The following is a 56782-nucleotide window of genomic DNA, read 5'->3' on the forward strand; positions in this document are numbered from 1 at the left end:
GGTGTGTGGCGCCCGCGGTTTTTTGTTTGTGCTTTCTATCTGGGGGTCTTGGGGGTTTTGTGTTTTTCATTTACATTCTTTTAAAAACCTGTGTACCCCCCCCCCCACCTCTCCTAGCCCTTCAGGCCGCTCTGGGCGAGCCCTTCGACGAACTGGCGCTGCGCGATGATGAACACGACCAGGACCGGCACGACCGTGGTGGTCGCGGCGGCGAGCTGGACGTTCCAGAGGTGGCCGCCGTAGACGTCGACGTACTGCGTCAGCGCCACCGGCAGCGTGAACATGTCCTTGTCGGTCAGGTAGACCAGTGGTTCCAGGAAGAAGTTCCACGTGTTGAGGAACGTGAAGATGGCGACCGCGGCCAAGGCCGGCTTGGCGATCGGCAGGGCGACGCGGCGGTAGAGCCCGAAGCGCGACAGGCCGTCGAGCCGGCCGGCTTCTTCGAGTTCGCCCGGGATCGTGATGAAGAACTGCCGCATCACGAACGTCGCCAGCACGCTCGGCGCGCCGAAGATCGGGATGACGATCAGCGGCCAGTGCGTGTTGGTCAGCCCGAGGTCGTCGACCAGCCGGAACAGCGGGATGATCGTGACCTCGCTGGGCACCATCAGCCCGATGAGGATCAGCCCGAACAGCTTCTCGCCGCGGAACCGGATGCGCGCGAACGCGTACCCGGCGAGCGAGGAGAAGAACATCGTGCCGAGCGTGACGAGCACGGCGATGTAGAGACTGTTGAAGTACTGCTGCGCCAACGGAAAGTCCGTAAACGCCGTCTTGTAGTTCTCCCACTGCGGCGACGCCGGGAACAGCTTCGGCGGGTACGCGAGCACTTCGTTGGCCGGCAGCAGCGAGGCCGTGATCATCCACCAGGTGGGGAACACGAACGGCACGGCCAGCACGACCATCACGACGTAGCAGGCGATCTTGGCCCTACGACTCATGGAACACCCACCGCCTCCGCATCCGCCACTGCAGCAGCGTGAGCACGAGGATGACGAGGAACAGCACGACGGCGAGCGCGGAGCCGTAACCGAGGTCGTGGTTGGCGAACGCCTGCTGGTAGAAGTAGAACACCAGCACGTTGGTGCTGTCCGCGGGCCCGCCGAGGGTCAGCACCTGGATCTGCGCGAACACCTGCAACGCGCCGGCGACGGTGATGATCGCCGTCAGCAGCGTCGTCGGGCTGATCATCGGCAGGATCACCGAGCGGAACCGTCGCCACGGCCCAGCACCGTCCAATTGCGACGCCTCCATGATGGACGCCGGGATCCCCTGCAACGCGGCGAGGAACAGGACCATGTTCAGCCCGACGTTCTTCAGCACCTGCACCACGATCACCGACAGCATCGCGGTGCCGTTGCCGCGCAGCCAGTTCGGGCCGTCGATCCCGACCGTCTGCAGCAGCGCGTTGATCCCGCCGTTGTCCTGCAGGAGGAAGTTCCAGACGATCGTCCACGCGACGAGCGTGACGACCACCGGCGAGAAGAAGACCGTCCGGAACACCGTGGTACCGCGGAGCTTGAGGTTGAGCAGCAACGCCAGCGACAGCGCGAGAGCCAGGTTCAGCACGACCAGGCCGACGCAGAAGATCGCCGTGGCGCGGGCGACCTTCGGCGCGGTCGGGTCGTCGAAGAGCTTCGCGTAGTTGTCCGCGCCGGCGAACGCCGACGTCCCGGCCAGCAGGTTGACGTCCTGGAAGCTGTACCAGACCACCGCGGCGAGCGGCGCGACGACGAAGGCGAGGAAGCCGAGGGCTTGCGGGGCGATGAAGATCCACCCCGCAAGCTCTTCGCGCTTCTTCGAGGTGAGGGTCATTGGCTCAGCGCGGGGTCGATGGCCTGGCAGACGCCGGCCAGCGCGGCGGGCACGTTCGCGTCCGGCTTCCACATCGGGTCCAAAGCGGACTGCACGAGCGACGCGATCCGCGCGCTGCCGGTGTGCGACGGCAGCACCGCGCCGGTCTTGATCCCGTTGACCACGACGTTCTGCAGCTGCTCCTGGCTGAACAGCGGGTTCGCCTTGGCCAGGGTGGCCGCGTTGAGCAGGCTGTCGCGGGCCGGCGGGAAGTACTGGCCGAGCTTCGCCGAGTTCGCCGGATTGGTGAAGAACGCGAGGAAGTCCGCGGCGGCCTTGGCGTGCTTGCCCTTCACCGGGACGCCGATCCCGGCCTGCCCGATGACCTGCGCGTTCGCCTTCGGCCCGGCGGGCAGCGGGACGATGCCCCACTCGAACGGCTTGGCCTTGAGCAGCCCGGCGCGGCTGATCTGCGCGATGGTCAGGCCGCTTTCCCCGGCGAAGAAGTCCGCCGTCGTGCCCGGGCCCGGCAGTGCCTTGTCGGCGAAGATCGCCTGGTGCAGGAACGTCATCGCGGACGTCATCTCCGGCGTCGCGAACCCGCAGGTCTTGCCGTCCGGGCCCCACGCGTCGGCGCCGAAGCCGCGCCAGACCGAGGCCAGCAGCACCCACTGCTTGTATTCGAACTCGCGGATCACCAGGCCGGCCTTGCCGGTGTCGCGGGCGGCGACCTGCGTGGCGATCTGCTTGGCGGCGTCCCACGTCCACCGTCCACTCGCGACCAGCTGGTCGGGTGTCTCGGTGATCCCGGCCTGGGTGAGCAGGTTCTTGTTGTAGAACATGCCGAACGGCGACGTCGAGAACGGGTAGGCGTACAGGCCGCTGTCCTTGGTCCACAGTTTTGTGGCGGACGGCACCAGCTCGCCGGCGTTGTAGCCGGCGGCCGCGTCCAATGTGGGCTTCAGGTCGGTGAGGGCGCCGGACTGCACGAAGTCGGGCGCGTCGCGTTCGAGGATCCACGCCAGGTCGGGCGGGTTGCCGCCGGAGAGCTGGGTGGTGAGCGCGGCCGAGTAGGCGCTGGTGTCCCCCGGGACGACGTCGAACTTGACCGACGCGACCTCCGGGTGGGCCTTGCGGTACTCGGCGGCGATGGAGTCGAAGAGGGCGAGCTGGTTCTTGTCGGTCGTCCAGACCGTCATGCGCAGCGCGATGTTCGTGTCGTCGCCGGCGCCACCGGAGCAGGCGGTCGAGGCCAGTGCGACGGCGGACAGGGCCGCGGCGGCGAGCAGCCGGGTTCTACGGTAGGCCACGATGCCTCCTGGTTATTCGAATTATCAGCGACCGTAAGCGTCGCGTCCTGGGCTGTCAACCGGCGATACCGCCGGTCAGTGAATGTGCACAGTGGAGGGTTTCGCCGTGGTGGCGCCCTCGTGGAACGAACACGGCAGCAGCAGCTGCCGGGTCTTGGGGTTCTTGAGCAGCCCGACGAGGACACGCACGGCGTGTGCCCCCATATCGCGGCGCGGGATGCGGAACATCGACCAGTCCGTGGCGGTGCTCGGCACGGCGTGCGCGTGCGGCTGCTGCGACGGGTCGGCGTCGCCCAGCACCACGATCGAGAGGTCGTCGGGCACGTTCAGGCCGAGGTCGTGCGCGCACGCGAGGATGGCGTCGGCCATCGCCGAGCTCTCGACGAGCAACGCCGTGACCCCGTCGTCGAGCACCTGCCGCAGCGCACTCGCCGGGTCCTCTTCGAGGAACACCAGCGGCGGGCGGCGTCGCTTGCGCGAAGCCGCTTCGTACCCGCTGCGGCGGTCGAGCGTCGGCTCGTTCTCCTCGGTCACGCTGAGCAGGCCGATCCGCCGGTGCCCGAGCGCCCACAGCCGCTCGTGGACCTCACGGGTGGCCGCGACGTAGTCCGCGCCGACGTAGCTGATCGGCCCGGTCGGCGACTCGCGGCGCCCGACGAACACGAACGGGAACTGCTCCTCGACGAGCTGCGCGAGCTCCTGCGGGTCGTTGTGCCGGCCCAGCAGGATCGAGCCGTCGGCGATGCGCAGGCGGTTCGTGCCCTGGTCGTAGATGCGGCGGCGCCCGTCGCGGCGGCCACCGCTGGTGAACAGGAGCAGGTCGAAGCCCTGCTCCTCGGCCTCCTCCTCGATGCCGAGCAGGAACGGCCGGTAGAAGTCGGCCACCCCGGACGGGAACACCGACTCGTAGGTGAAGACGCCGAGGATCTGGTTGGTCCCACCGCGCAGCCGGCGGCCCATGATGTCCACGGTGTACCCGGTTTCGCGGAGCACCTGCTGCACGCGGTCGCGGGTCTCCGGGGTGATGCGCAGGCTGTCGGAGCCGTTCAGCACCATCGATACGACGGCTTGCGAGACGCCGGCCAGGCGCGCCACCTGGGCCTGCGTGACCCGGCCCGAACCCGCCGTCATCCGTGACTCCCTCCGGCTCGTCTCCGTCAGACCCTACCGGCGGCACGGTCAGTACCCCCGCACTTCCGGCCAGCGGCGCTCGACCCCGGCGTTGTCGAGCATCCGAGCGAAGTCCTCGAAGAGCCGGGCGTCGCTCTGGACGTCCCGCGGTTCGACGTCCTCGCTGATGGCGAACGCGGCGAGCAGCCCGGCGACCTCGCCGATGTTCCACTCCACCGGGTGCAGCCGGAAGCAGCCGTTGGTGATGTGCGTGGTGCCGATGTTCTTGCCCGCCGGCAGGAGGTTCGTGATGCGGACAGGCAGCAGCGCGCCGAGCGGGATCTCGTACGGCACGCTGGCGACGTCGATGTAGTTGTCCCCGCCGGTCGACGGGTGCAGGTCGATCCGGTAGCTCCCGACCCCGATCGCGTCCTCGCGGCGCACGCGGCCGTCGACGCCGAGGATCTCGGCCGAGACGTCGTGCTCGGTGACGGTCGTGACGGCCTTGATGCGCCGCGCTTCGCGGACGTACGCGGACTTCGCGAGGCCGTCCTTCGTGTCGGTGACGTCGGGGCGGAGCCTGAGGCCGGGGAAGCCGGTGCCGCCGTCCGCGCGGGGCGCTTCGGTCTGCAGCCAGTACAGGACGGACAGGCTCAGCTGCTTGGCTTCGTGGTGCGCTTGGGCTACGTCCGCTTCGGTGGTGTGGCCGGGGATCGTGAGCGCGGGCTTGAGCCAGTAGTCGTTGAGCGGCCAGTTGACGAGGGTGATGTCGGAGTCGAAGGCGCCGTCGGTGTGGAGGTTGCGGGCGAGGATGCGGCGGAAGGCCCACAGTTCCTTGTCGCCGGCGTCGGCGCTCTGGTCGGCCGACACGGCCAGGGGGTCGCCGGGCGGGTTCGGGACGAAGGTGCGTTTGACGGGCTCGAGCGTCCGGGGGTCGGGCGCGACGAAGCCGAGCAGCGCGCCCGGCCAGAAGTCCGGCTGGTAGTCGCGCCAGAAACCGTACATCTCGGGTTTGTCGATGACGTGGTTTTCGCCGTCGTGGTGGGAAACCGCGAAGCAGTAGGTGATGCCCTGGAGGTTCGCCGGGGCGGCTTCGGCGGGCGCGTGCGGTTCGCCGTGCTCTGCTCGGGACTCGGCGCCGGTCACGTGCTCGGTGCCGGTGAGCGGCAGGAGGTCGCCGTTCTCGGTGGCGTCGAGGACGTACTGGGCCTTGACGGTGATTCGTTCTTCACCCTCGAGGACCACGGCGTCGACGCGGTCGTTCGTCGTGTGCGCGTCGACCGGCCGGTGGTTGCGCAGGACGTGGATCCGGCCGGCGCTGACGTGCGGCGCGAGCATGGCCTCGAGGACGGCCAGGGCCACGCGGGGTTCGCCGCAGAGCTTGCTGACGCGCCCGGCGCCGGGGTTCAGCTCCGGACGTCTCGCGGCTTCGGCGCGAAGCGGGTAGTGGCGGCGGTAGTGGTCGCGGACGCCCTCGCGCAGGTCGCGGTAGGTGCGGGTGGAGCCGAACCGCTCGATCCAGGGGTTCTCGTCCGGCGGCACGGCTTGGGCGGTGAGCTGCCCGCCGAGCCAGCCGGTCTCCTCGGTGAGCACGACCCGGCGGCCGTGGCTCGCCGCGGCCAGGGCGGCGGCGACTCCGCCGAGTCCCCCGCCGACCACCAGAATCTCCGTGTCCAGTTCCCTCATGAAGCCTTCCCGGCGCTGATAATTCGAATTACTACGCGGGTATGGTGCGCCGGGGAACGTCTGGACGTCAAGAGCCAGGTTGTGCGCGAAGAGGCATCGCGCGTGATTGAGCGGGCATCACGCGTGTCTGGAGGGGCATCAGCGCGATGCCCCTCCAGACACGGGTGATGCCCCGTTGATCACGCGTGATGCCCCGCCCGTCACGGGCTACAGGGGCAGGCCGGCGTAGTTGTCGGCCAGCTCGGTCTTGGCCGACACCGAACTCACCGTGCGGCGGAGCTGCGACAACTGGAGCTGGGCGTCGAAGTCGTCGCCGTGGCGGTGCAGCATCGACGTCATCCACCACGAGAAGTGCGTGCAGCGCCAGACCCGCCGCAACGCCGTCTCCGAGTACGCGTCCACGAGCCCCTGGTCGCCCCGGAAGGACGCCGTCAGCGCACGTGACAGCAGCGCGACGTCCGCCACCGCCAGGTTCAGCCCCTTCGCCCCCGTCGGCGGCACGATGTGCGCGGCATCCCCGGCCAGGTAAAGGTTTCCGTGCCGCATCGGCGTCGTCACGAAGCTCCGCATCGGGAGCACGCTCTTCTCGGTGATCGGCCCCGTCTCCAGTGCCCACCCGGTGTGACCCAGCCGCGTGGCCAGCGCCGTCCAGATCCGGTCGTCGCTCCACTCGGCGATGTCCTCGTCCGGCGCCACCTGCAGGTAGAACCGGCTCACTCGCGGCGAACGCATGCTGTGCATCGCGAAGCCGTCCGGGTGCCAGGCGTAGATCAGCTCGTCCGCCGACGGCGCGACGTCGGCCAGCACGCCCAGCCACGCGAACGGGTAGGCCCGCTCCCACACCTGCGACGACGGGATCGACGTCCGGCTCGGCCCGTGGAACCCGTCGCAGCCGACGACGACGTCAGCGTCGATCCGCCGCGCCGCGCCGTCGGCGTCCACAAAGGTCACGTGCGGCGAGTCCGTCACGTCGTGCAGCGTGACGTCCGACGCCGAGTAGTACGCCGGACGGCCGGCCTTTTCCCGCGCCACCATGAGGTCCTTGGTGACCTCGGTCTGCCCGTAGATCGTCACCGACCGGCCGACGAGGTCGACGAAGTCCAGGTGGTGCCGCTCGCCGGGCCATTGCAGGTGGATGCCGCGGTGCTCCATGCCTTCGGCGTCGAGCCGCTCGCCGAGCCCGACCGAGCGCAGCAGGTCGACCGTGCCCGCCTCGAGCATGCCCGCGCGGATGCGCGCCTGGACGTACTCGGGGGTCTGCCGTTCGAGCAGCACCGAGTCGATGCCTTCGAGCCCGAGCAGGTGGGACAGCAGCAGCCCGGCCGGGCCGGCGCCGACGATGACGACCTGGGTGCGCACGGGAACGTCCTTTCACGCGGAGAGCCCGAGCATGGACGCCGGACGCGGCGCACTCTACGACATTCTCATTCAGTGAGAGGAATTCCCCATCGCCCGCGAGACGCCACGGGCCGCGGCGCGCAACGCCGGAATCTGCATCCGCGCGTCCGGGTCGTTGGGCACGATCACCGACAGCGCCGCGACGACGGCACCGCCCGGCCCCCGCAGCGGCACGGCGATCCCCGTCGTCTCCTCGTCGATGAAGCCCGCGCAGAACGCGTAGCCGTCGCGCCGGACGTCGGCGAGGAACCGCCGCAGCCGCGCCGGCTCGGTCAACGTCGTGCGCCGGAAGGCCTCCAGCGGGCCCGCCAGCACCTGTTCCTGCAGGTCAGCGGGCGCGTGGGCGAGCAGTACCAGCCCGGACGACGACGCGTGCAGCGGCAGCCGCCCGGCCACCCGCGTCACGTTCACGACCGCGCCGGGCGCCGAAAGCCGCTCGACGAACAGCACCTCGCGGTCCTCCAGCACCGCGAGCTGGGTGTGGTGCCCGACGACGGCGTGCAGGTCCTCCATGAACGGCAGGGCCGCCTCACGCAGCCCGAGCGTCGGCGACGCGCGCGACGCGAGCTCCCACAACCGGACGCCCACGCGGATCCTCCGATCGGGGTCACGGCGCAGCCAGCCGTGGCCGACCAGCTCGTCGACGATCCGGGACGCGGTCGCGACGTGCAGGCCGGCCCGCCGCGCGATGTCGGTGACCCGCAGCGCCGGCGTGTCCGGCCCGAAGGTCTCGAAGATGCGGACGACGCGCGAGAGCACGGACTCGCCGTGCTCCGGCTTCACCATGTCACCAGCGCCATGTCAGGCAGTGTGCCCCACCCGCGCGGGGCACACTGCCTCATGTCACGGCAGCGAGTTCAGGAACGGCTCGTGGCTGTTCTGGAACTCCCAGTTGTAGTACTTGTCCCAGTTGATCGACCACGTCATGAGCCCGCGCAGCGCCGGCGACGTCCCGCCGCGCAGCGTGTACGAGCCGCAGCCACTGCCCTTGGCCAGGCAGTTGACGGCCGTCTGGACGTCCGCGGGCGAGGTGTAGCCGTTGCCCGCGCTGACCGCCGCCGGCAGCCCGACCGCGATCTGGTCCGGCCGGAGCCCCGGGAAGAACTGCCCGGTGTTCGCCACGCTGAAGCCGGCCTTGAGCATGTCGGTCATCGCGATGTGGAACTCGGCGCCGCCCATGTTGTGGTACTGGTTGTCCAGGCCCATGACCGGGCCGGAGTTGTAGTCCTGGACGTGCAGCACGGTCAGCGAGTCCCGCAGCGCGTGGATCACCGGCAGGTACGCGCCGGTCCGCGCGTCGCCGGCGCCCGAGCCGCCGTAGAACTGGTAGCCGACCTGCACGAAGAAGGTCTCCGGCGCCATCGTCAGCACGAAGCCCGAGCCGTACTTGGCCTTGAGCGACTTCAGCGCGGAGATCAGGTTGACGATCACCGGCGTGGTCGGGTTGCGGAAGTCGGTGTCGCCGGGGTTGAGCGACAGCGAGTGTCCCTCGAAGTCGACGTCGAGCCCGTTGAGGCCGTACTTGTCGATGATCGCCGAGACGGAGCTGACGAACTTGTCGCGCGCGGCGGTGGTGGTCAGCTGGACCTGGCCGTTCTGCCCGCCGATGGAGATCAGGACCTTCTTGCCCTGCGCCTGCTTGGCTTTGATCGCGGCGGTGAAGTCGGCGTCGCTCTCGACGTTCGGGCATTCGGCGGCCGGGCACCGGGTGAAGCGGATGTCCCCGGACGTGACGGACGTCGGTTCGCCGAACGCCAGGTCGATGATGTCCCAGGCGGCGGGGACATCGGCCATCCGGACGTACCCGGAGCCGTTCGCGAAGCTGGAGTGCAGGTAGCCGATGAGCGAGTGCTTCGGCAGGCCGGTGTCGACGCACCCGGTGGTGCTCGCGGTGGCCGTCGAGCTCTTCGGTGACTCCCCTGCGGAGTTGTACGCGGCGATGGCGTAACTGTGGGTCGAGCAGGCGCTCAGGCCGCCGATGGTGGCACTGGTCCCAGTGGTCGTGCCGACGACGGTGCTGCCTTCGTAGACGCGGTACCCGGTGACGGTGCCGGCGGCGGCGCCCCAGCTCAGCGCGATGGAGTTCGCCGTGACGGTGCCGGTGGCAGGGGCGCCGGGCGCACCGGGCGTGCCGGGGGTGCTGCCGCCGGGCCCGTCGAGGACGACGTCGTCGGCGTAGTAGGTGCCGGCGCCGTACCAGCCGTGGAGGTAGAGCTGGGCGGAAGTCTGGTTGCCGGTGGTGAAGGTGAGGGACAGCTGGTTGTAGGCGCTCGCGTTGCCGGACCAGGTCGAGGCGCCGCCGGTGATGCCGAGGTAGACGGGGTTCCCGCGCACCCAGGCCGAGACGGTGTAGGTGGTGTTCGGCTGGACGGACACGGTTTGCGCGCACTGGGCGTATTCGGCACCGACGGGGGTGCCGGCGAGGGCGTACCCGCCGCCGTGCACGGGCGTGCTCACGGTGGTCGCGTTGGCGCAGGTCCAGCCGGAGAGCGAGCCGGCTTCGAAGCCGGGGTTGGCGAGGAGGTTGGCCGCCTCGGCGGGACCGGCCGCGAGACCGGAGAGCGCCAGTACGAAGGCGGCGAGGGTTGCGGACAGTCTGGAACGCCTCATCGGGTCCTCCAGTCGGGGAGATACCGATATTGTCTGGACCAATATGTAAAATGTCCAGACCAACTGGGGTTACCGCCGGCTCAGTCGCGCCGGTCTCGCTGCGCCGTCGAGCCCGGGCGAGCGTCTTGAATGAGTCATTCAGGACCTCCGAAGACCTGAATGACTCATTCAAGACGTTTGGCGGGCCGGCGTCAGCACCTCACCAGCAGCTTCGCCACCACCCGCGTCCGCCCCGCCCGGGCCCGGTCGATCACCTGCACACTGCTCCACCCGGCCGGCACCCGCTCCGCCAGCAGCGCCTCCCGCCACCGCCCCACCCGCCGGACGTGCCGGGCGAACGACCGCGGCCGCACGACCCTCCCCCGGCTCCGCTGCCCCGCCAGCGCCTCCGAAGCCGTCACGTCCAGGAACAACAGCCGCACCGGCCGCCCGCTGACCACTCCCACCAAAGCCAGCAACGCCCGGGTCGAAGCCCGCGTCGACGGCTCGTGGACCACCATCGGCCCCGCCGCCATCGCCCGCCGGACCACGCGGGCCCGGTGCCACGCGTGGACCACCGGCCGGTAGCACCGGTACGGCACCGACGGGACCGCCGCCGCCAGCCGGGCGCGGACCTGGTCGGAATCCAGCACCGCCAGACCGGGCGCCGCATGGTTGAGCATCGTCGTCTTGCCCGCGCCGGGCAGGCCCGCCACCACGAGCAGGTCGCGGGGCCCGAGCTCGATCACCGTGGGCACGCTCATGTCCCGTCAACGGCACGGCGAAGGTAATGGTTCCTTTACCTTTAACTCACCGAGCGTGATCAAGGATAGATCACACCCGACTGTACGGGCCACGCCACCCGGAGAGACGCCCCGATGTCACCTCCCGTGCCCGGAGTCACCCAATCGCCTGAAAACCCATGCACAGCAAGGCATTCATCGTTCCGGAACCGCTTCGGGTGAAGATCGTCCGCATCCCTTCCCGGCGTCCGGATTTTCCCTATCTTGTGGAAGGGACGCACTGCTAGAACAGGGGAACTCGCCATGACCCAGTCGCTGGAACTCCCGGTCCAGGAATTCTGTCTCGATTGGACGCTCACGGGTGACGACGGTGGCCGGGTCGCGGTCACGCTCTCCGGGCAGGTCTCCCTGCTCGACAACAACCGGTTCTACAAGATCGACGGCGTCGTCTACGTCGCCGAGGGCGACGCCGACATCCGCGCGATCGGGAACCCGTGCCTGTCCGTGCGGCGCAACGGCGTCGAGAAGACCGGGCGGCAGTGGGGCTGGGAGATGTGTTCGGCCCGCAAGCGCCTCGGCGCGCTGAACACGATGGAGGGCTACTTCGTCCGCACCGGCTACTGGGCGCCCGCCGACCGCGCCATCCAGCTGAGCCTGTGCGCCGAAACCGGGTGGAGCCGGCGCAAGAGCTACAGCCCGCACGTCACCGTCCGGATGGTCGACTGACCACTGTGGACGCCCGGCGCCGCGCCGCCGCGACCACGAGCCCGGCCGCGACCGCGCCCGCCACCGCGCACCCGGCGCCGAACCCCGGCGACGGTTCGTGCACGCGCAGCACCGAAACGCACAGCCACGCCACGGCACCGAACAGCAGGCCCAGCACCGGCCCGCCGACCGACGCGCCGCGCCAGCGGTGGCCGTTGCGGATGGTCCGCAGCCCGGACTCGAGGTAGGCCAGCGCGAACAGCGCCAGGATGAGACTGCCCGCGCCCATCGCGCTGGCCAGCGGGTGCTGACTGGTGAGCAGCGTGAACGTCTGGGTGACCGGCCCGGTCTGCACCGTCGCCGTGACCGCGCCGCCGACAACCCACCGCGCGATCGCCGGCAGGGTGAGCTGCGCGGTGAAGCCGTTGCCCGCCGCTTTCGCGTCGGTTTCGGCCGAGCCCAGCGGGATCCCGGCCGCGGACAGCGTCAGCGCGACGCGGCCCGGGTTGCCGGTGCCGGCCAGCGTCAGCGGTTTGCTGAGGTCCACCTCGACCGGCGTCGTGACGGGCTGGGTGCCGAGGTTCAACGTCGGCGACGCCTGGTGCGGCAGCCGCTCCGGGTTGAGGAGAGCGAGGACGACCAGCACGATCGCGGCCGCCGCCGCGGCCAGCCGCAACCACAGCACCGCGGCCTTCGAGCCCGCCGCCGGGTCCGCCTGGCCGGAACCGCCACCTGTGCGGCCGGAGTCCGGGCCGCCGCCCGAACCGGAGCCATCACCGGCCCAGCCGCCCGAGCCGTCTCCCGCCCAGCCGCCGGCCGGCCCGGGACCGGTGTCCGGCGACCCGCTCAGCGCGACCAGGGTCGCGTTGGGTCCCGACGGCCGCTGGACCGGCCGCGTCCGGGCGTCCCCCGGCGGCGCCGGCGCGGTGGGCGAGTTGAGCCCGGCGATCACTCGCGGCGTCAGGTGCAGCACCGGCACCCCGGACCGCTCGAGCCAGCCCGGCCCGTAGACGGCGGTGGCGGCCCCGGCCAGATCGGCCGCGAAAGACTCGACCTCGCGATAACGCGCATCGAGTTCACGCGCGAGGCTGCGCATGATCACGCCGGCGATCGGCATCGGGACGCCCGCGATCGGCCGCGGGTCGGTGAACATGTGCTGGCGCATCATGCTGATCGCGCCGCGCGTGTTGTCGAACGGCAACTGCCGGGACAGCAGTTCGTAGAGCACCGTGCCGGCCGCGTACACGTCGGCCGCCGGGCTCAGCGCGTTGCCCATCGCCTGTTCGGGCGCGATGTACGCCGGGGTACCGAGGATCTCGCCACCGTGCGTGACGAGCGTGGCGCCCTCGCTGATCACCCGCGCGATGCCGAAGTCCGCCACCTTCACCACGCCCTGCAGGTTGAACAGCAGGTTCCGCGGCTTGACGTCGAGGTGCAGCACGCCGGCCCGGTGCGCCGCGTGCAGCCCGGCGAGCATCGCCAGGCCGATCGCGCACGCCTGCTCGCCGCTGACGCCACCGCCGTGGAACCGGCTGTGCACGGTGCCGCCGTCGAGCCGTTCCATCACCAGCAGGTGCTCGCGGCCGGTGCGGACGTAGTCGTACACCGGCACGATGTGCGGGTGGTCGAGGCTGGCCAGCACGCGGGCCTCGCGGTCGAACAGCTCGCTGCTCGCCGCGTGGTTGAGCACGTCCCAGGGCAGCTGCTTGATCGCGACGCTGCGCCCCAGCGTCCGGTGCGTCCCGGCGAAGACGACACCCATGCCGCCTTCGCCGATCTCGGCGCCGATGTCGTACTGCGGGAGAGCGGCGACCAGCTCGGCCGGTGCGCTCATCGGGTGAATTCCTGGGTGGGCGGGATCGTCATCCGGACGGTCGTGTCACCGCCGGTGACGACCGGCGGCGGCGCCGGGTGCGGCGTCAGGTAGCCGAGCAGGAACGCGATCGCCGCGGCGCCCAGCACCACCGGGATCTCGATCGCCGGCTCCGGTGGGACCAGCCGCAGCACGGACAGCGTGATCACCGCGACCAGGCCGGTGCCGAACCCGGCGGGCAGGAACCGCAGGCCGCGGCGCCAGCGGTTCGGGGCCAGCCGGTGCCGGGCGAGCGCGAGCAGCGCGGCCAGCCAGGCGAGGATCGTGAGCACGAGCATCGCCAGGCCGAAGACGCCGTAGACCGACCAGAAGGAGCCGCGGACGTCGGCGACCGTCGTCGCCTCGCCGAGCGTCGCACGCTGGGCGTCGAGCAGCTCGACCGACGACGGCAGCAGCCCGGTCGCCTGCCCGGCGAGGTCGCCGAGGTCGAGCACGAACGTCCGGGTGATCGAGCCCCGCGCCGGCACTTCGAACGGCGCGGTCGTGTCGTAGGCGAAGAACGTGAGGGCGAGTGCGACGCCCGAGAGCCGCACGCTGCGGACCTTCACCGGGGCGGTGCCGGAGTTGGTGGCGACGACCTGCAGCTCGACCTGCTGGGCCGGGTCGATCGGGACCGTGGCGTCCGCGATCGGCCGCCGGTCGATCGACACCTGCACGCCCAGCGAGCCGGACGGTGCCGAACCGGACTGGGCCGACGCGGGTGGCGCGCCGAGCAGCACCCCGCACAAACCCAACGCAACCCCCGCCGCGATGACACGTCCCATTGGGCATCCCCTACTTGCGTAATCCGACTGGTCCGGAATGCTACAGCGAGCACACACCGGGGAGGGACGTCCCAATGGGATTCGTGGTTCGGCTGTTTTTCGGCACCGTGGCCGGAGCGATACTCCTGCTCACGTTGGCCGGCACGGGTAACGCACAAGTTCCGCCTTCGGTTGGTTTGAAACCGTCGACCGGGCCGGCGGGCAGTTCGTTCACCATTTCCTGGAATGGATTTCCGACCTGCCGGATCATCAATTTCTTCTGGGAAGGCTCGTCGCTCGGCTCGAAGGTGGCCCCGGCGACCAGCGGGCAGTTCCCCGCCGCCGTTCCGGGGTCGGCGACGCCGGGCGCGCACACGGTGACCGCGACGTGCACGAGCCAGAAACAAACCGCCAGCGGCACGTTCGTCGTCACCGGGGTCACCACCACCACGCCCCCGCCGCCGACGACCACGACCCCGGCACCGCCCGTGACCACGCGCCCGACCAGGCCCGGCACCACCACGACCCCGCCGAGCACGACCACCACCCCGCCGACGACCACGACCACGCCGCCGTCGTCGTCCACCACTCCGGCCACTCCCGGCGTCCCGACCACCACGAGCACCGAGCCCAAGCCGGGCGAACTGGTGCTCGACCGGCCGAGCGTCCAGCCCGGCGACGAGCTGTCGGCGTCCGGGAAGGGCTGCCAGCCGAGCCGGATGGTCACCCTGACCTCCGACGGCGTCGAGGTCGGCTCCGCCTACACCGACGCCTCCGGCGCCTTCACCGCGCCGGTCGAGTTCACGCGGATCGAGGCGGGGCGGCACACCGTCGTCGCCGAGTGCGGGGTGCGGCTGACCGGCGCGGTCGACCAGGTCGTGACGCGGTCGTCCGGCAGCCAGACCGGGACGCTGGTCATCCTCGTGTTCTTCGTGCTCGCGGGCATCACGGCGATCCGCTTCCGCTGATCCCCGGTTGACATGCAGCCGTCCGGCTGCCTATCGTGCATAGGCAGCCGGACGGCTGCACGTCTTGAGACGGCACAGCCTTTGGGAAGGCGCGATGGACGAGGTGTTCAAGGCCCTGGCCGACCCCAGCCGCCGTCAGCTGCTGGACGTGCTCAACGAGCGCAACGGCCAGACCCTGCGCGAACTGTGCGCGGGGCTGGACATGGCCCGCCAGTCGGTGAGCAAGCACCTGGCCGTGCTCGAGGCGGCCGGGCTGGTCACGACGACCTGGCGCGGCCGCGAAAAGCTGCACCACCTCGACGCCGCGCCGATCAACGGGATCGCCGAGCGCTGGATGACCCGCTACGACCGGCGGCGGGCCGGCGCGCTGGCCGATCTGAAACGAGCCCTGGAGTCCGAACCCATGAACGAATTCGCGTACACCACCCACATCAGCACGACCCCGGAAAAGCTCTGGCAAGCGCTTACCGAGCCGGCGTTCACCCGGCAGTACTGGGGCGTCGCTTTCGAAACCGACTGGAAAAAAGGCTCGCCGATGGTCTGGGCGGAAAGCGGTGCGAAAACGAGCCACCCCGATCAGGTCGTCCTGGAATCGGACCCGTACCGCCGCCTTTCCTACACCTGGCACACGTTCACCGAAGAATGGGCGAAGGGAAACGGGATCGACGCGGAAACGCTGGCGAAATTGCAGCGGGAAGGCCGTTCGAAGGTCTCCTTCACGCTCGAACCGCAGGGGGAAACCGTGAAGCTGACGGTGCTGCACGACGGTTTCGAACCGGACAGCACGGTCATGGCGATGTGCAGCCAGGGCTGGCCCGCCCTGCTGTCGAGCCTGAAGACGCTGCTGGAGACCGGCTCTCCGCTGCCCGGAGCGTAACCAACCGGACGAACCTGCCCAACCAGACAGATCTGGCACACGAAATCGTCTGATTTCTGCCCGTTTCGTGGGCGCCGGGCTGAAGTCCCGGTGAATTCCCTCCTCTCGACGGCATCCGATGCGGTTTTTCGGGCGATAGGCTCGCATAATCCGTGACCGGTGATGGTCCGATCGAGTGACGGGAGAGTGTGCGTGCCGGGGTCAGTGCGTACCCGCTGGATCGTGGCGGCCGTGGTCGTGGCCGCCACGGCGGGAGCTGTCGTGGCGTTCTGGCCGGACAGCGCGGCCGCGGGCGATCCGGAGATCGCCGTGTCGCGCTCGGCGTGCGGCACGGGCTGGTCGGACCCGAAGCCCGGGCCGCAGACGTTCCGCCTGCACAACACCGGGTCCGTGACCGCCGAGGTCGACCTGATCGACCCGGCGACCGGCGTGATCTACGGCGAGGTCGAGGGCCTCGGCCCGGCGACCAGCCGGCCGCTGCAGGTCAACCTCGGCAACGGCAGCTACGCGTTCCGCTGCCTGCCGGAGGACGCGGGCGCGATCGTCGGGCCGGCCGTGCGGGTCAGCGGCGGAGCCGAGCGGACCGGCCCGGGCGTCGCGCCCGTGACGCACAACGACCTGCTCGGGCCGCTCAAGGCCTACCAGCAGCACGTCACGACGGGTCTCGGCGAGCTGGTCGCGAACACGGGCGCGCTGAAGACCGCCGTCCACGGCGGCGACCGCGCGGCGAGCGAGGCCGCGTGGCTGACGGCCCACCTGACGTACGAGCGCCTCGGTGCGGCGTACGACGCGTTCGGCAACTCCGACGGCGCGCTCAACGGCACCGCCGTCGGCCTCCCGAACGGCACGTCCGACGAGGGTTTCACCGGCTTCCACCGCCTCGAGCAGGGCCTTTGGCACGCCGAGGACCTGGGCGCGCTCGGGGCGGTGGCCGACCGGCTGGACACGGACGCCCACGCGCTGCAGGCGTCCTTCGCCGAAAGCCAGGTCGACGGCAACGACCTCGGCCTGCGCGCGCACGAGATCATGGAGAACACGCTGCAGTTCGAACTGACGGGCCGCACGGACTACGGCAGCGGCACCACCCTGGCCACGGCCCGCGCCAACCTCGACGGCACCCGCGCGGTGCTGGACGTGCTCCGCCCGCTGCTGGCGCCGCGCTACCCGGATCTGTCCAAGGTGGACAGCTGGCTGACGCGCACCCAGACCACTTTGGACGCGGCGCACCGCCCGGACGGCAGCTGGACGCCGCTGGCGCAGCTGTCGCAGAAGGAGCGGCAGAAGCTGAACGCCGACGTGAGCGAGCTGACGGAGCTGCTGGCCCCGATCGCCGCGATCGCCGAGCCGAGGCGGGTTTCGTGACCGACCAGCCTCGCACCCACGCCGGTACCAGCCGGCCCCGCCCGCACAACACCGCGACAAGCCACTCCACCGGCGCCCGCCGGCCTCGCACCACCGCGCCGCGCAACGCCGCCACCACCCAGCCGCGGAGGGCCGCGTGACCGACCAGCCTCGTTGCCCCGGGCCGCACCCGGCCCCGCAGCAGTCCGCCACCGGCGTGCCTCGCCGGTCCTTCCTGCGCCGCGCCGCGATGGGCGCCGGCCTGACCGTCGCCGCCGGGGCCGGGCTCGGGGCTTCCGCCACCGCGACCGACAGCACCGCCGCCGACAGCACCGCGCCCGTCGCCTTCCACGGCAAGACCCAAGCCGCCATCCTGCGGACACCTCCCACCCAAACCATCGTCGCCTCGTTCGATGTCGTCGCCGAGTCGAAGGCCGAACTGACCGACCTCTTCCGCGCCATCACCGACCGGGCGCGGTTCCTCACCGCCGGTGGCGCCCCCGCCGCCCTCGGCATCACCGCTCCTCCCGCCGACTCCGGCGTTCTCGGCCCCGTCGTGCCCGGGGGCGATCTGGGCGTGATCCTCGGCGCCGGCGCGTCGCTGTTCGACGACCGGTACGGCCTGGCGAAGCTCAAGCCCGCCAAGCTGAAGCCGATGACGACGTTCGCGAACGACGCCCTCGATCCCGCCCAGTGCCACGGCGACCTGAGCCTCACGCTGTCCGCGAACTCCACCGACACCGTCCTGCACGCACTGCGCGACATCGCCCGCGCGACCCGCGGCGGCATGCAGCTGCGCTGGAAGCTCAACGGCTTCAGCTCCCCGCCGCGCCCGGCCGGCACCCCGCGGAACCTGATGGGCTTCAAGGACGGCACCGCGAACCCGGAACTGTCCGAAGCAGACAGTCTCGTGTGGACGTCCACACCGAGCGAGCCCGCCTGGGCCGCGGGCGGCAGCTACCAGGTCGTCCGGCTGATCCGGATGCTCGTCGAGTTCTGGGACCGGGTCTCACTGGCCGAGCAGGAGAACATGTTCGGCCGCCGCCGCGACACCGGCGCCCCGCTCGACGGCACCGAGGAGACCGACGTCCCCCGGTACGCCGACGACCCGATCGGCACCGTGATCCCGCTGACCAGCCACATCCGGAAAGCCAACCCGCGCACACCGGAAACCGACGCCAGCCGGATCCTGCGCCGCGCGGTGAACTACGACCGCGGCATCGACAGCAACGGCAACCTCGACATGGGCCTGATCTTCGTCTGCTACCAGCAGGACCTGGAGCGCCAGTTCGAAGCGGTCCAGACGCGGCTGGCCGACGAACCCCTGACCGACTACATCTCCCCGTTCGGCGGCGGCTACTTCTTCGCGCTGCCGGGCGTCACCGGCCCGGACGACCACTTCGGCCGCGTGTTGCTCGCGTGAAAGCCCGTCTTTGAATGTCACAGCCCACCACGAAAGGAAATCCACTGTGGACAAGAGAACCCGCCGGCGACGGCGTGGCCTGCTCGGCGCCGGGGCCCTCGCCTCGGTGGCCACGCTGGCCGTCGTCACCGGTTCCGCGGCGACGACCGCGGACGCTCAGCCGCTGAACCTGTTCCCCGCGCACGGGATCCCCACGGCCACGCCGATCAAGCACGTCGTGGTCATCTTCGGCGAGAACATCTCGTTCGACCACTACTTCGGCACGTACCCGAAGGCGGCCAACACGGACGGCACCCCGTTCCAGGCCGCGCGCAACACCCCGAAGGTCAACGGCCTCGACAAGAAGCTGCTGACCGACAACCCGAACGCCTACAACCCGAAGCGGCTCACGCACGAGCAGGCGCTGACCTGCGACCAGAACCACAACTACGGCGCCGAGCAGGCCGCCTTCGACGGCGGCAAGATGGACAAGTTCGTCGAGAAGACCGAGACGGACAAGTGCACCGGCCAGCCGGTGCTGTTCGGCGAGCCCGGCCTCGTGATGGACTACTTCGACGGCAACACCGTCACCGGCATGTGGAACTACGCGCAGCACTATTCGTTGAACGACAACTCGTTCAACACGGTGTTCGGCCCGTCCAGCCCGGGCGCGATCGACCTGATCTCGGGCAACACCCACGGCGTCCAGGCGGTCGACCCGGTGACGCACGAGCCGGTCAGCGACGCCTACACCGTGCAGTCGCCGGACGCGCACGGCATCGGCACGATGATCAACGACCCGGACCCGGCGTGGGACGACTGCTCGGACAAGAACCACACGAGCAAGGACAACCTGGCCACGATGCACGGCCGCAACGTCGGTGACCTGCTCAACCAACGCCACGTGACGTGGGGCTGGTTCCAGGGCGGCTTCCGCCCGACCGGCTCGGCCAACGGTTACTCGGTGTGCGGCCAGACCCACACGAACGTCGGCGGCAACGCGGCGGTGGACTACAGCCCGCACCACGAGCCGTTCCAGTACTACCCGTCGACGTCGAACCCGAAGCACCTCCCGCCGTCGTCGGTGCAGGCGATCGGCCAGACCGACCGCGCGAACCACCAGTACGACACGGCGGACTTCGACGCCGCGCTGAAGGCCGGTTCGATGCCCGCGGTGAGCTTCCTGAAGGCCCCGGAGTACCAGGACGGCCACGCGGGTTACTCGGACCCGCTGGACGAGCAGCAGTTCGTGGTCAGTGAAATCAACAAGATCCAGCAGTCCCCGGAGTGGAAGTCGACGGCGATCGTCCTGGCCTACGACGACTCCGACGGCTGGTACGACCACCAGCCGTCCAAGATCGTCAACGGCTCGCACGACGCTTCACAGGACCAGGCGATCTGCACGGGCAAGCCGACGACGATGGGCGGCTACGCCGACCGCTGCGGCTACGGCCCGCGGCTGCCGCTGCTGGTGGTTTCGCCGTACAGCAAGGTGAACCACGTCGACCACACGCTGACGGACCAGACCTCGGTGCTGAAGTTCATCGAGGACAACTGGTTCGCCGGCCGGATCGGCGATTCGTCCTTCGACTCCCGGGCGGGGTCGATGAACGGAATGTTCGACTTCTGGTGGCCCAAGGCGAAGAAGGTCACGCTCGACCCGAAGACCGGGGCTGTCACGCACAGCTAGGGATCCGGTGCCGGACGGGCCCGTGGCGACTCCGCCACGGGCCTGTTCCGTCAGTTCAGGTGCCGGGCCAGGAAGCCCTCGTCGACGCCGATCCAGCGGATGCGGCGGTGGTCGCCCGGGTTGGCGTGCAACGTCTTCTCCTCGGTGGCGAAGGCGTCGAACAACGCGAAGGACGATTGCCGGTCGACGTGTTCGTCGTCCCACGGGAGCAGGAACTGGACCGGGACGGTGATCCGCCGCGCCGCCGCGAGCAGTTCCTCGTAGACGAAGAACCCGCCACCGAAGATCGCGGCGGAGATCCGGGGGTCGGCCGCGGTCAGCGGTACCCCGATGGCGGTGCCCAGCGAGATGCCGCCGCCGTAGCCGATCGGTGCGTCCCGGCCGATTCCGGGCAGCCGCTGGAGAGCGTCCAGTGTGGCCTGCCATTCGGGGACGGCCCGGTCCGCGAGGGAGCGGGCGTAGCCGATGCTGACCGACCGGAACCGCTCGCGGTCGCCGGTCGCGTGCGCTTGCCGGAAGTCGGCGCGGACCTGCTCGTCTTCGGCCGTGCGCGGCCGGTCGCCGTGTCCGGGAGCGTCGATGGCCACGACGGAGAAGCCCTGCCGGGTCACGGCGTCCCGAGCCCGGGTCACGAGGGCCGGCGTCTTCTTGTGCAGGCCGCCACCGTGCCCCATCAGCACCAGGGGCGCGGCCGCCGGGCCGGCATCGCGCGACCAGAGGACACCGGGGACGTCGCCGACGGTGAAGCCGCGCTCGACGACGCCGTCCGACGTCGTCTCGGAGGTGAAACACAAAGGATCCATGGGAGTGCCTTTCGGGAGTGCCTGGAATCGAGGCGCTCCCGCGGCCTATCGCCCGGCCGTGACGGCGAGGGGGAGCACCCACGTGCGTACAGCGTTCACGGGTCTCACCTCCTCGGACGGATCACAGCCGACGGCACGGTACCAGCCCGGACGTCGTGCGGCCCAGCCGTTTTCCGCCGCCGGCTCAGGGCCGGACCGGCGCCAGGTCCCAGGCCAGCGTCACCACGGTCCCCGACTCGCCGGACGCGATGTCCGCCCGGTCGGCACTCGCCCGCAGCAGCATCAGTCCCCGTCCCCGCAGCGAAACCGGGCGCGGGTCGACCACCGGGGTCCGCCACCGCCCGTGGTCGCTGATGACCACCTCGATCCGGTCCGGGTGCACCGCCGCGTCGAGGTCGACCACGCCCGATCCCGCCCCGGCGTACGCGTGGTCGGCGACGTTGGCCAGTGCCTCGTAGCTCGCCAGGACGATGTCCTGCGCCCGGCTCTCGCCGACGCCCGCCGAGAGGACCCACGCCATCAGGTCGTGCCGGAGCCGCCGCAGGTCCTGGGGCACCGCCTGCACGCCGTGGGAGCGGAACGGTCCCGGGGGTTCGTCCATCGGTTGCCTCTCCGGGCTCGTCACTGGGCCAGCGCTTCGTCGACCGTCGCGTGGATGCCGATCCACGTGTCGAGGCCGGTGGTCTTCAGCGGGCCCGACGTCACCGGCGAGTCGCTCACCACCCGCAGCGCGCGCTCGGGCAGCCTGCGGTGCGCCGCCGCCAGCACCTGCAGGCCCGCCGAGCAGAAGAACGTCACCGCGCGCAGGTCCACCACCAGCGTCCGCGGTTCCCCGGCCAGCACGACGTCGACGACTTCCTCGAACTCCGGCGCGCTCAGCAGGTCGATCTCCCCCGCCACGCGCAGCACCGCGGCCGTGTCCCGCCAGTCGAGCGTGACCGCCAGCTCGACGGCGGGGAGATCCCGGGATGAAGAGGTCACGGCGCTTTATGGTGCCCCAACTTCCGCCGCCACGCCATCGAAGCCCTCACCGGTGCGGCAGTTTGACGACCGTGACCCAGAAATCGTCGATCTTCCGGACCACCTCGACGAACTTCTCGAAGTCGACCGGCTTGGTGACGTAGGCGTTGGCGTGCAGGTCGTAGCTGCGCACGATGTCTTCGTCCGCTTCGGACGTCGTCAGCACGACCACCGGGATGGTGCGCAGGTCCGGGTCCTGCTTGATCTCGCCGAGCAGCTCCCGGCCGTCCTTGCGGGGCAGGTTGAGGTCCAGCAGGATCAGCCCGGGCCGCGGCGCCTCCCCGAAGCGTCCTTGCCGGTTCAGGAACTCGAGCGCCTCGACGCCGTCGCTCGCGACGTGCAGCGCGTTGCGGATCTTGTGGTGTTCGAAGGCTTCACGCGTCATCAGCACGTCGCCGGGGTCATCCTCGACGAGCAGGATGTCGATCGGGTCATGCGCCTGCGTCATGCGTCCCATTATCCTCGCCGGCCGGGATGGTGAAGCGGAACGTGGTGCTCTCGGCCTCGGTGTCGAGCCAGATCCGGCCGCCGTGGTACTCGACGATCCGGCGGCACAGGGCGAGTCCGATGCCGGTGCCCGGGTACGCGCTGCGGGTGTGCAGCCGCTGGAACAGCGCGAAGACCCGTTCGGCGTACTCCGCGTCGATGCCGATCCCGTTGTCCGACACCGAGAACACCCAGTCGCCGCCGTCGCGCTCCGCGGTGACCCGGACCTCGGGCGGCGTCTCGCCCTTGAACTTCAGGGCGTTGCCGATCAGGTTCTGGAACACCGCCGTCATCAGCGCCGGCTCCACGCGCACCTCGGGCAGCTCGCCGTGTTCGACCTTGCCGGCGCTCAACGACAGCGCCACCTCCAGGTTCGCGACCGCGTCGTCGACCAGCCGGCCCGCGTCGACCTCGACGTGCTCGCCCGGCTTCCGGCCGACCCGCGAGAAGGCCAGGAGGTCGTTGATCAGGATCTGCATCCGCTTCGCGCCGTCGACGGCGAACTCGATGTACTGCTCGCCACGCTCGTCGAGCAGGCCCGCGTAGCGGCGCTGCAGCAGCTGGCAGAAGCTCGCCACCTTCCGCAGCGGTTCCTGCAGGTCGTGCGACGCGACGTAGGCGAACTGCTCCAGGTCGGCGTTCGACCGCTCCAGCTCGCGCGTCCGGCGGTCCAGCAACGCGTGCGCCTGCTCGAGCTCGGCGACCTCGTCGAGGATGCGCTGCCGCATGGCCTCGACGTCGGCGCCGAGCTGGGCGATCTCACGGGGCCCGCTCCCGTTCACCGGCCGGCGGACGTCCTGGTCGGCGACGTGACGGACCTCGCCGGCCAGCTGCAGGATCGGCCGGGTGATGACCCGCCGCAGGCCGAGGAACAGCACCACGAACAGCAGGGCGACCAGCACGGCGACCGCGACGAGCATGGAGGTCAGGACCGTCGCCGCGCGGTCCAGGTCGGCCCGGCCGGAGTCGCGGACGGCGGCGAGGTGGTCGAGCTGGGTGTCGAGAGACCCTCGGACCGCGTCGAACAACGTCCGGCCGCGCTCGATCTGCGCCGGGGTCACCGGGGGTGCGCCGGGAGCGATCGTGGGCGCCGCCGCGGCCTGCCATTCGGTGGCCGCCCGCAGGACGGTCTCCAGGTCGTCGCCGATCCGGGTGCCCGGGACCGCGCCGAGCTGCCGCAGCTGCCCGACCGCGTCGGCCTGCTCGCGCACGCCGTCGGTGTACGGGGTGAGGAAGTCCGGCTGCCGGCCGAGCTGGTAGCCGCGGACGCCGGTCTCCTGGTTGAGCAGCGCGGTCGACAGCTGGAGGGCGGCCAGCCGCTGGGGCCCGATGACGTCGAGCAGGCCGTTGCGGGCCGCGGTGAGGTTGCTCATCGCGATCGCGCCGCCGGCCAGCGCGGCGAGCAGCAGCACGGCTTCGGCGACGGCGAACAGGGTGAGCCAGCGGCGGATGGACCAGCCGCGTGCGTCAGTGCTCATCGAGCCTGCTTCCCCGGGTCGTGACTGAGCAGGGCGAGGGCGACGTCGTCGTCGAGCGGGCCGGAGTTGAGCCGTTCGGCGCGGGCGATCAGCTCGTCGAGCAGGTCGGTGCCGGCCAACCCGGCCTGGTGCTGGATCTCGAGGACGATGGCGGCCATCCGCTCGTGGCCGAGCCGTTCCGACCCGGCGCCGACGCGGCCTTCGAACACGCCGTCGGTGTAGAGCAGCAGCGACCAGCCCGGTTCCAGCGGCACCTCGAGGGCCTCCCACTTCGTGCCTTCGACGACGCCGAGCGGGACGCCGAGGCGTTCCCCGGAGAGCAGGTGCCCGTCGCCGGGGGTGAGCAGCAGCGGCGGCAGGTGCCCGGCCAGCGACAGGCGCAGGGATCTTCGGTCCGGCGCGACGACGACCATGCAGACGGTGGCGAACAGCGGCTCGATCCGCTCGTGCACCATGACCCGCTCGACCATGCTCAGCACGTCGGCCATCGGCAGGCCGGCCATCACGAGCGAGCGCCACGCGATCCGCAGCGCGACGCCGAGCGCGGCCTCGTCCGGGCCGTGGCCGCAGACGTCGCCGATCATCATGTGCACGGTGCCGTCGACGAGCTCGATCGCGTCGTAGAAGTCGCCGCCCAGCAGGGAACCGTTGCGGCCCGGGCGGTAGCGAGAGGCCAGTTCCAGGTGCGGGTCGCGCAGCAGCGGGCTGGGCAGCAGGCCGCGTTCGAGCCGCGCGTTCTCGCGGGCGAGCAGCTGTTGCTGCAGGAACTGCTGCTCGACCTGCTCGGCGCGCTTGCGTTCCCGGGCGAAGCGCAGCGCCTTGACCAGCAGCGGCCCGTCCACCTGGTCCTTGACGAGGTAGTCCTGGGCGCCGGCGGCGACCGCGGCGACGCCGGTGGCCTGGTCGTGCCCGCCGGTCAGGACGACGATCGCGACGCCGGGCGCGTGCTGGCCGAGCTTCGTCAGCCCGCTCAGGCCCATGGCGTCGGGCAGCTGCAGATCCAGGACGACGCAGTCGGCGGTGAGCGGGCCGGCCAGCGCGGCGGCGAGCGTTTCGACGCGTTCGAGCGAGAACGGCACGGACGTGTCCGCCAGCATCTCCTCGACCAGCAGCGCGTCGCCGTCGTCGTCCTCGACCAGCAGCACGCGCAAGCGGGTGCTGGAGTCCCACGTTGAGTCGTGCGCGGCGGTCACCGGCTTCTCCCCGTTCGGCTGCCCTCGAGCCAGCACATCCAGACGATCACCCTAGCGGCACCGGGGGCGGCCGCCTACGGCCGTGGAACCGGTCCCACAGAGGTAGCGCTTTATAGCACCCCGGCGTGACACCGGGCGCGTAACGGTTCGGGTCGTGACCGTGCCGGAATCGGGCAGTCCGGATCTACGCTGCGGCAATGTCTCCGCGCGCGGCTTTCGCCTGGTGGGGCGCGACGGCGTGCTGGTTCCTGGGCTCGCTGCTGGGCGGGCGCCGGACGGCCGTCGAGTCCGCCGTCCCGCTTCCGGTGGCGATCCTCGCGTACGTCGTCTGCGCCGGGCTGTGGGCGTTGCTCGTCTACGGCGTGTACCGCGGGGTCAAGGGAACTCGCCTCGCGCTGGCGATCATCGGCGTGCTCGGCGTCGCGGACCTAATGGTGCAGCTGATCGGGGACGTCGCCGCAGGCGCCGTCGTGCACGGCGCGTTCTTCCTGGCCGCACTGGTCCTTTCGGCCGCCGGGTTCGTCCTGCTGCTCAGGCGCCGCTGAGCCGCGCGGCGAGGAACTCCTGCTCGACGGCGTTGTCGCTCAACGCGAGCGCGGCGCGGTAGGCATCGGCCGCCTCGGCGTCGCGCCCGAGGCGGTGCAGCAGGTCGGCCTTGGTGGCGGGCAGGTAGCGGTAGCCGGCGAGGCGGCCGTCGGCCTCCAGCCGGGCGATCTCGGCGAGCGCGGCCGCCGGACCTTCGACCATCGACAGCGCGACCGCGCGGTTGAGCGCCACCACCGGCGAAGGCCACAGGCGCAGCAGCACGTCGTAGAGGGTCAGGATCTGCGGCCAGTCGGTCTCGGCGTAGCCGGGCGCCTGGGCGTGCAGGGCGGCGATCGCGGCCTGGACGCTGAACCGCCCGGGCGGGCCGCCCTTGAGCGCCTCGACGACGAGCCGGTCGGCCTCGGCGATCATCTCCGTGTCCCAGCGGGACCGGTCCTGGTCTTCGAGCCGCAGCAGCCGGCCGGCGCCGTCGGTCCGGGTGGCCCGGCGGGCCTGGTGGACCAGCAGCAGCGCGAGCAGCCCGGCGACCTCGGTGCCGGCGGGCAGCAGGGCGCGCAGCATCCGCGCCAGGTCCAGCGCGCGGCCGGTCAGCTCGTCCCGCACGAGGTCGTCCCCCGACGGCGCGGTGTGCCCGGCCGAATAGAGCAGGTGCAGCACGGTCAGCACGACGGACACGCGCGCCGGCAGCTCCTCGGCCGAGGGCACCGCGTACGGGATCCGCGCGGCGGTGATCTTCTTCTTGGCGCGGGTGATCCGGGCCGCCATCGTCGGCTCGGGCACCAGGAAGGCGTGCGCGATGTCGGCCGTCGCGACGCCGCACACCAGCCGCAGCGTCAGCGCGATCTGGGCTTCCTGCGCCAGCGCCGGGTGGCAGCAGGTGAAGACGAGCCGCAGCCGGTCGTCCGGGATCGGCCCGGCGGGCTCGGGCGGCTCGGCGACGTCGGGCTCGACCAGCAGCGGCAGCTTGCGCCGCAGCACTTCCCGGTGGCGGAGGCCGTTGAGCGCGGTCCGGCGCGCGACCGTGGTCAGCCACGCGCCGGGCCGGTCCGGGACGCCGTCGTCCGCCCAGCGCTTCAGCGCTTGGAGGTAGGCGTCCTGGACGGCCTCTTCGGCCTCGTCGAGGTCGCGGGTGACCCGCACTGTCGCGGCGAGCACGTAGGCCCACTCGCGACGGTGCGCCTCGGCGACGGCGTCCTGGACGGACTTCAGTCCGGCACCACCTGGAAGTCGACGAGCGGCCGGACCTCGACGCCGCCCTCGACGACGGGCGTCAGCTTCGCGCAGGCCAGCGCGTGGTCGAGGTCGCGGGCCTCCAGGACGTACACCCCCGCCAGCACCTCCTTGGTCTCCACGAACGGCCCGTCGGTCACCAGGTCGCCGCGGATCGCGGTGGCCGTTTCGTTGGGCAGCAGGCCGAGGCCCGCGGTCACCTTCCCGCCCAGCTCGGCGATCCGGTCGGGCAGCCCCATGTGCCGGTCCATGATCTCCTTCGGCAGGTCCTCGGCGGGCACCCGCTCGTAGATCAGCACCGCGTACTGCGCCATGTCCGTTTCCTCTCGATCGTGGTCCTTTCTTACCCCGTCACGCGAGGATCGGCGGAATCGACAACACCGGCGGAGGTTTTTTCAGCGCGCCGTCAACGTCAGCGCGAACGTGTTGCCCGGTCCCTGGAGCAGCGAGCTCAGGTACGCCGTGAACGCACCGCACCCGGTCAGCGGCGGGATCGGGTACTCCCCGCTCAACGGTCCGCCCGAAGCCGGCGCGAAGCCGCTGCCGGTCTTCAGGTCGACCGGGATCGGCGCGCTCGCGCGGCAGCCCGCGTCGGCGACCGGCAGCCCGAAGAGCGTCACCTGCGGCAGCGCCAGCGCGAGCTTCGCGTGCGCGACGAACCCGTCGCCGGCCGGTTCGCCGGTCTGTGGACCGTCCGGGCTGAACTGCAGGTCGGCCGTCCCGGGCACGAACCCGAGCACCTTGAACTCCGCCCGCGTTCGGTCGAACGCCGGGCTGAACCCCGTGAACGACCCGGTAAGCGGCGCGGTCGCCCCGAGCGCCTTCAGCGTCGTTGAGCCCGTGACGCCGTAGTCGTGGGAAGACGTGCCGAGGTCGAAGCTCAGCAGCACCGGGTCCTGACCGGGGTCGAGCGTGCAGTCCGAGGTGAACGAGCCGAGCCCGGTGAACGAGCCGTCCGCCTTCTTCGGCGTCAGCCGGGTGCTGAAGTCCCCGATCGTCAGCGTCGTCCGGCCCGCGTTCGGCAGCCGCACCGGCGGGACCGAGCCGGTCGCCTGGGTGGTGAAGGCGCCCGAAGCCGGCACCGCCGTCTTCGCCACGGTCAGCGGCAGGGCGAGCGGCAGCGTCAGCGAGCCGTTGGCCAGCGTCACCCCTGCGGACGCCGTCCCTTCGATGCTCGCCGCGCCGACCAGCGCCAGGCCGCGGGTGGACTTGTCCGGCACGGTCACCGCGACCGTGAGGTCCGCGGTCGTGAACGTGCCGCCGGGCGCGGACGGCACCTCGAAGGACGCCTTGACCTCGACGTCCAGCTTCTGCTTGCCGATCAACGGGAACGGGCAGGTGAAGCTCAGCCTCTTGTCCATCGGCGTCGACGCGTCCGCGGGCGGGACGGCGAGCGGCAGCACCAGGCAGGCGAGGCCCGCCGCGAGCAACGACCGGGTTTTCCGCACGGGCTCTCCTTCCAGGGCATGGCACCGGCCCCCGCCGCGGCGCGACGGGGGCCGGCAGTCGGGTCACTTCTTGGCGAGCACGAGATCCAGCGAGTTGCCGTCGCTCTTGGCGAACGCGCTGACGATGTCGTTGAACGGACCGCAGTTCTGCAGCGCGGACAGCGAGTAGGTGCCCGCCAGCTTGCCGCCCTTGAGCAGGTCGAAGTCGGCGCCGGTGGTCATTTCGCTGGTCGACGAGCTGACCGTGCCGCACTTCGGGTCGGTGCTGATCGGGATGCCGAACAGGGTGACCGTGGTGAGGAACGTGTCGAACTTGATGTGCGCCTTGAACCCGGTGCCGACCAGCTCACCGGTCTGCTGGCCGTTCTGCACGACCTTGACGTCCGAGCTGCCCTGCAGGAACCCGAACAGCTTGAAGTCGGTGTGCGTCGGGTTCAGCTTCAGGTCACCGGTGAACGTCTTGGCCGACAGGTTGACGTCGGCGTCGAACGAGCCGGTGATCGGCGCGGTGCTGCCGAGCGACTTCAGCGAAGTCGACCCGGTGATGCCGAAGGAGTACTTGATGCCCCCGCCCGGCGGGGTCGTGGTGGGCGGGGTGGTCGTCGGCGGCGTGGTGGTCGGGGGTGTCGTCGTCGGCGGAGTGGTGGTGGGCGGGGTCGTCCCGCCACCACCGGCGATGGTGATCGTGGCCAGGGTGTTGTTCTGGCCGGCGTCCTGCGTGCAGGGCGCGTCGATCGTGCCGTCCGGCGTGATGCCGGTGACCGAACCGTCGGCCTTGCGCGGGGTGACCTTGAGGTTCAGGTCGCCGACGGTGATCTTCGCCTGGCCGGGCTGGGTGAACGTCAGCGACGGCGTCTTGCCCGCCGCGTTGATGTTCAGCTCACCCGAGGCCGGGATGTTCGTCTTGTCCAGCGTGATCGGGACGTTGACCGGCAGGTTGAGACTCGGCGCCGCGACGGTCGCGGCGGCCGTCGCGGTGCCCTCGATCGTCGTGGCGCCGATCAGGCTCAGGCCGGCGACGGTGTCCGCGTTGATGGTGGACACGGCCTTGATGTCGAACGCGCCGGTCGGCTGGCCGGTGTTCACCGTGGCCGGCAGGTCGGTGTTGATCACCACCTTCAGCGACTGCGAACCCACCAGCGGCAGCGTGCAGTGGTAGTTCAGCGTCAGCGAGATCGGGTCGGCGGCACTGGTCTGCGCCCCGAGCACCAGTGCGGTGGCGACCAGCCCCACCGCCGCCGTGGCCGCGGCGGCCGCGACCGTCTTCTTCTTGCCTCTTGGGTGACTCACGATGGTCCTTCCGTGTATCAACAGTGATACGAAACGGCACGCGTTCTCCCGGAAATCGCGACCGGACCGTAAGTTAACGAGCGCGGATGGCGTCGATCAAGGCCTTTTGGTGAAAACGTCACGCCACACCGGCAAATTGTCACACCGGCACGTCACCCGGCCCGGGTTCCTAGCAGGCGCGGGAAGGTTTCCCCAGGACAGCGCGGTCGCCGAAGCGCTGACGCGCATGACAAATTCCGGTCGCGAAATGTTGACGCGAGTGCCAATCGACCTTTCCCTCCTTGCTCGCGCACAACCGCGCCGCGTAGCTTCGAAACCCATGAAAAGAATGCACAGCGCGGTGCTCGCAATGGCGGCGGCCGCAGTTCTGTCGTGCGCCGCCTGCGGGTCGGACACCCCGGCCGACCCCGGCCGGCACGCCGACCCCGCGGCGCTGGCCTGGGTCGACAAGGTGTGCACCGGGGTGGCCGCGGGCTCGGCGAAGCTGTCGCAGCCGCCGGCGGTCGACGACGCCGACCCGGTGAAGACCCGGGACGCGATGGTCGACTTCCTGGGCCGCCTGGGGTCGGCCCTCGACGACATGGCCGGTGGCATGCGCGCCGCCGGCGTCCCGCCCGTCCCGGATGGACAGTCCGCAGTGGACAAAGCGACCGGCAACCTCGCCGAGACCAAGACCAAGCTGGCCGAGACGAAGTCCAAGATGGAGCAGGCGAAGGTGACCGACCAGGGCAGCCTGCGCCAGGTGATCTCCGAAGCCGACGCGACCATGGGGCAGCTCGCCGACCCGGAGGGCCCGATCAAGGACCTCAAGGCGAACCCCGAGCTGAACCTGGCCTTCAGCGAGTCCGCGACCTGCAAGCGCGTCTACGGGACGGGCTCGTGACGGCCCGCCGCGTGCTCGCCGCGTTGGTGGCGCTGGTGCTTACCACGGGGGTCGCCCCGGCGGCTTCGGCGGCACCGCCGCCCGGCGGGACCGGCCCGTTCGACGACTCGTTCTACACGCCGCCTTCGCCGCTGCCCGCGGGCGAACCGGGCGACGTCCTCCGCTGGCGGACGTCGAACGCCGGGCCGCGCAAGGCATCCGTCGACGCGTGGCAGGTGATGTACCTGTCCACGAACGCGCTCGGGCAGCCCGACGCCATCACCGGGACCGTGCTCGTCCCGAAGAACGCCGACCGCGCGAGCGCCCCGATCGTCTCGTTCGACCCCGGCACGCACGGCCCGGCCTTCGACTGCACGCCGTCGAAGATGATCGACATCGGCGCGTTCTACGAGCAGCCCGGCCTCGACGACCTGCTCGACGCCGGTTACGCCGTCGCCGTCCCCGACTACGAGGGCTACCAGAGCGCGCCGGAGACCACGTACGTCGTGGGGAAGTCCGAGGGCCCGGCGGTGATCGACGGGGTCCGCGCGGCCCAGCGGCTCACCGCGGCCGGGCTGTCCACGACGTCGAAGGTCGTCTTCCGCGGGTACTCCCAGGGCGGTGGCGCCGCGGCGTGGGCCGGGGAGCTGCAGCCGGCGTACGCGCCGGAGCTGAACCTCGTCGGGATCGCGGCCGGCGGCGTGCCCGCGGACCTCGTCCAGGTGACGCTGCAGCTCGACGGCAAGTCGGGCTTCGGTGTGTTCGCCTACGCCCTGCTCGGCCTCGACCAGGCCTACCCGGAGCTGCGGCTCGACTCGTTCCTCAGCGACAACGGCCGCGCGAAGCTGGCCGAGATGAAGCGGAGCGCGTGCACGTTCGAGCTGCTCACGACGTACGCGAACCAGAAGATCGCGGATTACACGACCGGCCCGGGCTACATCAAGCCCGCGTGGGTGGCGCGGCTGAACGAGAACAAGCTCGGCGGCAGCCCGCCTCGCGTCCCCGTGTTCCAGTACCACGCGACCGGCGACCAGCTGGTGCAGTTCGCGCAGGCCGACAGCCTGCACAAGGCGTACTGCGCGGCCGGTGTCCAGGAGACGTGGAAGACCTACGACACCGACCACATCACGCTGGTCTACACCGGCAACGCCGACGTCCTGGCGTTCGTCAAGGACCGGATCGCCGGGAAGCCGGCGACGCCGAACTGCTGATCAGCGGTTCGTCCTGCCGTGCGGGTGCTGCTGCTGCCACGAGCTCATCACCGAGCTCACGTACTGCTGCCACTGGTCCTCGGCCGGCGGCGCCGACGTCGTGGGGCGCGCGGGCTTGCGCCCCGCGGCGGCCGGCGGGTTCGTGGTCCGGACCGGCGAGTCGTGCACCTCCGCGGTGAGCGGGGGCGCCTGGGCCGACGCGCTCATCGTCTCCACCGCGTCGCTCGAGGTCGGCGGCGCGGCGGGGGCGGTCGCCCCGGGTGGCGGCGTGGCCGTCCCGCCGACCTGCTGCGGCTGGAAGAGCACGACGGCGGCCAGCCCGAGCGCGACGGCCGCGCCGGCGGCGAGAACGTACGGCTTCGTGCGCCGGGACTCGGCCGGCGGTGCTTCCAGCGGACGTTCGTCCTCCGGCTCCGGGGCCGCGAGCTCGGCGTCGAGGATGGCCAGGGGATCGGGCTGGGGTTCGGGCTTGGGCACCGTTCCGGGCGCGGGTTCCGCGGCGAGCATCGCGTCGAGGTCACCGCGGATCATCAGCGGTTTCGTCTGCGAGAGGTTCACCAGCTCGGCGACCGAGGGGAGCTCACCCTCACCGCCCGTGCGTGCCATCGAAAGACCTCCACCCTGTCGGCGCCACCTGGAGGAACCATGCCCGAGCCGCGAGAGCTGCTCCGCTTCGCCGTCGTCGGCCTGGCCGCGTACGGGGTCACCCTACTGGGCGACTACAGCCTGAAGCTCACCGTGTTGTCCGAGAAGCCGGTGACGGCGCTTTTCCTCGCGACGGCGACCTCGACGGCGTTCGCCTACCTGCTGTCCCGGCGCTGGTCGTTCGCGGGCCGCGGCGGACACCGCCGGCTGCGCGAGGCGGCGCTGTTCTTCCTGGTCAACGCGGGTGCGGTGGCGGTGAACCTGGTGCCGCCGCTGGTCTCGCGGTACGCGCTGCACCTGTCGGTGCCGCACGTGAGCTACCTGGCGCAGGAGGTCGCGGACTTCGTGGCGGGGATGGTGCTGGGCACTTTGTCAGGAACGGCGTTCCGCTGGTTCGGCTACCGCCGGTGGGTGTTCCCGAGGTCAACGCCACCAGTCGGAGTCCCCCAGAGTGGTGAAGCCGAGCTTGTCGTAGAGCGGCTTGCCGGCCCGCGAGGCGGTCAGCGTGACGGGGCGGTCCTCGAAGTGCCGTAGGACGGCGCGCATGAGCGCGCGTCCGACGCCTTTCGACCGGTGCTCGGGCATCGTGGTGACCCAGTAGACGCCGCCGACGCCCTCGTCGGCCATGGTGACGCAGGTGCCTTCGCCGCCCTTGAGAAAGAAGGCCTGATCCAACAGCGCGGCCGGGAAGACAGTGCCTGGCTGGAGGGGCTGGTACTCCTCGAGCGGGAAGCCGTGAACGATGATCTCTTCGGCTTTCCGCAGCTCGCCAAGGGTCTTCACCAGGGTGACGCCGGGTTCTACCGGCACGGGCGCGGGTTCGCGGACCATGACGGGCAGCTGCCGCGGGCGGATGCCGGTTCCGCTCAGATCGAGCGTCCGGAAAGGGTCTTCCACCACGACGGTCCGGCCGTTTCCCCGCTGTTCCCGGACGAGCGCGGTCAGCTCGGCCCGGTCGGGATTGGCGGTCCTGACCATGACCCGAAACCGGCGGCCGTCGATGGCGGTGAAGGTGGGGTGTTCGCGGACGTGGTCACCGCGGGCCCGGGCGAGGACGGTCCACATCGCGACGGCGTTGCCGGAGGCCTGACTCAACCGCTGGGCGAGCAATCCAGTCATGCCGGGCAGCTTAGGACGGGACTGACCTGCGCCCCAGAGCCAATCGGAGCGGGCTGGCCCGGGCCAATTCGCCCGGGCCTCGCGGGTTGTCCACGCCCCAGAAATCGGCCCGAGCCGGGCGACCCAATGTGGCCTTCGGTGCGTTCAACGCACCGAAGGGCCCCTTGGGTGCGTCGAACCCACCCAAGCCCGCCGCCTCACTCCGCGCCCGGCAGCGCCCGCTCCGCCAGCAGCGCCAGCTCCAGCCGCAGCCGCTCCCCGGGATCGTCCAACCGCGCCCCGAACAACTCGCTCAGCTTCTTCAACCGGGCCCGGATCGTCTGCGGGTGCAGGTCGAGCAGCCGCCCCAGCTCCGGCGCACTTCCCCGGGTCTGGACCAGCGCCAGCAACGTCTCCGCCAGCTGCTCGCGCCGCCGCCCTGACAACGAGGCCAACGGCGCCAACGTCGTCGATGCCAGCTGGGCCACCAGGAACTCGTCCGCCAGTAGCAACAGCGTCGTCAGGTGGTCGCGGCACCAGACCACCGGGCCCGGCGCGTCCAGCAGCCCCCGCGCCGCCAGGTCGAGCGCGCGACGGGCGATCCGGAACGACTCCGGGGCCGCCGACGGCGGCACCGAGGGGCCGACCGCCGCCAGCCAGCCGGCCGGCAACGAAGCCAGCCGCGCCAGATCCGTGTCCGGGGCCGGGGTCAACGCCGCCGGCGGACTCCCCGAAGGGTCGGCCGGGACATGCGAAGGCAGCAAGCCCGAGGGGAACTCCGGCGCACCCGGCAACGCCCGGAACGCCACCGCGGCCACGTGCGAAGGCACCGGCAGCCCGGACGCCGCGAGCAGACCGTCCACTTCGGCCGGTGTGCGGCCGCCGATCAGCGCGTGCAGCAGCCGCCGGTGCCGCTCGCCGGTGCCGGACATCGCCGCTTCGGCCGCGCGATAGCCCTCGGCGACCGCCGCCATCGACGTCTCGACGTCCGCGAACATCCCCTCGGCCGCGCCGTACAGGACGTCACCGGACAGGCCGGCATCGCGCGCGATGTCGGCGATCCACCGCCACGTCACCCGGCTCGACACGCGGATCGCCGCCTGCACCGCCTCGCGGCTCAGACCACTGTGGAACGCCGCACGCCCGTGCCCGCGGAACTCGGCGAGCCGGTCGGCCTGCCACATCGCGGGCGTGCCGACGCGGTCGATGTCCCGCTCGATCCCGCGCCGCGCCTGCTCGATCGCCGCGGTCCGCGTAGGACCGTCGCCGAAAGTCCCGGAATAATCCGGAATTTCGGCGGCGATGCCGTCGATGCAGGCCCGCGCGATTTCCGGGATCCGCGGACGCACCGCGTCACCGAGCGCGTGGGGCAGCCGGGCCCACACGGAGCCGTCCGAGGCAGCGGAACCGCGCATGAGGAATTCAGTCCTCCACTTGGGAATTGACGGCCCCAGAAATACCCCCGCCATCTGACACGGAGCGTAGAACGCCCACCCGTCCGTGTCAAAAGGACGACTTCGCGTCACCCTTTCCGGGCACAGCTCGTTGATTTTTCAGTGACACAACGGTCGGATACGCTCTGCTCCGCCCGGACGAACTCGAAGGGGGATTCGTGGTCGAGTACCGCAGCTTCGGCCTGCTGGCCTCGCTGCCGCGCGCGCTGGGCGCGGGCCTGCGCCCGCACGTCGGGCACGCCGCGGCCTCGATGATCCAGGAGGTCCGGCGCACGGTCCCCGCCTACGGCCTGCCGCTCAAGGGCGTGTTCGGCAAGGTCCTGGTCAAGAGCGTCGAGTACGCCGTGCGGCACTGCATCGACTCGATGGGCGAGCCGGGCCTGTCCCACGAGCACTGGGCCGACTTCTACCGCGGACGCGGCCGCGTCGAGTTCACCGAAGGCCGCAACCTCGACGCCCTGCAGGACAGCGCCACGATCGGGGCCCGGGTGGCCTGGCGGGCGATGCACCCCGGCGTCGTCGCCGCGGGCGTCGACCCGGCCGTCATCTCCGTCGCCGCGGAGGCCATCTTCGCCTACGTCGACGAGCTGTGCGCCACCGCGATCGAGGGCTACCAGCAGGCGCAGGCCGAGGCCGAGGGCGCCGTCCCGGTGCGGCGGCGGCGCCTGCTCGAGCTCATCGTCCAAGGTCCCGAAGGCGCCGCGACCAGCATCGCCGGGCTCGCCGGCGGCGCGGGCTGGCCGCTGCCGGAGACCGCCGCGATGGTCGCCCTCGAACGCGGCCCCGAGGCCGCCGACTTCCCGGCCGACCTGCTCGGCGACGGCGTCCTGGCCGACCTCGACGGCCCCGAGCCGCACCTGCTCACCCGCGATCCCGACGCCGACCTCGCGCCGCTGGCGGCCAAGCTCGACGGCTGGCGGGCCGCGGTGTCCCCGACCGTGCCGCTGGCCGACGCCCCGGCCGCGCTGCGCACCGCCCGCCGGGCGCTGCTGCTGTCCGGCCCGGACACCCCCGGCCCGATCATCTGGTGCCGCGACCACCTCGCCACGCTCTGGCTGCTCGCGGAGGACTTCCTGGCCGCCGAGCTGGCCCGCCAGAGCCTCGACCCGTTCGCCTCCCTCAGCGAGAAGCAGCGCGACCGGCTCAGCGAGACGCTGCTGGCCTGGCTGGAGACGCGCGGCGGGGCGCCGGAGATCGCGCAGCGTCTCGGCGTCCACCCGCAGACCGTGCGCAACCGGCTGCGGCAGCTGGAGGAGCTCTTCGGCGACCGGCTCAAGGACGCCGACGACCGGCTCGGCATGCAGCTCGCCCTGCGGGCTCAGCGGCTCATGCGCGCGCACCGGCCGGACGGTGCGCGGGAGCGCTGACCAGGCGGTCGAGCGTCCGCACCGGCATCGGCAGCACGCGCCGCCACGGACGACGACCCGGCCGCGGCGGCTGGTGGGTGAAGTGGAAACTCGCACGGCAGGACATCAGCGCGTCCGGTGCGTCATAACGACCATGCCTTCGAGGAATACGCGGATACCGGCGGAATGTCGATACGCGAAACCGGTGAAACCGGGAAATCCCGCACCCCCGATCGCCTTTTCTCCCCCGTTCTTGTCATGCGTACCCGCATTCGGCCGGAGTGGTGTTCGCCACATCGGACGCAAGTAGTCGGATGACCTATTTTCGGGTTCGCGAGAAAGGCCGCCGATGACACTCGAGACGTACACGATCACCCTCCACGGCCGCCGGATCCGGCTGCACGAGCACGCGCCGCCGTCGGCTGCGGGCGACGAAGCGATCGTGCTGCTGCACGGGATCGCGGGCAGCGCCGAGACCTGGGCGCCGGTGCTGGCGCGGTGCGCCGCGCTCGGCCGTCGCGTGCTGGCACCCGACCTCCCCGGCCACGGCGAATCCGAGGCACCGCGCGCGGACTACGGCCTCGGCGCGATGGCGAGCACCGTGCGGGACGTGCTGGCGGTGTCGGGTGTGCGGCACGCGACCGTCGTCGGCCACTCGCTCGGCGGCGGCGTCGCGATGCAGTTCGCCTACCAGTTCCCGGAAATGTGCGACCGGCTGGTGCTGGTCGGCAGCGCCGGGCTGGGTCCGGAGGTGAGCCCGGTGCTGCGGGCGACGGCGTTGCCGGGCGCGCCGCTCGTGCTGGCGCTGGCCGTGAACCGCGTGACGCTCGCGATCGCGCGGGCCGCGGCCCGGCTCGGGCGCCGGCTCGGCAAGTCGTTGAAAACCGAAACACGGGAACTGGCCCGCCATTTCGGCTCGCTGGCCGATCCCGCGCGGCGGCGCGCGTTCCTGGTCATCGCGCGCACCCTCATGGACCTGCGCGGGCAGCGCGCGAGCGCCGTCGAGAAGCTCTACCTGGCCGAAGCCGTGCCGACGCTGCTGGTCTGGGGCGCGCGGGACCCGCTCATTCCCGTGGCGCACGGCCGCCGGACCGCCGAACTGCTGCCGAACGGCCGATTGACCGTGTGGCAAAACGCGAAACACTTTCCACATGTGTCCGATCCGGACGGGTTCTGCCTGCTGCTGAACGAGTTCGTCACGGGGACCGAACCCGCACGGCTGACCCTGGACGACGTCGTCGAGCGGCTCACGGCCGCGGCGGGCCGGAAAACACCCGCCTGAAAAGTTGTCATCCGCGCACCATCCGCCCGAAGCGGAAGTGTCACCTCACATCGCGCCCTTCCACCCGTTCGGGTGTAGTCCGGACGGGTTACCGCGAAGTCAGCGGAGAACCCGTTGACAGTGCCGTTCGCGCGAAATTATGTTGCCTGAGCCACAAAATCCGGACCGGCTTCGACGACGAAGAGGCCAGTTTTGTTGCCAGCAAGGATAAAACACATGACCGACGTGGACACCGGGTTCGCCGCCCCCGCACTGCGGACGGGCCGGCCCAACCCTGGCGAACGCTCTTCCGGACCGGCGTACCGGCAGCAGTCCGTGTCGGCCGACCGGCCCCGGACCACCTATCCCCCGACCCAGCGGACCGCCGGGGAACCCCGGCCCGTGCGCGCTTCCGGCGCCATCGGGCTGTGGGCGTCCCTGCCCCGCGAGCTGGCGATCCGCTTCAAGCCGCGGGTCGACCCGCTGGCCCGCGCCATCCTGCAGGAGGTCCAGCGGGCGGTGCCCGAGTACCGCCGGCCCCTCGAAGGCGCGTTCGGGCACATCATCACGCAGGGTGTCCGGCAGGCGATCATCCAGTGCCTCGACAGTGTCGGCACCCCCGGTGCCGTGCCGCTCGAGACGTGGACGACCGTGTTCCGCAACCTGGGCAAGATCGAGTTCAACGAGGGCCGCAGCCTCGACTGTCTGCAGACGGCCTACCGGGTCGGCGGGCGCGTCGCGTGGCGGCACATCTCGGAGTTCGGGCAGGCCGCCGGCGTCGCCGCGGACACGCTGTGCACCAGCGCCGAGGCCATCTTCGCCTACGTCGACGAGATTTCCGCGCTCTCGATCGAGGGCTACACGGCAGCGCAGACCCGCGCCGCCGGCACCCGCGCGCGCCGCCGGAGGCGACTGCTCGAACTGCTGCTCGCCGACCCGCCGTCGGCGCCGCAGACGATCAGCGCGCAGGCCGCGACCGCGCAGTGGGCGCTGCCCGCCGAGGTCACGGTCGTCGCCCTCGAACCCCGCGCCGACCAGCACAGCCTCGCCGCGCCGGACCTGCACTCCGACGTCCTCGTCGACCTCGAAGGCGGCGAGCCGTGCCTGGTCACCGGCGACACGGAGAAGCACTTGAAGAACCTCGCCGAGCGGCTGCAGGGCTGGCGCGCGGTGATCGGCCCGACCGTCCGGCTCACCGACGCGCCGCGGTCGCTGCTGTGGGCGCGCCGGACGCTGAAGCTCGTCCAGCGCGGCGTGCTGCCGGACGCGCCGGTCACGCGCTGCACCGACCACCTGTCCACGTTGTGGCTGCTCGCCGACGAGTTCCTGGTCCGCGAGCTGTGTTCCCGCAGCCTGGAGCCGTTCCGGGACCTCACCCCGAAGCAGCGGGCGCGCCTCGGCGAGACGCTGCTGATCTGGCTGCAGTCCCGCGGCAGCGCGCCCGAGATCGCGAAGAAGCTCAAGGTGCACCCGCAGACCGTGCGGTACCGCATGCACCAGCTCATCGACCTGTTCGGCGACCGGCTCGACAGCGCCGACGCCCGGCTCGACATGGAGATCGCGCTGCGGGCGGAGGCCCTGCTCGGTTCCTAGCTCCCTCAACGACGAGGTGGTGAGGTGTGTGACCGGACCGTCCGGCGAAACGACGTTCGGGCCGATGCTGAGCGGCGACGGCCGGCCGGGACAGCTGTGGGCCATGCTCCCCCGCGAGCTGGCCGCGGTGTTCCGGCCGCGGATGCTCGACGTCGCCGACGAGGTGCTGCGCGAGATCCAGCGGACCATCCCGGACTACGCGCGGCCGCTCGACGGCGCCTTCGGCAAGGCGCTGCGGGCTGGCGTGCAGGCGGCGATCCTGCAGTTCATCGACCGGATCGCCGCGTCCGGGCCGGTGCCGGACTCGCGCCGGAAGCTGTTCGTCGGGCTCGGCGTGCACGAGCTCGCGCAGGGCCGCAACCTCGACGTCCTGCAGGCGGCCTACCGGGTCGGCGCGCGCGTCACCTGGCGGCGGATGGCCGAGGTGGGGACGCGCGCGGGCGTGCCGTCGGCGACGCTGTGCCTGCTGGCCGAGGCGATCTTCGCCTACATCGACGAGCTCTCGGCGTTGTCGATCGAGGGGCACGCGGCGGCGCAGGCTCGGGCGGCCGGGGCCTTGGAAAGACGTCGCCGCCGACTGCTGGACCTGCTGCTGGCGGACCCGCCGTCGCCGTCGCGGACGGTCCAGGAAGCAGCCACGGCGGCGGACTGGCCGTTGCCGCACCGGCTGGTCGCGGTGGCGCTGGACGGGCCGGTGGACGTCGCCGGGCCGGACGCGCTGGAGGACTTCGAAGACGGGACGCCGCGGCTGCTGCTGCCGGCACCCGCCGACCGTGCGGAGTTGACGGCGGCGCTGGCCGGCCACCGGGCGGCGGTCGGTCCCCCGGTGCCCCCGCGCCAGGCGGCCCGCTCACTGGCGACGGCGCAGGAGGCGTTGCGCCTGGCGGCGTCCGATGTCCTCCCGGACGAGCCGCTGACCTGGTGTGAGGACCACCTGGCGACGCTGTGGTTGCGCAAGGAGCCGTTCCTCGCGACGGAGGTGTCCCGGCGCCGGCTGGCCCCGCTGACGGCGTTGAACCCGAAGCAGTACAACCGCCTGGCGGGGACGCTGCTGGCGTGGCTGGAGACGTGCGGCAACGTCCGCGAGGTGGCCGACCGCCTGGCGATCCACCCGCAGACGGTCCGCGCGCGGGCCCAGGAGCTGGAGACGCTGTTCGCGGACCACCTGCGAGACCCGGACGACCGCTTCGAGATGATCCTCGCCCTCCGCGCCACCCTGACCTGACGCAGTGTCGACCCCTGATCACGAGTGATGCCCCTTCAATCACGCGTGATGCCCGCTCAATCACGCGTGATGCCCCTCGCCGCCCCTCGCCGCAGCTCGCTGCCCGGTGGCCCGGTGCGGAAAGGGGAATCTCGCGTGATCAGAGGGGCATCACGCGTGATGGGGAGGGCATCACGGGTGGTTGGAGGGTCGGCTCGGTGCCGGGGCGGGTGCCGGTGTGCATGTCACGTACTCGGCGAGGTCGTCCACGCTCGCGCCCCGGAGCAGCAGCGGCACCGGGAGCGTGACGCCGAACTCGCGCTCGGCCGCCGCCCGGGCTCGCATCGCCGTCAGGGAGTCCAGGCCCAGTTCGACCAGCGGCACGTCGTGGGGCACCGGGCCGCCGAGCAGCCCGGCGACGATGGCCGTGAGCCGCTCGTGGACGGTCGGCGGCATGGGGACCGCCGTCAAAACCCCCGAGAAGAACGGCCGGCGGACGAGTTCGGGGAACTGCCCGGCGACGCGGGTCGGGTCGAGCCGGGCTATTCCGACCGACGGCCGGTCCGAGGCGAGCACCGCGGGCAGCGCGTCGAGGCACTCGGCCACCGGCATCGGGTCCAGTACGGGTTCCACGCCCCAGTTCACCGTCGTCGCGGGCAGTCCGCGCGAGCGCCGCCAGGCGGCGAAACCATCCAGCCACGCGTCCGCCGTCGCGAGAGCCGTCCGATCGGGCGCGCCGAACAGCGCCGTCGACGACGAATACAGCAGCCACCAGTCCGGCGGCGTGTCGGCGGTCGCTTCGTGCAGCCGCCGCGCACCGAGCACCTTGGCCCGCCACACGGCCGCGACGTCCTCCGCAGCGTGCACGATTCCCCGCAGCGGCAGACCACCTTCGGTGGCCGCGGCGACGAGCCGTTCCGCAATGCCGGGTTTCTCGATGTCTCCGTCGACGACCACGACGTCCACTCCGGACAGTCCGACATCACGTGCGAGTCCGCAAAGGACGATCCGCGTCGCGCCATTGCTTGCCAGCCAACGCGCGGTGGCCGACCCCAGCGTGTCGGAGCCGCCGGTGATCACGTAAGCACCGGGCCCGGTCGACACGCCGTCGACGAGCGGCACGCGGGTCAACCGAGCCGCGTACCGGACGTCTCGGCGCCACCGCACCTCGTCGTCGGGCGCGTCCGAACGCAGCTCGCGCGCGAGAACGTCCACACCGGACCGAGTATCGCAGTCGACGAGCGTCGCCCGCAGCCCCGGCCGGTCGAAGGCCAGCACCCGCACCAAACCGCGCAGGAACACCAGCCCCGGCTCGCCGCTCGAATTCGTGACCAGGTGGAACCGGACGCCGGGCCCGAGACGGCCGAGCACCGAGAGCACGGTGCGCAGCAGGTCCTGGGCGTCCTCGGGATCGCGGTAGGCGTGCGGCGCCCCGGCGAGGAACACGACGCCGCGCACCGGGCGCTCGGCCAGGAACGCCGGCAGCTCGTCGAGGTCGTCCTGCGGCAGAGAAAGCGCTTCGTCCCCGGCCGCGGCCAGCGCCAGGGCGAGCGCGACGGCCCGGCCGAGCGCGGCCGGGTGCTCGTCGGTGAGCAACAGCCACGAGCCCCGTCCCGCCGGCGTGATCGGCGGCAACGGCGCTCGCGGCCAGGTGATCCCGAACGCACGGGCGGCGAGCGGAACACTGTCAGAGGCCTCGACCCGGAGGTCGCCGAAGTCGGCGACGACCTCGCCGTCCCCGGTGACGAGCTGCACCGCGCCAGCGCCGTCGGCCAGGCACCGCACGCCCCGGTCCGCGTCGCCAAGCAGCCGGACCCGGCCGAACCCCGCCGGTACAGAACCTTCGGGCACCATCGCCGCCAAGACCGCGTGCAGCGCCTGAGCGGGCGCACACGGCCATCCGTCCACTTCGGACAGGGGTGCCGGGGCGGGCTCGGTGTCGGCGGAGACCCACGCCGTCGCGTGCCGCACCCAGCCCGCCCCGGCCTTCGCCCGCACCACGGCGGCGCCGTCGGCGCGGATCTCCGTGCTGAGCAACGTTTCCCCGGTCACCGCGAGCATCCGGTGCACCTCGAGGCCATCGACCCGGACGCGGCCGGTGCCGAACAGCTCCCGGGCGCCGGTCAGGAACAGCTCCAGGAATCCGGTCGCCGGGAACACCGGGACGTCGTGCACCCGGTGCTCGCTCAGCCACGCGGGCGCGTCCGGGGCGATCGTCGCCTGCCACAGGTGGCGGCCCTCGTCCGGCACCTCGACGCGGGTGCCGAGCAACGGATGGCCGATCGTCCGCCGTGGCGGCCGGAACGTCCGGTGCTCCCAAGGGGACGGGGGCAGGTCGAGCACGGGCGCCTCCGGGTACCGCCGGTCGAGCACCGCCGGGTGCCCGGCGGCGTGAAGTTCGGCCAGCGAGCGGGCGAAAGCGTTTTCTTCGCCGTCGCGCCGGCTCAGGGTGGGCAACGTCCGGACGCCGGCCGCGGTCTGCTCGACCGCGGGCAACGCGATCGGGTGCGGGGAAACCTCGACGAACCAGCGGTGCCCGTCGGCGACGGCGGCAGCGACCGCCTGGGTGAACCGGACCGGACGTCGCAGGTTGGCCGTCCAGTAGCCGGCGTCGAAGGCCGGCAGCGCGCGCGGGTCGTCGAGCACGCTCGAGTAGTACGTCGTCGTGGGTGGCCGCGGCCGCAGTGCCCCGAGCCCGGCGCGGAAGCGGTCCAGGATCGGGTCGACGGCGGCCGAGTGTCCGGTGCCGGCCAGCCGGCGCGCCAGCAGACCGAGTCCGTCCACATGGGACACCAGCACGGCGACGTCCTCGGCGCTGCCCGCGACCGCACACTGCGCCGGCGACGCGTGTTCGACGACCGTGATGCCCGGGAACCCCAGCTCGCGCACCTCGGCGGCGGACAGCTCGACGACGGCCATCGCGCCGGCGGGCAGCTCCGAAAGGAGGTTCGCGCGGCTGACGACGATGTCGAGCCCGGCCCCGGCGTCCAGCACGCCCGCGACCACGGCCGCCGCGACCTCGCCCGCCGACTGGCCGAGCACGGCGGCGGGCTCGACGCCGTGCGCCCGCCACCACTCCGCCAGGGCGACCTGCAGCCCGAACACCAGCGGCGGCACGACGGCGGGGTCGCCCAGCGGCCGGCGCAACGCGCCCCGCAGCGAGAACCCAGCCTTGGCCAGGAACAACGGTTCCAGCGCGGCCACCGCGGCCCGGAACTCCGGTTCGGCGCCCAGCATCCGCCGTCCCATCGCGGGCCACTGCGAGCCGGCCCCCGAGAACACGAAGACCGGGCGCGGCAGCTCGCGCCCGGCCGTGCCCCACATGACGTCCGCGGTGGTCTCGCCGCCGGCAACGGCCCGGAGTCCCGCGACCAGCGCGGCGCGGGACGAGGTGACGACGGCGGCCCGCAGCGGCAGCTGCTCCCGGCGCCGGGCGAGCATCGCGGCGAGGTCCCCGGGTGCGGTTCCCCGGCCGGGTTCGGCGAGCCAGTCGGCCAGTTCACCGGCCCGGCGGCGCAGGGCGGGCTCCGACCGGGCCGACACCGTGAAGATTTGCGGCCGGCCGTTCCACCGCGAGCCCGGGGCTGCGGGCGCCAGGGGCTTCGGCCATTCCTCGAGCACGACGTGCGCGCCGGTGCCACCGGCGCCGAACGCCGAGACGCCGGCGCAGGCGGTGCCCGCGTACCGCGGCCAGTGGATGGGCTTGTCCACAGGGGACACCCGAGGTGAGCCGAGCCCCGCCGACGGTGGGAGCCGGCCGTGCCAGAGTGCCAGCACCACCTTGATCAGCCCGAGGATCCCGGACGCTGCTTCGAGGTCGCCGAAGCTCGCCGTCGCCGAACCGACCAGCAGGGGCCGCCTGGGGTCGCGGTTCCGGCCGAGCACGATGTCGAGGGCCTGCGCCTCGACCGGGTCACCCTGCGTCTCGATGTAGTCCACAGTGGAGGGATCGGATCCCGCGGCACCGTGCGCGTCGGCCAGCACCTGCTCCTGCGCGGCCGGTCCGCCGGCTCGGCCGGCCGAGCCGGTCGCGCTGCCGCGGATCACCGCCAGCACGCGGTCGCCGTCGCGGCAGGCGTCGGCGAGGCGTTTCAGCACCACCACTCCGCAGCCCTCGCCGGACCCCGGCGGCGCGAACAGCACGTGCACCCCGGCGGCCAGCACCAGGTCGGCCTCCCTCGCGGCCAGCGCGCGAGCCGCGTGGTGGACGGCGACCAGCGCCGACGAACCCGCCGTGTCCACGACCAGACTCGGTCCGCGCAGGTCGAACCACTCCGACACCCGGTTCGCGATCATCGACGCGGCCGCACCGTCACCCCGGCCGACGTCGGCGAACAGCGCGTAGTCCGCGGCCGAGACGCCGGCGAACACGCCGGTCCGGCTGCCGCGCACCGTGCCGGGCGCGATGCCGGCGTGCTCGAGCGCGGCCCACGTCGTCTCCAGGAGGATCCGCTGCCGCGGGTCCATCGCCGCGGCGTCGGCCGCGTCGATCCCGAAGAAGGCGGCGTCGAACCCGGCGCCGTCGGCCAGGAACGCACTCGGGCGGCGGTCGGGCGGCACGGCGCCGGCCAGCAGCGCACTCCACAGCTGGTCCGGCGACTCGACGCCGCCCGGCAGCCGGCAGCCGACGCCGAGCACGGCGACGGGCTCGCCGGCCCCGGGCCGCGGCCGGGTGTCCGGCTCGGCCAGCGCCGCGGCCAGCACGGCGATCGACGGGTACCGCCTGAGCAGACCGAGGTCGGGTTCGCGGCCGAGCAACTCACCGAGTTCCGCCGCGACGGTCACCGCATCCCGCGAGGACAGGCCCAGCTCGGCCAGCGGGACCGCCGCGTCGACCGACTCCGGCGCGAGACCGGCGAGCCCGGCGATCCGCTCGGTGAGCCACCGGCGCAGCTCACCGGGGTCGGTCATCGCGCGCCTTCCGGGACGAGCGGGCCACCGAGGTAGCGGCACGTCGCCCGCCTGAGCGGTAGCAGCACGACAGCCAGCCGGGCGAAATCGCGGTCCGGACCGCAAGATCGATCCGACCGCGCGGCGCCGGGACGGCCGGCTCGACGACGATCACGACCTGCTCACCGGGCGCGCCGACAGCGCCGGCCGGCGGCGTGGTGGCGGGCGAAGAGCCGGCGCGACCACCGAAGACCGGTTCAGAACTCGTGAGCATGGATTCCTCGCGCATTTCTCGCGGTGGATCGATGATTCACCGTATTTCCCGCGTTGAATCCCTGTCAACGAACCGAGAATGTGCGGAAATACTTTGTCATTCCGTTCACTGCCCGATGGGCAACGCCTGTTGTCAGGGTGACAATCACGCGGCGGACATCCCGCTGACCCGCCACTTCCCGGCCACGCGCTCGGCCGTGACGCTCAGCTGAGCGGCCCCGGTGCTGTGCTGCCCATCGCCTCTCGTGCCGGTCTGGTCGAGGAACACGAGCAGCGCCGCGCGGTCGCCGTCCAGCAGTTTCACGCCGGACGCGACCGCGGTCGAGGTGACCACGAGCTTCTGGTCGGCCGCGAGCTTGCGGACCTCGCCGAAGAGCTGGTCGTACTGCGCGAGGGCTGGGCCGGCGAGGAGTTCTTTCGCCGCCCGTTCGTTCTTGGCCGGGTCGTCGTAGCGGTAGGAGAACAGCGTGCCGAGCGCAGCGCTGATCTGTTTCCCGGCGTCTCCGGTGCCCGCGACGTCGGAAAGCGCGGTGTTGTGCGCGACGACGGCGTTCGTGCTCCGCGCTTCGAGCGTGAACCACACCGCGAGACCGGCCATCACCACAGCGATCGCGGCGAGCAGCTTCCGTCGTGGCCGGGCGGTCGTGAGTGGGAAACCGGGTTCTAACCCTGTTTCACACTCACGAGAGTCTTGGTCCTCGGAGTCGTGGTGGCGGCCCGCGACCTTCACCGAGCGCTTCTTCGTCGCTGCCTTCATGGCGCCTCCCCCGTCGGGACCTGGCCCAGCCCGGTGACCCGCCAGCCCTCGGGCCCGCGGCTCAGGTCGGCCTGGAACCGGTTGCGTTTCGTCACGGCGTCCCCGCCTTCGGGCGCCACCACCAGCTCGACCGACGCGATCAGCTTCGCCGTGCCCGCGCCGGTGTCCACTTCGGTCACCGCCGCGTCGGTCACCTTGCCGGTGGTGACGGTCTTCGCCTGCGCGATCCGGTCGAGACTGCCTTGACGATCGGCAGCCAGCTCGTCGTGCAGCGCGCCGCCCGACAGCTCGAGCCAGTGCTGGTACCCCGGCGCCGCCTGCCGGTAGTCCAAAGTGGTCAGTCCGGCGACGGCGGTCCGGCCCGCCTGCAGCGCGTCTTCCCGGACGACTGCCCGCGCGACGCCGTCGTCGTGCGCCGCCTGCCACCAGGTGAACCCGGACCACCCGGCCGCGACGGTCGCCAAGACCGCGGCCGGCCACACGAAGATCCTCACGGCCGTCCTCCCGGTGCGTTCTGCGAACCCCGCACGTTCGTCGGGTCGCCCTTCGGCAACGCGCACCGCGCGGCCGTGTTCAGCGGGCGGGTCGAGGTGTCGAGGCCGTCGCGGTACGGCGTCGGGTAGCCGGTGGTGCAGGGCGGCGGGTCGAAGAACGTGAGCGACAGCCCGAAGTGCGCGCCGTCCGGCCGGACGACCGCGCTGCCCGCGGCGACCGCCGCCGGCGCGGTGATCAACAGCTGCCGCAGCCCGCTCTGCCGCGTTTCGAGGACGTCCGCGGTGGTCAGCAGGTTGGCCAGCAGCACACCCAGCTGCGGCCCGGAGTCGCGGATCAGCGCACCGACCTCGTTCGCCGCCGCGGGCACCGCCGGGATGAGCGTGCGCAGGTCGCCGTCGGACTGCTTCAAAGTGGACGCGAGCAGCTTCGCGTTCGCGCCGAAGCTGCGGATCGCGTCGGCCTGCTGCACCTGCGTGTCGAGCACGACGTGCGCGTCGGTGACGAACCGGGTCAGCGGCGCCACGTGCGCGCTCGCCGCCTGCACGAACTCGATGCCGCGGCCGATGAGCTGGTCGAGCGCCGGGCCGGCGTCGGACGTCGCGTTGTACAGCTCGTCGACGACCGTTCGCAACGCCGGCTTGGGCACCGAGTCGGCGAACGAGTCCACCGTCGACAAGACGACGTCGACCGGGAGCGGGATCTTCGTGTCGGCCTGGGTGATCACCGAACCGTCCCGCAGCTTCGGCCCGCCGTCCACACGCGGCCGGAGGTCGACGTACTGCTCGCCGATGGCCGACCGGTCGGCGACGACGGCTTCGGTGTCGGCCGGGACCGGCGCGGTGCCGGAGTCGATCTCGAGGTCGGCTTCCATCCCGGCCGGGGTAAGCCGCAGCTCGCCGACGCGGCCAATCGGCACCCCGCGGTAGGTGACCTCGGCGTTGGTGAAGATGCCGCCACCGGTCGGGAACTGCGCCTTGACGGTGTAGCCGCGGTCGAAGAACACCTTGTCGAGGCCCGCGTAGGTGGCCCCGACGTAGGCGACGCCGAGCACGGCGATGACGACGAAGGCGGTCACCTGGACGCGCACGAACCGGGTCAGCATCAGTGGCCCACCTTGAGGAACCCGTTGAGGTAGTCGCCGCGGATCGTGTCGAGGGCGGCGTCCGGGAACGGGAAGGTGAAGATCATCTCCATCGCCTTCGGCAGTTTGTCCCCGGAGTCGGCGAGGCGCCGTAGCAGCGGTTCGAGGGCCTTGAGGTCGGCGACGAGGTCGTCCTTGCTGCGGTTCACCGTGTCGACGGCGACGGACGTCAGGCCGTCGAGCGACTTGAGCATCCCGACGAGCGCTTCCCGCTGCTGGTTGAGGACGCCGATGCCGGGCGTCAGGCCGTTGAGCGTCGTAGTGATCTGGTCGGTGTGCGCGTTCAGCGTCTGCGCCAGCTTGTTGACGCTCTCGATGGCCCGGGTGATCTCGGTGCGGTGCTCGTCGAGACCCTTCACGAAGGCGTCCAAACTGGACAGCAGGCTGCGCGCCGCGGTTTCGCGACCACCGAGTGCCTCGTCGAGCTGGTGGCTGATGTTCTGGACCTGCGCCACGCCGCCACCGTTGAGCAGCAACGACAACGCGCCGAAGACCTCCTCGATCTCGGGCGTCAGCGTGGAACGGTCGAGCGGGATGGCCGCGCCGTCGAGGAGCCGGCCGGACGGCGTCGCGTCGTCCGGCGGGGCCAGCTCGACGAACTTCTCACCGAGGATGCTGGCCTGCCGCAGCCGCGCGACGGCGTTGCCCGGCAGGTCGACGTCGCCGTTCAGCAGCAGGTCGACGAGCGCGCTGTGCCCGTCGGGCGCCAGTTCGACCTTGACGACCTGCCCGACCGGCACGTCGTTGACCTTGACCCCGGACTGCGGCACCAGGTCGAGGACGTTCGTGAAGCTCGCCCTCACGTGGATCGGGTGGTCGCCGAGCGCGGCGCCGCCGGGCAGCGGGATGTCGTAGACGCTGACCCCACGCCCGCAGCCGGTGGTGACCAGCGCGAGCGTCACCACCGCGGCCAGCTTGACCAGGGACTTCATTTCGGCTCCGGGAATTCGAGGAGGTTGCCGCGGCCGTCGATGGTTCCGTTCGCCTGGTCGTAGGCGCCCAGCAGGTTCGTCAGGGCGTTCGGGGCCGCTTGGAGGGCTTCGGCGAGAGAGTCCTTCTGGTTCACCAACACCTTGGTTACGTCGGCGAGCTTGTCCACATCGGACTGGACCTTGCCGCGGTTGTCCTTGATGAACCCCTGCACGACGCCCAGCGCCTGGGTCAGCTCGGTCAGCGCGCCGGAGAACTGGTCGCGCTGGTCGGCCAGGACCTTGCTGAGCGACGCGATCTGCGAGATGGCCTGCTTCACCTGCCCGTCGTTGGCGGCGAGCATCGCGGTGAACTTGCTGATGTTGTCGACGGAGCCGAACAGGTCGTCCTTGGAGTCGCTCGCCGCGCGCGCGAACTCGCCGAGGTTCTTGATCGCCGTGCCGATCGTCTGCCCGTTGCCGTCGAGGTACTCCGCCGACTTGGTCAGCACCTCGCTGACCGCGCCGTCCTTGTTGGCGCCCTGCGGGCCGAGCGCGGTCATCAGCTGGTTCAAACTGTGCAGCAGGTCGTCGACCTCGACCGGCGTCGCGGTGCGCTCCCGCGGGATCGACGCGCCGTCGGCCAGCCGCGGCCCGCCTTGGTAGACGGGCGTGATCTGCACGTACCGGTCGGCGACCAGGCTCGGGGTGATGACGACGGCTCCGGCGCCGGCCGGGAGCTGGACGTCCGGCTTGAGCGTCATGGTCACCTTGACGTCGGTGCCGTTCGGCTCCACTTTGGACACGGACCCGATCGCGACGCCCAGGACGCGGACGTCCGAGTTGGGGTAGACGCCGACGGCGGCCGCAAAGTAGGCGGTCAGCGTGCGCTCGGCCGGCGCGGTGACCAGGGGCCAGACCGCCGAGACCACCAGCGCGAGGACGACACCGAGCGTCAGGGCCTGTGATCGCGTTCGCCGGCGAGCCTGGGCTCCCAGGTCGATGAGCTGGTGCGCCATCAGCGTCCCCCGTTCTTCGGCGGCAGGCAGCTGCCCGGCGTCGTGCCGGTGGGGATGAGCCCGCAGATGTAGGTGTCGATCCACCGGCCGTTGCCGACGGCGTTGCCGAGCAGCCGGTAGAACGGCCCGGCCAGGCGAAGGCTGTCCTCCAGCTTCCCCTGGTTCTGCTGCAGCACGGTCGCGACGCGGTCGAGCTGGTCGAGCGCCGGTCCGAGCGTCTTCTGGTTGTCCGCGACCAGCCCGCGCAGCTGGATCGAGAGGTTCTTGACGCCGCTGAACAGGGACGCGATAGCGTCCTTGCGGGCGTTGAGCTCGGTGAGCAGCGTGTTGCCGTCTCGAATCAGGGCCTGGATCTGGTCGGAGCGCTCACCGAGCGTCTTCGACACCTGGTTGGTGTTCTGGAACAGCTTCACCAGCTCGTCGTCGCGGGACGCAAGCGTTTGCGACAAGGCGGCGATCCCGTCGAACGCCGTCTTGACGTCGCTGGGGGCGGACGCGCCGAGCGTGTCGGACAGCACGCGGAACGCCTGTGCGAGCTGGTTCGTGTCGATGGCCCCGACCGTGCTAGCCAGGTCGTTGAACACCTCGGTGACGTCGTAGGGCGAGCTCGTGCGTTCGGCCGGGATCGGCTGGTCCGGGTTCAGCTCGCCGTTGCCGACCGGGTCGAGCACGAGGTTCTTCTGGCCGAGCAGTGTCTTGATCTTGATCGCCGCCGTGGTCCGGTTGCCGACCCAGGTGTCCCTGACCCGGAACAGCACCTCGACGTGGTCGCCGGCCAGCCGCACGTCGGTGACCTCGCCGACCTTCACCCCCGCGACCCGGACCTCGTCGTTCGGCTTCAACCCGGCTGCCTCGTGGAACTCGGCCTTGTACGTGGTGCCGCCGCCGAGGAGCGGCAGGTCGTCGGAGAAGAAGGTCGCGCTGCCGGCCAGGGCCATGACCAGCGCGGTCACCGCACCGACCACGATCGGGTCGCGGCTGCGGAACGGCTTGATCCGCGGCGGTTTCATCGGCACCTCGCAGCGGTCACGGGAATACCCGGTGGGGGTCCGCCCGGCGCGGGCTTCGCGTCGGAGTCGACCGCGCACAGGTAGAAGTTCGCCCATGAGCCGTAGGAGAAGAGCGTGCCGATCCGGTCGAGCTTCTTCGGCAGGTTGTCGATGAACTGCTGGAACACCGGCGTGTTGTCGGCCAGGTTCTTCGACAGGTCGCCGAGCGCGGTGATGCTGTCCTTGAGCGGCTGACGTCCTTGCTGCAGCAGGTCGGCGGTGGCGGTGGTCAGCTCGCCGAGCCCGCCGATCGCCTGCCCGATCGGTTTCGCGTCCGCGGCGAGGCCGGTGACCAGCTGCGCGGTCGTGTCGACGAGCGCGTCGAACTGGTCGCCTTGGGCGTTCACGGTGTCGAGCACGGTGTTGAGGTTGCCGATCACCTGCCCGATCACGGCGTCCTTGCCGGCCAAAGTGGACGTCAGCGACGCCGTGTGCTGCAGCAGGCTTTCGATCGTGCTGCCCTCGCCCTGCAGGACCTGGATGATCTCGAACGACAGCTGGTTGACGTCGTTCGGCGACAGCGCCTGGAAGAGCGGCTTGAAACCGTTGAACAACGCGGTGAGGTCGAGCGCCGGTTTGGTCCGTTCCAGGGGGATCTGCGCGCCTTCGCCGAGGGTGGGCGAGATGTCGGTGGCGCCCGGGTCGACCGAGAGGTACCGCTGCCCGACGAGGTTGCGGTAGCGGATGGTGATCGAGGCCGACGACGTGAGCCGGTGCGTGCGGTCGACGGAGAACGCGACGTCGGCCAGCCGGTGTTCGACGACGTGCACCTCGTCGACCTGGCCGATCCGGACGCCGGCCATGCGGACCTCGTCGCCGGGGTTGACCGACGTCGCGTCGGTGAACCGGGCCGTGTAGCCGATGGTCGCGCCGACGCTCGAGTTGGCGATGGTGATCGCGAGGATCCCGGTGGCGACCGCGGTGACCAGGAAGAAGAGGAGGCCTTTGATCGCGGGGCCGGCAACGCTCCTCATCGGACGGTCACCTCCGTCCCGCGCAGCGCCGGTCCGATCAGGACACTGCTCCAGTCCGGCACGTCGCCCAGTGCGGGCTTCAGGACTTCGGCGACGAGCTGCCGCTCACCCGGCGAGTTCGCCGGGCCCAAATCACCGTCGGTGGCACCGGCGGCCGCCGCCCCACCGCCGTAGCAATTCGGCCCGCCGGTGGCGTCGAACCGCGGGGTGTCGCGGCCGGGCACGTACTTCTCGCGCGGGTTCTGCACGGTGAGCGTCACGTGCAGGCCCGGCTCGTTCGTGCCTTTGCCGAGGGTCTTCTCCATCAGCGGCTTGAGCCGGTTGACCGCGTCGAACAGGCACGGGAACTCCGGCGAGTACTGCGAGAGCAGCTCCAGGGAGGGGCGGCTTTCGACCGAGACACCGATGATGTTGTCCTTGTTCTTCCGCAGGAAGTCGTTCAGGTGCCCGGTGGCGCTGGTGACGCTCGTGTACAGGTTGTCGAGGTCCGCGCGGGTGTCCACAATGGTCTTCGCGGTCGTTGACAGGTCGGTGAGCGCCTGCAGGATGTCCGGCGCGGCGGTGGTGTAGACGTCGGCCGCGTTCGCGAGCCCGGTGATGTCCGCCTTGAACTGCGGCATCAGCGGGTTGAGCTGCGCCAGAAGATCCTGCAGCCGCACGATGCTGTCGCCGATCGGCTGCCCGCGGTGGTCGAGGGCCTGCGAGATCGCACCGAGCGAGCTGTTCAGCTTCTGCGGCTGGACGGCGCGCAGCAGCGGCAGCAGGTCGCCGAGGACGCGTTCCAGCTCGATCGCGCTCGACGAGTGGTCCTGCGCGATGACGTCACCCGCGCCGAGTTTCCCTTGTGGACGGTCCGGCAACACGAGGTTGACGTACCGCTCGCCGAACACCGTCTTCGGCAGCAGCCGCGCGGAGACGTTCTCTGGTAGCAGGCCGATTCTCGCCGGGTCGAGCGCGAGGTCGATCTCGGCGCCGGTCCGCGTGCTGCGCACCGCCCGGACCTCGCCGAACGGCACGCCCTTGACCTTCACCTCGGCCGTCGGCGCGAGCTGGTTGCCGACTCGGTCCGCTCGCAGCGTCACCACTTCGGAGTCGTCGAAGTCCTTGTCGTAGATGGCGACCGCGAGGTAGCCGAGCAGGACGAGCACGCCGAGGAACGCGACCCCGGCGAGCTGCGTGCCGAACCGGCTCATCCCGACACCTTCACCGTGGTCGTCGCACCCCAGATGGCCAGGGACAGGAACAGGTCGAGCACGCTGATCAGCACGATCGACGTCCGCACGGCCCGGCCCACCGCGACGCCGACACCGGCCGGGCCGCCGCTTGCCCGGTAGCCGTAGAAGCAGTGCGTCAGGATCACGCCGACGCTGAAGACGAGCACCTTGCCGAACGACCACAGCACGTCGCCGGGCGGCAGGAACAGCGTGAAGTAGTGGTCGTAGGTGCCGCCGGACTGTCCGAAGAAGACGACCGTCGTGAGCCGCGAGCCGAGGTAGGAGATCAGCAACCCGACGACGTACAACGGGATGATCGCGATGAACCCGGCGATGATCCGCGTGGTGACCAGGTACGGCATGCTCCGCACGGCCATCACTTCGAGCGCGTCGATCTCCTCGGAGATCCGCATCGCGCCGAGCTGCGCGGTGAACCCACTGCCCACAGTGGACGACAGCGCGAGCCCGGCGACGAGCGGCGCGATCTCGCGCGTGTTGAAGTACGCGGTGAGGAACCCGGTCATCGCGGAAATGTTGATCTGGTTGAGCGCGCTGAACCCCTGCAGGCCCACGGTGACCCCGGTGAACACGCACAGCCCGACCATCACGCCGATCGTGCCGCCGATCACCGCGAGCGCGCCGCTGCCGAAGGTCACTTCGGCCAGCAGCCGCACGACTTCGCGGAAGTAGCGCGTCACGGCCAGGGGGACGGCCGCGAGCGCGCGGACGTAGAAGAGCAGCTGGTCGCCGAGGTCGAACAGCCGGTCGCCGGGTTTGCCGAGGATGGCCACTCAGGTCCCCTTCGCCGGAACGAGTTGCAGGTACAGGGCGGTGAGCACGGTGTTGACGAAGAACAGCAGCAGGAAGGTGATGACGACGGACTGGTTGACCACGTCACCGACGCCTTTGGGGCCGCCCTTGGGGTTCAGGCCGCGGTAGGAGGCGACGACCCCGGCGAGGTAGCCGAAGATCACCGCCTTCACCGAACTGACGACGAGGTCGGGCAACTGCGCGAGGGCGTTGAAACTGGCGAGGTACGCGCCGGGAGTGCCTCCCTGGATGATGACGTTGAAGAAGTAGCCGCCGAGCACACCGACGACGCTGACCAGGCCGTTGAGCAGCACGGACGCGCAGACGGCGGCCTGCACCCGCGGCACGACCAGGCGCTGGATCGCCGAGACGCCGAGCACCTCCATCGCGTCGATCTCCTCGCGGATGCTGCGCGCGCCGAGGTCCGCGCAGATGGCGCTTCCGCCGGCGCCGGCGATGATCAGCGTGGTGACGATCGGGCTGGCCTGCTGCACGACGGCCAGGACGCTCGCCGCGCCGTTGAACTGCTGGGCGCCGATCTGGCTGGTGAGCGAGCCGAGCTGGAGCGAGATCACCGCACCGAACGGGATGGAGACGAGGATCGCCGGCGCGATGGACACGCTGGCGATGAACCAGAACTGCTGGACGAACTCGCGGACCTGGTACGGCCGGCGGACCATCGCGATGATGATGTCGAGGCCCATCGCGCACATGCGGCCGAACTCGCGCAGGCCGTTCGCGGCCCGCTGCTGCACCTGGATCGTCATGCCTTGCACCCGGTGCTGAAGCACCGCAACGTGAGGTTCGAGACGAAGGTGTTGCCCGGCCCCGAAACGAGACCGGTCAGCAACCGGCTCAGGTCCTCGTGCCCGACGCAGCCGGCGAACGGGGGCGCGGTGAAGGTGGAGGTCACCTTCACCGGCGGGGCCGGCAGCGAGATCGGCACCAGCGCTTTGATGGTGACCGACGCGGGCTGAGCCGTCCGGCAGTCCGGCCCGACGTCGAGGGTCTTGCCGTCCACTTCGGCGTCCGAGAGCTTGATGAAGACCTTCGCGGTCACGTCCGTGTCGGCGCAGATGTTCGTCTGCGTGGCCTTGCAGTCCTTGTCCTTGCCCGTGTGCACCGTGGCCGTTCCGGTGGCGTCGCCGTCCGGGATGATCTCGACCCGGCCGGTGGTGGCCATGAACCGGAACGCCACGAAGTACCCGTTTGTGGGCGGGATGGCCAGCTTTCCGGTGATCGGCACCGTGTTGGTGAGGCCGCCCAGTGCGCCGTCGAAGGTCCCCGGCGGGAAGGCGATGTCGGAGCCGAGCTTGGCCACGTGGCTCGTGGTCGGCTGCTGCGCGTCCCCGAGGGTGAACCCGAAGGGGATCTGGGTGGCGGCTTGGGGTGCAGACGCATCTTTATCAGACACGGCCTCGCTCGGCGCGGCTTCCGCGGCGCCGAGCGAGAACGCGGCCAGCACCAGCACGAGCAGGAGCGGCACCGCGCGTGTCAGCACTGGCATCAGGAATTCCTCATGGTTCGTAGTAACAAGTTCACTTCTTGGTCAAGTTCACTTCGAGCTTGTTGCCCGGGCCGGAAGTGATGCCGGTGATCAGGCCGGTGAGGAAGCCGCAGCCGGTGAACCGCGGGATGCCGTACGTCGAGGTCAGCTTGCCGCCCTTCAGCGGGTCGAACCCGGGCGCCGAGGCGAGCGGCACGTCGGCCGGCTTCACCGTGTGGCACGACTTCGACGACAGGATCGGGAAGCCGAACACGCGGACCTTGGTGAGCTGGACGTCGACCTGCGCGTTCGCCTTGACCGCGCCGCCGGTGAGCGTGCCGTTGATGGCGCCGACCTGGTCGAGCTGCACGGTCGCGGACGCCGGGATGAAGCCGAGGACACGGAAGTCCACATCGGACTTCGGCAGCTTCAGCTGCGCGCCGAACTTGCCGGACGCGCCGTCGAGCTTGGCGTCGAGGCTGCCGGGGCCGAGCGGCAGTGTGGCGTGCAGCTGCTTGAGGGTCGACTTGCCCTTCACCGAGTACTTGACGTCGATGCCGCCCGGGGGCGTGGTCGACTGGGTCGTCGGCGTGGTCGGTTCCGTGGTGGGCGTCGTCGGCTCGGTGGCGGGAGTCGTCGGTTCCGTCGTCGGCGTGGTGGGTTCCGTCGTCGGGGTCGTGGGCTCAGTGGTCGGCGTCGTCGGCTCGGTCGTCGGCGTGGTGGGTTCCGTCGTCGGAGTCGTGGGTTCCGTCGTCGGGGTGGTCGGCGTCGTCGGCTCGGTCGTCGGCGTGGTCGGTTCTGTCGTCGGAGTCGTGGGCTCCGTCGTCGGAGTGGTCGGCTCAGTGGTCGGTGTTGTCGGCTCGGTGGTCGGCGTCGTCGGCTCAGTGGTGGGAGTCGTGGGCGCCGTCGTCGGAGTCGTGGGCTCGGTCGTGGGCGTGGTCGGGGTCGTCGGCGTGGTGGGCGTCGTCGTGCCGCCCGCCGGCTTGATCTCGAACGTGCCCAGCTGCTGGTTCTGGCCCGGCACGGCGACGCAGTCCGAGGTGAACGTGCCGAGGTCGGTCGGCTGGCCGTCCGCGGTGCGCGGGGTCATCGTGGTGCTGAAGTTCCCGACCGTCACCGACGCGGTGCCCGGGCTGGGGAACGTCACGGCCGGCGCCTTGCCGCTGCTCTTGACGTGGAACGCGCCCGAGGCCGGCACCGGCGTCGAGGCGATGGTCAGCGGCAGGTTCAAGTTCAGCGTCTTGTCCACCGGGTACTTGAGCTGGGCCGCGGCCTTCGCGCTCCCGTCCAGCGAGGTGGCGCCGACCAGCGTCAGGCCCTCGGTCGCGGTCTCCGGCACGGTGACGTCGACGTCGAACGTGATCGGCGT

At 71.1% G+C, this 56782-nt stretch carries 52 protein-coding genes (1 of these 52 cut by a window edge); 14 read left to right on the forward strand and 38 right to left on the reverse strand.

Annotation, left to right across the window (positions count from 1 at the left end; all coding sequences use genetic code 11):
• Positions 1-113: 113 nt before the first annotated feature.
• The 9 genes from AB0M59_RS33275 to AB0M59_RS33315 form a co-directional block, all read right to left on the reverse strand.
• Entirely contained in the window at positions 114-941 is an 828-nt protein-coding gene (locus AB0M59_RS33275) for a carbohydrate ABC transporter permease (RefSeq protein ID WP_364623311.1), read from the reverse strand.
• Positions 931-1815 (reverse strand): sugar ABC transporter permease, encoded by an 885-nt coding sequence (locus AB0M59_RS33280; protein WP_364623314.1) that lies wholly within the window; start codon positions 1813-1815, stop codon positions 931-933. Before AB0M59_RS33280 ends, AB0M59_RS33275 begins: the two co-directional genes overlap by 11 nt.
• Positions 1812-3104: a sugar ABC transporter substrate-binding protein gene (locus AB0M59_RS33285; RefSeq protein WP_364623317.1), complete on the reverse strand. Its 1293-nt coding sequence runs from the start codon at positions 3102-3104 to the stop codon at positions 1812-1814. The genes AB0M59_RS33280 and AB0M59_RS33285 overlap by 4 nt, the downstream gene beginning before the upstream one ends.
• 75 nt (positions 3105-3179) lie before the next feature.
• Positions 3180-4235 carry a LacI family DNA-binding transcriptional regulator gene (locus AB0M59_RS33290; protein WP_364623320.1) on the reverse strand — a complete coding sequence of 352 codons (1056 nt, stop codon included), beginning with the start codon at positions 4233-4235 and terminating at the stop codon, positions 3180-3182.
• A 48-nt stretch (positions 4236-4283) separates the two neighbouring features.
• On the reverse strand, positions 4284-5900 hold the full coding sequence (locus AB0M59_RS33295; RefSeq protein ID WP_364623323.1) for an FAD-dependent oxidoreductase: 1617 nt from the start codon (positions 5898-5900) through the stop codon (positions 4284-4286).
• A 207-nt stretch (positions 5901-6107) separates the two neighbouring features.
• A complete protein-coding gene (locus AB0M59_RS33300) occupies positions 6108-7259 on the reverse strand; it encodes a 4-hydroxybenzoate 3-monooxygenase (RefSeq protein WP_364623326.1) in 1152 nt (383 codons plus the stop codon).
• A 69-nt stretch (positions 7260-7328) separates the two neighbouring features.
• Positions 7329-8081 (reverse strand): IclR family transcriptional regulator, encoded by a 753-nt coding sequence (locus tag AB0M59_RS33305; protein ID WP_364623640.1) that lies wholly within the window; start codon positions 8079-8081, stop codon positions 7329-7331.
• Between the two features lie 60 nt (positions 8082-8141).
• Positions 8142-9908 (reverse strand): glycoside hydrolase family 18 protein, encoded by a 1767-nt coding sequence (locus AB0M59_RS33310; protein ID WP_364623329.1) that lies wholly within the window; start codon positions 9906-9908, stop codon positions 8142-8144.
• Positions 9909-10099: 191 nt separating this feature from the next.
• The gene (locus tag AB0M59_RS33315) at positions 10100-10651 is read right to left on the reverse strand and encodes an AAA family ATPase (RefSeq protein ID WP_364623331.1); all 552 of its coding nucleotides are present in this window, start codon (positions 10649-10651) and stop codon (positions 10100-10102) included.
• 282 nt (positions 10652-10933) lie between these two features.
• Between AB0M59_RS33315 and AB0M59_RS33320 the strand changes: the two genes are divergently transcribed.
• Positions 10934-11356 carry a hypothetical protein gene (locus AB0M59_RS33320; protein ID WP_364623334.1) on the forward strand — a complete coding sequence of 141 codons (423 nt, stop codon included), beginning with the start codon at positions 10934-10936 and terminating at the stop codon, positions 11354-11356.
• On the opposite strand, the gene AB0M59_RS33325 is transcribed toward AB0M59_RS33320, so the two are convergent.
• The 3 genes from AB0M59_RS33325 to AB0M59_RS33335 are packed head-to-tail and all read right to left on the reverse strand — an operon-like array spanning position 11334 to position 14540.
• Complete coding sequence (locus AB0M59_RS33325) at positions 11334-13169, reverse strand: serine/threonine-protein kinase (RefSeq protein WP_364623337.1); 1836 nt, start codon at positions 13167-13169, stop codon at positions 11334-11336. The two genes, AB0M59_RS33320 and AB0M59_RS33325, sit on opposite strands and share 23 nt — an antisense overlap.
• The gene (locus tag AB0M59_RS33330) at positions 13166-13972 is read right to left on the reverse strand and encodes a hypothetical protein (protein ID WP_364623339.1); all 807 of its coding nucleotides are present in this window, start codon (positions 13970-13972) and stop codon (positions 13166-13168) included. The genes AB0M59_RS33325 and AB0M59_RS33330 overlap by 4 nt, the downstream gene beginning before the upstream one ends.
• Before the next feature lie 40 nt (positions 13973-14012).
• The gene (locus AB0M59_RS33335) at positions 14013-14540 is read right to left on the reverse strand and encodes a hypothetical protein (protein ID WP_364623342.1); all 528 of its coding nucleotides are present in this window, start codon (positions 14538-14540) and stop codon (positions 14013-14015) included.
• A 58-nt stretch (positions 14541-14598) separates the two neighbouring features.
• Between AB0M59_RS33335 and AB0M59_RS33340 the strand changes: the two genes are divergently transcribed.
• From AB0M59_RS33340 to AB0M59_RS33360, 5 genes are all read left to right on the forward strand, one after another.
• On the forward strand, positions 14599-14919 hold the full coding sequence (locus tag AB0M59_RS33340) for a hypothetical protein (RefSeq protein WP_364623344.1): 321 nt from the start codon (positions 14599-14601) through the stop codon (positions 14917-14919).
• Positions 14920-15013: 94 nt separating this feature from the next.
• Positions 15014-15796, forward strand: coding sequence for a metalloregulator ArsR/SmtB family transcription factor (locus AB0M59_RS33345; protein WP_364623347.1), 783 nt, complete (start codon positions 15014-15016; stop codon positions 15794-15796).
• A gap of 204 nt (positions 15797-16000) precedes the next feature.
• Complete coding sequence (locus AB0M59_RS33350; RefSeq protein WP_364623643.1) at positions 16001-17158, forward strand: EfeM/EfeO family lipoprotein; 1158 nt, start codon at positions 16001-16003, stop codon at positions 17156-17158.
• A gap of 229 nt (positions 17159-17387) precedes the next feature.
• Positions 17388-18560, forward strand: a complete 1173-nt coding sequence (locus tag AB0M59_RS33355) for a Dyp-type peroxidase (RefSeq protein WP_364623646.1) — start codon at positions 17388-17390, stop codon at positions 18558-18560.
• A gap of 46 nt (positions 18561-18606) precedes the next feature.
• The gene (locus AB0M59_RS33360) at positions 18607-20229 is read left to right on the forward strand and encodes an alkaline phosphatase family protein (protein WP_364623350.1); all 1623 of its coding nucleotides are present in this window, start codon (positions 18607-18609) and stop codon (positions 20227-20229) included.
• A 50-nt stretch (positions 20230-20279) separates the two neighbouring features.
• Here AB0M59_RS33360 and AB0M59_RS33365 read toward each other — a convergent pair whose 3' ends face one another.
• From AB0M59_RS33365 to AB0M59_RS33390, 6 genes are all read right to left on the reverse strand, one after another.
• Positions 20280-21032, reverse strand: a complete 753-nt coding sequence (locus tag AB0M59_RS33365; protein ID WP_364623353.1) for an alpha/beta hydrolase — start codon at positions 21030-21032, stop codon at positions 20280-20282.
• Between the two features lie 184 nt (positions 21033-21216).
• Positions 21217-21633, reverse strand: a complete 417-nt coding sequence (locus tag AB0M59_RS33370; protein WP_364623356.1) for an ATP-binding protein — start codon at positions 21631-21633, stop codon at positions 21217-21219.
• A gap of 20 nt (positions 21634-21653) precedes the next feature.
• Positions 21654-22013: an STAS domain-containing protein gene (locus AB0M59_RS33375; RefSeq protein WP_364623359.1), complete on the reverse strand. Its 360-nt coding sequence runs from the start codon at positions 22011-22013 to the stop codon at positions 21654-21656.
• A gap of 46 nt (positions 22014-22059) precedes the next feature.
• Positions 22060-22500, reverse strand: coding sequence for a response regulator (locus AB0M59_RS33380; RefSeq protein WP_364623362.1), 441 nt, complete (start codon positions 22498-22500; stop codon positions 22060-22062).
• Positions 22484-24016, reverse strand: coding sequence for an ATP-binding protein (locus AB0M59_RS33385; RefSeq protein ID WP_364623365.1), 1533 nt, complete (start codon positions 24014-24016; stop codon positions 22484-22486). The genes AB0M59_RS33380 and AB0M59_RS33385 overlap by 17 nt, the downstream gene beginning before the upstream one ends.
• Positions 24013-25209 (reverse strand): SpoIIE family protein phosphatase, encoded by a 1197-nt coding sequence (locus tag AB0M59_RS33390; protein WP_364623368.1) that lies wholly within the window; start codon positions 25207-25209, stop codon positions 24013-24015. The genes AB0M59_RS33385 and AB0M59_RS33390 overlap by 4 nt, the downstream gene beginning before the upstream one ends.
• 197 nt (positions 25210-25406) lie before the next feature.
• Between AB0M59_RS33390 and AB0M59_RS33395 the strand changes: the two genes are divergently transcribed.
• Positions 25407-25754, forward strand: a complete 348-nt coding sequence (locus AB0M59_RS33395; protein ID WP_364623371.1) for a hypothetical protein — start codon at positions 25407-25409, stop codon at positions 25752-25754.
• Here AB0M59_RS33395 and AB0M59_RS33400 read toward each other — a convergent pair.
• The 4 genes from AB0M59_RS33400 to AB0M59_RS33415 all read right to left on the reverse strand — a co-directional run bounded on the left by AB0M59_RS33400 (position 25741) and on the right by AB0M59_RS33415 (position 29723).
• Complete coding sequence (locus AB0M59_RS33400; RefSeq protein ID WP_364623373.1) at positions 25741-26910, reverse strand: DUF6596 domain-containing protein; 1170 nt, start codon at positions 26908-26910, stop codon at positions 25741-25743. The two genes, AB0M59_RS33395 and AB0M59_RS33400, sit on opposite strands and share 14 nt — an antisense overlap.
• A 50-nt stretch (positions 26911-26960) precedes the next feature.
• On the reverse strand, positions 26961-27299 hold the full coding sequence (locus AB0M59_RS33405) for a YciI family protein (protein WP_364623376.1): 339 nt from the start codon (positions 27297-27299) through the stop codon (positions 26961-26963).
• Positions 27300-27380: 81 nt separating this feature from the next.
• Positions 27381-28433: a DUF6801 domain-containing protein gene (locus AB0M59_RS33410; protein WP_364623379.1), complete on the reverse strand. Its 1053-nt coding sequence runs from the start codon at positions 28431-28433 to the stop codon at positions 27381-27383.
• Positions 28434-28496: 63 nt separating this feature from the next.
• Positions 28497-29723, reverse strand: a complete 1227-nt coding sequence (locus AB0M59_RS33415; protein WP_364623382.1) for a DUF6801 domain-containing protein — start codon at positions 29721-29723, stop codon at positions 28497-28499.
• Positions 29724-30042: 319 nt separating this feature from the next.
• Here AB0M59_RS33415 and AB0M59_RS33420 point away from each other — a divergent pair, with 319 nt between their 5' ends.
• Positions 30043-30606, forward strand: a complete 564-nt coding sequence (locus AB0M59_RS33420; protein ID WP_364623384.1) for a hypothetical protein — start codon at positions 30043-30045, stop codon at positions 30604-30606.
• A complete protein-coding gene (locus AB0M59_RS33425; RefSeq protein WP_364623387.1) occupies positions 30603-31796 on the forward strand; it encodes a lipase family protein in 1194 nt (397 codons plus the stop codon). Before AB0M59_RS33420 ends, AB0M59_RS33425 begins: the two co-directional genes overlap by 4 nt.
• On the opposite strand, the gene AB0M59_RS33430 is transcribed toward AB0M59_RS33425, so the two are convergent.
• A complete protein-coding gene (locus tag AB0M59_RS33430; RefSeq protein ID WP_364623390.1) occupies positions 31797-32402 on the reverse strand; it encodes a hypothetical protein in 606 nt (201 codons plus the stop codon). It abuts the gene before it with no gap.
• A gap of 39 nt (positions 32403-32441) precedes the next feature.
• Between AB0M59_RS33430 and AB0M59_RS33435 the strand changes: the two genes are divergently transcribed.
• On the forward strand, positions 32442-32975 hold the full coding sequence (locus tag AB0M59_RS33435; RefSeq protein ID WP_364623393.1) for a GtrA family protein: 534 nt from the start codon (positions 32442-32444) through the stop codon (positions 32973-32975).
• Here AB0M59_RS33435 and AB0M59_RS33440 read toward each other — a convergent pair.
• Both AB0M59_RS33440 and AB0M59_RS33445 read right to left on the reverse strand, forming a co-directional pair.
• On the reverse strand, positions 32865-33551 hold the full coding sequence (locus AB0M59_RS33440; RefSeq protein ID WP_364623396.1) for a GNAT family N-acetyltransferase: 687 nt from the start codon (positions 33549-33551) through the stop codon (positions 32865-32867). The genes AB0M59_RS33435 and AB0M59_RS33440 overlap by 111 nt on opposite strands.
• Positions 33552-33757: 206 nt before the next feature.
• Positions 33758-34954 (reverse strand): helix-turn-helix domain-containing protein, encoded by a 1197-nt coding sequence (locus AB0M59_RS33445; RefSeq protein ID WP_364623399.1) that lies wholly within the window; start codon positions 34952-34954, stop codon positions 33758-33760.
• A gap of 197 nt (positions 34955-35151) precedes the next feature.
• On the opposite strand from AB0M59_RS33445, the gene AB0M59_RS33450 reads away from it, so the two are divergent.
• From AB0M59_RS33450 to AB0M59_RS33465, 4 genes are all read left to right on the forward strand, one after another.
• Positions 35152-36360 (forward strand): helix-turn-helix domain-containing protein, encoded by a 1209-nt coding sequence (locus tag AB0M59_RS33450; RefSeq protein WP_364623402.1) that lies wholly within the window; start codon positions 35152-35154, stop codon positions 36358-36360.
• A 328-nt stretch (positions 36361-36688) separates the two neighbouring features.
• Positions 36689-37621: an alpha/beta hydrolase gene (locus AB0M59_RS33455; protein ID WP_364623405.1), complete on the forward strand. Its 933-nt coding sequence runs from the start codon at positions 36689-36691 to the stop codon at positions 37619-37621.
• Between the two features lie 381 nt (positions 37622-38002).
• Positions 38003-39193 (forward strand): helix-turn-helix domain-containing protein, encoded by a 1191-nt coding sequence (locus AB0M59_RS33460; protein WP_364623649.1) that lies wholly within the window; start codon positions 38003-38005, stop codon positions 39191-39193.
• Between the two features lie 28 nt (positions 39194-39221).
• Complete coding sequence (locus tag AB0M59_RS33465) at positions 39222-40418, forward strand: helix-turn-helix domain-containing protein (RefSeq protein ID WP_364623408.1); 1197 nt, start codon at positions 39222-39224, stop codon at positions 40416-40418.
• Between the two features lie 171 nt (positions 40419-40589).
• Here AB0M59_RS33465 and AB0M59_RS33470 read toward each other — a convergent pair whose 3' ends face one another.
• From AB0M59_RS33470 to AB0M59_RS33530, 13 genes are all read right to left on the reverse strand, one after another.
• Positions 40590-45308, reverse strand: coding sequence for an acyltransferase domain-containing protein (locus tag AB0M59_RS33470; RefSeq protein ID WP_364623411.1), 4719 nt, complete (start codon positions 45306-45308; stop codon positions 40590-40592).
• 397 nt (positions 45309-45705) lie between these two features.
• Entirely contained in the window at positions 45706-46317 is a 612-nt protein-coding gene (locus AB0M59_RS33475; protein WP_364623414.1) for a hypothetical protein, read from the reverse strand.
• Positions 46314-46811 (reverse strand): hypothetical protein, encoded by a 498-nt coding sequence (locus tag AB0M59_RS33480; RefSeq protein ID WP_364623417.1) that lies wholly within the window; start codon positions 46809-46811, stop codon positions 46314-46316. Before AB0M59_RS33480 ends, AB0M59_RS33475 begins: the two co-directional genes overlap by 4 nt.
• The gene (locus AB0M59_RS33485; protein WP_364623420.1) at positions 46808-47914 is read right to left on the reverse strand and encodes an MlaD family protein; all 1107 of its coding nucleotides are present in this window, start codon (positions 47912-47914) and stop codon (positions 46808-46810) included. The genes AB0M59_RS33480 and AB0M59_RS33485 overlap by 4 nt, the downstream gene beginning before the upstream one ends.
• Positions 47914-48885, reverse strand: coding sequence for an MCE family protein (locus tag AB0M59_RS33490; RefSeq protein WP_364623422.1), 972 nt, complete (start codon positions 48883-48885; stop codon positions 47914-47916). Before AB0M59_RS33490 ends, AB0M59_RS33485 begins: the two co-directional genes overlap by 1 nt.
• Positions 48882-49880, reverse strand: a complete 999-nt coding sequence (locus AB0M59_RS33495) for an MCE family protein (protein ID WP_364623424.1) — start codon at positions 49878-49880, stop codon at positions 48882-48884. The genes AB0M59_RS33490 and AB0M59_RS33495 overlap by 4 nt, the downstream gene beginning before the upstream one ends.
• Positions 49880-50890, reverse strand: a complete 1011-nt coding sequence (locus tag AB0M59_RS33500) for an MCE family protein (protein ID WP_364623427.1) — start codon at positions 50888-50890, stop codon at positions 49880-49882. Before AB0M59_RS33500 ends, AB0M59_RS33495 begins: the two co-directional genes overlap by 1 nt.
• Positions 50887-51903 carry an MlaD family protein gene (locus tag AB0M59_RS33505; RefSeq protein WP_364623429.1) on the reverse strand — a complete coding sequence of 339 codons (1017 nt, stop codon included), beginning with the start codon at positions 51901-51903 and terminating at the stop codon, positions 50887-50889. Before AB0M59_RS33505 ends, AB0M59_RS33500 begins: the two co-directional genes overlap by 4 nt.
• Positions 51900-53096: an MCE family protein gene (locus tag AB0M59_RS33510; RefSeq protein WP_364623432.1), complete on the reverse strand. Its 1197-nt coding sequence runs from the start codon at positions 53094-53096 to the stop codon at positions 51900-51902. Before AB0M59_RS33510 ends, AB0M59_RS33505 begins: the two co-directional genes overlap by 4 nt.
• Positions 53093-53908, reverse strand: a complete 816-nt coding sequence (locus tag AB0M59_RS33515) for an ABC transporter permease (protein WP_284745804.1) — start codon at positions 53906-53908, stop codon at positions 53093-53095. The genes AB0M59_RS33510 and AB0M59_RS33515 overlap by 4 nt, the downstream gene beginning before the upstream one ends.
• Complete coding sequence (locus tag AB0M59_RS33520; protein WP_364623435.1) at positions 53909-54694, reverse strand: ABC transporter permease; 786 nt, start codon at positions 54692-54694, stop codon at positions 53909-53911.
• Positions 54691-55434: a hypothetical protein gene (locus tag AB0M59_RS33525; RefSeq protein WP_364623438.1), complete on the reverse strand. Its 744-nt coding sequence runs from the start codon at positions 55432-55434 to the stop codon at positions 54691-54693. The genes AB0M59_RS33520 and AB0M59_RS33525 overlap by 4 nt, the downstream gene beginning before the upstream one ends.
• Before the next feature lie 31 nt (positions 55435-55465).
• Positions 55466-56782: the 3' portion of a DUF6801 domain-containing protein gene (locus AB0M59_RS33530; protein ID WP_364623441.1), read on the reverse strand. The gene runs 225 nt beyond the window's last position; only the last 1317 of its 1542 coding nucleotides appear in the window; its start codon lies off the right edge, out of view; the stop codon is at positions 55466-55468.

The sequence above is a fragment of the Amycolatopsis sp. NPDC051371 genome (assembly GCF_040682155.1).
Lineage (GTDB): Bacteria > Actinomycetota > Actinomycetes > Mycobacteriales > Pseudonocardiaceae > Amycolatopsis.

Bases quoted from the DNA above. Each gene is read 5' to 3' on its own strand.
- AB0M59_RS33495 (WP_364623424.1), bottom strand. From the start codon at position 49,880: ATGGCGCACCAGCTCATCGACCTGGGAGCCCAGGCTCGCCGGCGAACG.
- AB0M59_RS33420 (WP_364623384.1), top strand. From the start codon at position 30,043: ATGAAAAGAATGCACAGCGCGGTGCTCGCAATGGCGGCGGCCGCAGTT.
- AB0M59_RS33490 (WP_364623422.1), bottom strand. From the start codon at position 48,885: ATGAAGTCCCTGGTCAAGCTGGCCGCGGTGGTGACGCTCGCGCTGGTC.
- AB0M59_RS33395 (WP_364623371.1), top strand. From the start codon at position 25,407: ATGTCTCCGCGCGCGGCTTTCGCCTGGTGGGGCGCGACGGCGTGCTGG.
- AB0M59_RS33345 (WP_364623347.1), top strand. From the start codon at position 15,014: ATGGACGAGGTGTTCAAGGCCCTGGCCGACCCCAGCCGCCGTCAGCTG.
- AB0M59_RS33525 (WP_364623438.1), bottom strand. From the start codon at position 55,434: ATGCCAGTGCTGACACGCGCGGTGCCGCTCCTGCTCGTGCTGGTGCTG.
- AB0M59_RS33475 (WP_364623414.1), bottom strand. From the start codon at position 46,317: ATGAAGGCAGCGACGAAGAAGCGCTCGGTGAAGGTCGCGGGCCGCCAC.
- AB0M59_RS33275 (WP_364623311.1), bottom strand. From the start codon at position 941: ATGAGTCGTAGGGCCAAGATCGCCTGCTACGTCGTGATGGTCGTGCTG.
- AB0M59_RS33315 (WP_364623331.1), bottom strand. From the start codon at position 10,651: ATGAGCGTGCCCACGGTGATCGAGCTCGGGCCCCGCGACCTGCTCGTG.
- AB0M59_RS33455 (WP_364623405.1), top strand. From the start codon at position 36,689: ATGACACTCGAGACGTACACGATCACCCTCCACGGCCGCCGGATCCGG.
- AB0M59_RS33365 (WP_364623353.1), bottom strand. From the start codon at position 21,032: ATGGATCCTTTGTGTTTCACCTCCGAGACGACGTCGGACGGCGTCGTC.
- AB0M59_RS33355 (WP_364623646.1), top strand. From the start codon at position 17,388: ATGGGCGCCGGCCTGACCGTCGCCGCCGGGGCCGGGCTCGGGGCTTCC.
- AB0M59_RS33280 (WP_364623314.1), bottom strand. From the start codon at position 1,815: ATGACCCTCACCTCGAAGAAGCGCGAAGAGCTTGCGGGGTGGATCTTC.
- AB0M59_RS33330 (WP_364623339.1), bottom strand. From the start codon at position 13,972: ATGGGACGTGTCATCGCGGCGGGGGTTGCGTTGGGTTTGTGCGGGGTG.
- AB0M59_RS33380 (WP_364623362.1), bottom strand. From the start codon at position 22,500: ATGACGCAGGCGCATGACCCGATCGACATCCTGCTCGTCGAGGATGAC.
- AB0M59_RS33485 (WP_364623420.1), bottom strand. From the start codon at position 47,914: ATGCTGACCCGGTTCGTGCGCGTCCAGGTGACCGCCTTCGTCGTCATC.
- AB0M59_RS33295 (WP_364623323.1), bottom strand. From the start codon at position 5,900: ATGAGGGAACTGGACACGGAGATTCTGGTGGTCGGCGGGGGACTCGGC.
- AB0M59_RS33445 (WP_364623399.1), bottom strand. From the start codon at position 34,954: ATGCGCGGTTCCGCTGCCTCGGACGGCTCCGTGTGGGCCCGGCTGCCC.
- AB0M59_RS33520 (WP_364623435.1), bottom strand. From the start codon at position 54,694: ATGACGATCCAGGTGCAGCAGCGGGCCGCGAACGGCCTGCGCGAGTTC.
- AB0M59_RS33310 (WP_364623329.1), bottom strand. From the start codon at position 9,908: ATGAGGCGTTCCAGACTGTCCGCAACCCTCGCCGCCTTCGTACTGGCG.
- AB0M59_RS33470 (WP_364623411.1), bottom strand. From the start codon at position 45,308: ATGACCGACCCCGGTGAGCTGCGCCGGTGGCTCACCGAGCGGATCGCC.
- AB0M59_RS33505 (WP_364623429.1), bottom strand. From the start codon at position 51,903: ATGAGGAGCGTTGCCGGCCCCGCGATCAAAGGCCTCCTCTTCTTCCTG.
- AB0M59_RS33325 (WP_364623337.1), bottom strand. From the start codon at position 13,169: ATGAGCGCACCGGCCGAGCTGGTCGCCGCTCTCCCGCAGTACGACATC.
- AB0M59_RS33500 (WP_364623427.1), bottom strand. From the start codon at position 50,890: ATGAAACCGCCGCGGATCAAGCCGTTCCGCAGCCGCGACCCGATCGTG.
- AB0M59_RS33405 (WP_364623376.1), bottom strand. From the start codon at position 27,299: ATGGCGCAGTACGCGGTGCTGATCTACGAGCGGGTGCCCGCCGAGGAC.
- AB0M59_RS33385 (WP_364623365.1), bottom strand. From the start codon at position 24,016: ATGAGCACTGACGCACGCGGCTGGTCCATCCGCCGCTGGCTCACCCTG.
- AB0M59_RS33370 (WP_364623356.1), bottom strand. From the start codon at position 21,633: ATGGACGAACCCCCGGGACCGTTCCGCTCCCACGGCGTGCAGGCGGTG.
- AB0M59_RS33430 (WP_364623390.1), bottom strand. From the start codon at position 32,402: ATGGCACGCACGGGCGGTGAGGGTGAGCTCCCCTCGGTCGCCGAGCTG.
- AB0M59_RS33320 (WP_364623334.1), top strand. From the start codon at position 10,934: ATGACCCAGTCGCTGGAACTCCCGGTCCAGGAATTCTGTCTCGATTGG.
- AB0M59_RS33435 (WP_364623393.1), top strand. From the start codon at position 32,442: ATGCCCGAGCCGCGAGAGCTGCTCCGCTTCGCCGTCGTCGGCCTGGCC.
- AB0M59_RS33290 (WP_364623320.1), bottom strand. From the start codon at position 4,235: ATGACGGCGGGTTCGGGCCGGGTCACGCAGGCCCAGGTGGCGCGCCTG.
- AB0M59_RS33510 (WP_364623432.1), bottom strand. From the start codon at position 53,096: ATGAGCCGGTTCGGCACGCAGCTCGCCGGGGTCGCGTTCCTCGGCGTG.